This is a genomic window from Pseudomonas sp. FG86 (assembly GCF_057808775.1).
This window is the reverse complement of record NZ_JBMDIS010000018.1, coordinates 1-57,671: the sequence shown is the minus strand read 5'-3', so window position 1 is coordinate 57,671 and position 57,671 is coordinate 1. Positions and strand designations below refer to the sequence as shown.

The following is a 57,671-nucleotide window of genomic DNA, read 5'->3' as shown; positions in this document are numbered from 1 at the left end:
GCCGAGCGTTGCCAGCTGTTTGTGATTGTCGCACTGGGCGAAACGCTGCTGGCCAGCGGCGCGGTGCTCGCCGAAACCGAGCACTGGGATATTCCCGTGTTGGTGGGGTTATTGGTGACCTTACTGGGCACCCTGGCTATGTGGTGGTTGTACTTCGGCACGGCGAGCAAAGACGCCATTCATTGCGTTACCCACTCCAAGGACCCTGGGCGCACCGGCGCTTACTTTCATTACATTCACGCGGTGCTGGTGGCCGGCATCATTGCCACGGCCGTCGGCAATGATCTGGTTATGGCCCACCCCGACAAGCACATGAACACGGCCTACGTCGTGACCCTGCTGCTGGGGCCCATGATCTTTCTATTCGCCAGCCTGTTGTACAAACGCGAGGTGTATCAGGTGGTCGCCAAATCGCACCTGGCCGGCATCGTGCTATTGCTGGCGCTGGCGCCGATAGCGTTTTTGACCGACCTGCTGATGGTGGGCACGTTGACCACCATGGTGTTGTTGATCGTCAGTTTCGTGGAATGGCGGGTGGTCCGCCGGTTTCGAGCGAAACAGGCTAACGCCGTCGTCGAGCACTGATAACCCATGGACCGCATCGAGCAGTACCGCGTTTTCGTTCAGGTGGCTGAGCTCGGCAGTTTCATCCAGGCCGCACGACTGCTGAAACTGCCACGCGCCACAGTATCGGCGGCCATTCAACAATTGGAAGCCAATGCCGGAACGCGCTTGTTGCACCGCACCACGCGTAAGGTGTCGTTGACCACCGACGGCAGCCAGTTACTACAGCGCGCGCGCCAGGTGTTGGTCGAGATCGATGAGATCGACCAACTGTTCCACACCCATCAAGAGCAGGTGATGGGGCGCCTGGAAGTCGATGTGCCCAGCCGTATCGCCCGGCGCCTACTCATTCCTGCGCTGCCCGAATTTTTCCAGCGTTACCCGCGCCTGCAACTGGGCCTGGGTTCCACCGACCGGGCGATAGACCTGGTGCAGGAGGGCGTCGATTGTGTGATTCGTTTCGGCACGCCGCAGAGCAGCAGCCTAGTAGTGAAACCGTTGGGGCAGGTGTTGCTGATCAACTGCGCCAGCCCCGCCTACCTGGCCGAGTTTGGCGTGCCCACCGAGCTTGCCGAGTTGCAGGAGCGGCACGTATGCGTCGGCTATGTTGCGGGATCGGGCGGGCAGGAGGCTCAGTGGGAATATTGTCTCGACGGCGTCCGGCAGTCGTTGCCACTGCCCAGTCGCTTGGTGGTAAATAATGCGGAAAGCTATATCACCGCATGCTGCACAGGGCTCGGTTTGATTCAGGTGCCGTTGTTCGATGTGCAGCATTTACTGGATAGCGGCGAGCTGGTGGAAGTGCTGGCAGCTTACCGGCCGCCGTCGATGACCGTGTCTGTACTGTATCCGGATCGTCGCCAACGCTCTCGGCGCCTCGGTGCGTTTATCGAGTGGTTTGCCGGCTTGATGGCGCCGTATCTGCAGAGTAGGTAACGCCGTTTCGATTGGCGGTAAAGCCTGGACACTGCATCCAGCTCCCCTCGGCTTATCTTTGCGTAAAGAGGATCTAGTCTGGGTAGGTCTTGTAACCGTCGGGAGCACTGCCATGCCGGTTTCAAACCTTACGCTGCTCACCCTGAGTGGCCGTCTGCTGCCTGTCGCCACGGCAGCTTTTGGCGGTTTCCTGCCTATTCTCTACTGAAGGGATGATCGACAACGTTCGAATTCGGGAGGTTTACCATTCGTATGCGGCACTGAATTACTTACAGACCGACAATGTGCTGACATCTAAAAAATCCCGAATTCGATTCCACCGAACGCCATAACTAGCTGATTTATTTATAGTTACTAGTTGGGGTACGTCGAATTTTCCAGCGAACTCCAGACGCCCGAAAAACCTAGTCTCGCCGAAACATACCGTTCGTCTGGTGCCGCACCATACAAAACAAAGCCCTCGCAGAAATGCGAGGGCTTCGTTGTTTCTGGTGTATCTGTATTGGCTGAACACCCTTCACCCGCCCGCCTTTCTCCACACCTCTACACCCCCTCGAAAATCCCCCACCTCTATACCCAAGATTCAATTTCCAAGCTTTATGCTGAATTATGAACTGGCAATAATTATGGCTAACCCATAAAAACACCTAATCCCACCAACCCAGCTATCTTCCCAATCGCGCCCCACTCCCCCGCCCCCCCTAACCTCCCGCCGTCGCTGAAACTCAGCGGCCGAGCCTGAGAACCCGACTTGATGCAGGCGCTAACCACGCCCCCCATTCGCAGTGATTACGAACGTGACAGCTCTCACCCGATAGAGGAGTTTGACCGATCCCCAGCCTGGTCAGGCCGGGGCTTTTTGGTGCCCTGCTGGGCGGTTTTTCTGTATAACGCCGTCAAGACTAAGCGTTGCGAACGGATGCCCATGAACGCCCTGAAACTGATCTGCCTGCTGGTGATTGTCCCGCTGCTGCTCGCCGCTCTGGGCGGCTGGGAGCGTGAGCGGGCGGGTGAGGCTGCCGCTTGGTTGATCAACTACCAGGCCGATGTCAGCGCCACTCGGCAAACCCTGAACACCTTGGCGACGCAAAACCCTACGGCCCATATCGACCTGGGCGAGGAAGAAATCGGCATCCAGCCGGCGCTCGAGCGGCTGGATAAAATCACGGCCGAACTGCCCACCGCCCAACGTATCAATAGCGGCATGCGCACCCTGGCGCCGTGGGTGATGGGGCTGGGCCTGCTGGCGGCGTTGATCGGTGTGGCGGCGCTGGCCGGCACACAGTGGGCGGGGCGGCGTGCGCGGCAGTCGCGGGAAAAACTATTGCAGGTGTTCGCCCTCGGCAGCCGCTTGTTGCCCTATGTGCTGGTGAGCCATGTGGTGGCGATGGCGACGACGGTGGCGCTGGCCTTGAGTTTCGAAGGCTTGGCGATGTGGCACATCGGTCGATTGGGTCGCGGCGAGTTCAAGCTGATGGCCGTGCTGGCGGTGATTGCGGCGTTCTGCCTGTATTCGATCTGGCTGCTGCTCAAACAATCGCGGCACATGCTGGGTATGTTCAAACCCGAGCCGCTGGAGATGTTCGGGGCGGTGGTGACGCACGCACAGGCGCCGGCGCTGTGGCGCGACGTGAATACGTTGGCCGGCAAGCTCGGCGCGCTGTCACCGGACCATATCGTGGTGAGCCTGACCCAAGGTTTTTACGTGACCTCCAGCGAGGCCCACGTGCAACCGGCGCATACCACGCTGCATGGACGCACCTTGCATGTGCCGCTGCTGTACCTCGGCCTGCTGAGCCGCGACGAAATCGGCGCGGTGATCGGCCATGAGCTCGCACACTTTGCAGGGGAAGACACCGAATACAGCCTGCGCTTCTTGCCGATCTACGATGGGGTCAATCGCAGCCTGGCGGTGCTGCTGGACACCCTGCTGGCCAGTGACCTGATCCAGGAGTGGCTGATGCGGCCGTCATTCCTGTTCGGCGTGTTTTTCATGCAGCGCTTTGATCAGGCGGTCAACCATTGGAGCCGCGAGCGCGAGTTACTGGCGGATGCCGCAGGTGCGCGCCTGGTCGGCAATGGCGCGGCGGCTTCAGCGCTGTTGCGCGTGTCGGTGTTGCAGCCGCTTATCGAGGACGCGCTGTTGGCCTTGTGTGACTCAGCCTCGGAAGAGGATCTGCCCACCGCCGCCCTGGCCGCACTGCAAGGCCGTGAACTGCAGGTGCCGCCACAAGCGTTGGAGATTCATCAGCCTCACCCGACCGACTCGCACCCGTCGAATGGCGAACGCCTGCAGGCGCTTGCCGTGTCGCCGGATGACGCCCTGCACAGCGCCACCCGGTTCGTGGATGCCCACGCCGCGGATGGGCAAATCGACGCTTATTTCAGTGCGCCGCGCACGCTGCGTGAGCAGTTATCGCGCGACCTGATCGACGTGGCGGTCACCGAAAACACCGCGCACACGGCGTTGCTGGAAACCCTGGCCACATCGACCGACGGCGAACGTGAACTGCATGAGGGAGGGCGTTGGCGCGGCGTGCTGATGGCGGTGTGCGCCGTGCCTTTTGTGGGGCTCGGCTTGGCCATCATGAGCCAGCCCTGGCTGGCCCCGGAACGTTTGAAAAGCAACACGTTGTCGGCGATCGGCGCCGGGGCGGCAATCGCTGTTATCGCGTTGATCTTTTTGTGGCTGGGTGTGCGCCGTTTCAAGCGCGCACCGCAGGTCGCGTTGCGCCTGACGCCGGAGCATTTTGTGTTCGCCAACCTGGCGCAGCCGTTGCCGATTGAGCACATCGCCGGTGTCACCCTGCAATTTATGCAGGGTATCTGGGTGACCGTGGAGCTGACGCCGGAAGCGCCCTTGCCTGAACGGCGCAAAACCGCATTCGGCGTGCCGGGCGCGCGCATCAACAAGAAGAAACGCCAGGTGTTGTTGCAGATGGCGCAGTTGTGCATCGACAACCAGAAGCTCGAACCCTATGAGGGCTTGTCACTGATGCTCGACTATGTGAATGCCTCCCTCGCCCGCAAGATTTTGCAGCACCGCGAGGACTGATCGGCGCACATAAAAAAACCCCGAACCAGTCGGGGTTTTTTATCGCCTGGAATCAGGCGCGACGCCAGATCAATTAGAAAACGTTGATCGGGTAGTCGGCGAACAGACGGACTTCGTTACCGCCGACGTTGTACTGGTCGGCGTTGTTGGAAACACGCAACCAGGACGCACGAGCACGCAGGCTCAGGTCTTTGGCCGGGCCGCTCTGGACGACGTACTTGAACTGGTTGAAGATTTCGCGCTCGGTGCCATTGCCACGGTTGGAGCCGTCGTCAATGTTGGTACCGCGCACGTAGGCCACGTTGTAGGTCAGGCCAGGCACACCGAAGGTGCTGAAGTCCAGGCCGTAGCCGACTTGCCAGGAGCGCTCGTCCTTGCCGTTGAAGTCGGACCAGTAGGAGTTGGCCAGCAGGATGGTGTTGCCGCCATCGCCGATGCCGCCGGCGTTGCGGTAGCCGCCGTACAGGTAGCCCGTGTCGCCGGTGCTGCGCTGGTGAGCGACGGTGAAGCTGTGCGGGCCAACGGCCCACGTGGCGCCCAGGCTCCAGATTTTGTTGTCGCGGGCGTCGGCGTCACCTTGGTTCTCCAGGGCGAAGCTGCGGTCCAGCTTGGTTTTGTAGCCATTGAAGTCAAAGGTCAGCGACTGTTGCTCTGGCAGGGCCAGCACGTAGTTGACGTTGACGTATTGCTTTTTCAGCACGTCTTGCATGTCGGAAGCGTACAGCGCAGCGGACAGGCTTTCGGTGAATTTGTAGCTACCACCGATGTAGTCGATGCTTTTCAGGCGGCCGCTGTCGCTGCCTTCGGCGCTCTTGCGGGCTTCTTTGGTGAAGTGACCGGCGTCCAGTTGCAGACCGGCGATCTCTTTGGAAACGATCGAGGTGCCTTCGTAGGTTTCCGACAGCAGGCGCGAGTTGTCGTATTCCAGAACCGGCACGGCTGGCATCTGCTGACCGTATTTGATCACGGTGTTGGAGATGCGCGCCTTGACGGCTGCGCCGCCCTTGGCCAGGTCGTTGGCGGCTTCGCCGCTGTCGCCTTGTTTGAAGAAGTCGATACCGCCCGCGCCGCTGCGACCTTTACCACCGTCCAGACGGATAGCGTATTGGCCGATGACGTCCACACCTACACCGACGGTGCCTTGGGTGAAGCCGGACTCGAACTTGCCGATAAAGCCTTGGCCCCATTCGGCTTTGTCTTGCTTGCCATTCTTGTAGTCACGGCTGATATAGGCGTTGCGTGCCGCGATGTTCAGGTGGCTGTCGTCTACGAAACCCTTGGATTGCTCCTGGTCGTTTGCCATGGCCTGAGTGGCGCTCAAAATCCCCAGAGCAATCAGACCCATCCGTTGCTTCAACATTTTTTGTATTCCTTATTACTGGTTGAGTACGCGCTGTGACACCAGGCTCCGTTCTGCTTTTTCTGGCGTCGACTTTTCCCGGAAAAAAGAAGGCCCGCGGACGACTGAACTGCCGCAGGCCTTTTTTTATTGGATGAGTCATGGCGGTTAGCCACAGGCGTTGGGCGCAATCCTAGTCCCGCGTTGAACTATGTGTCAATTTCGCGAATCGTCTGTATTTAGGCGAAATAATTCTAAGCAACGCCCTACATCGGTTCTAAAAACGACCCAATTCCTTCTCTTACGACGTCAGAAACACATTTCGTAATACATTTGGGAAGCGGTACGTGTGCTGATACCTGACGTGATGGCGCCGTGCCAGGGTGGTGGGGATGGATTGCGGTTTTCGGCAGAAGGCCTGGGATAGGTGCGCGGCACTCAGCCATCGTGGTGCTTACAGGCACCCACCCTTTATAGGGCTGAACAGGCTTTAAATGTGGGGTTCCACTAAATCTCTGACTTGGCGCTGTCGCGCAGCAAACTGGAGCCGCTGTGGCGAGCGGGCTTGCCCCGCGTTGGGCTGCGCAGTAGCCATAATAAGAACGCTGCAGTGTGTCAGTCAGTTCCGGGGGGGTGTTTTGGGGCTGCTGCGCAGCCCAACGCGGGGCAAGCCCGCTCGCCACTACAGCCCACGTCCACATGTTGATAGGCGTACACGTTAGTTATTCAGTAACTCACACAACACCTGCATCTCATCGTCACTGAACAACCCCGCCGGGTAGCGTTCACTCATCACACTGTGCAAATCCGGCTGCTGCCTGAGCTGCCGCGAACCGTTAGCCTTCAACCAGAGCGCCAGCGCATGGATGGCGTCACCGTTGACCCGCAAGGGGTGAAACGTGCGCGTATTCATTGGGTTGATGTTGGCATTCATTTCAGCGCTCTCTCCTACTGCGTGAGCGGCTAACTTACTCAAGGTTTATGACAGAACTGCGCAGTCATCAGCCTTGGCTACTGTGACAACACCAATACAAGAGCTATGCCAATGTCCCGGATCTATAGGTATTCAGACACAAAAAAGCCCACGGCCTTGCGGGGCCGTGGGCTTGCTGCGAGCGCTGGAACCGAGTAGTGCCCGGTCGCCGTTGAGGCGCTGTTACAACTGCACTCAGTTTTTGTGCGGGGCCGGCTGTTGTTGGGTCAGGCAATGGATATTACCGCCACCCAGTAACAGTTCGCGGCCCGGCACCATCACCACTTCGTGCTGCGGGAACAGGCTCTGCAGGATGTCCTTGGCCTGGCTGTCCAACGGGTCGTCAAAGCTCGGGGCGATGATGCCGCCGTTGACGATCAGGAAGTTGACATAGGAACCGGCCAACCGCACGCTCGGATTACGCTCCTGGGTGCCATCCACCGGGTCCACGCCGGCACACTCTTCCTCGGTGGCATACAGCGGGCCCGGAATCGGCATTTTGTGCACTGTGAACGAGCGGCCCTGGGCGTCAGTGCTGCTTTGCAGGACGTCCATGGCTGCGTGGCAACGGGCGTAGTTCGGGTCTTGCGGGTCGTCGGTCCAGGCCAGCAACACTTCGCCCGGGCGCACATAGCAACAGAAGTTATCCACATGGCCGTCGGTTTCGTCATTGAACAGGCCATCCGGCAACCAGATGATCTTATCCACCGCCAGGTTGGCACTGAGCACCGCTTCGATAGCCGCACGGTCGAGGTGCGGGTTGCGATTGCGGTTGAGCAGGCATTCTTCGGTGGTGATCAGGGTGCCTTCGCCGTCGACGTGGATCGAACCGCCTTCCAGCACGAACCCTTCGGTGCGGTAACGCGGCGCGCGTTCGATCTCGAGGATCTTGCCGCCCACCTGCGAGTCACGGTTCCACGGCGCATACAGGCCACCATCAAAACCACCCCAGGCGTTGAAATCCCAGTTCACGCCACGCACTTCGCCGGTGTTGTTGATCACAAACGTCGGGCCGGTGTCGCGCACCCAGGCGTCGTCACTGGACATTTCCACCACGCGGATATTCGGCACGTCCAGGCGGGCGCGGGCGTTTTCGTACTGGCCGGCAGACACCGCGACCGTCACCGGTTCAAACCGCGCGATAGCCTTGGCCACCGCCACGTGAGCGGCCTGCGCCGGTTTGCCACCCAGGCGCCAGTTGTCCGGGCGTTCGGGCCAGATCATCCAGGTTTGGGTCTGGGGCGCCCATTCGGCGGGCATATAAAAGCCATCGGCGCGAGGTGTGCTGTGCAGGGTGGTCATGGCAATCAGGGCTCCGAATGGGGGTGAAGGCCGACTTTATAACGGATAAAAATCGGCTTTAACAGCGACCTGCAATCATAGGCGATAAATATGACAGCAAATAACCGATAACAATCGATTATTTACGCTTGTTCATTCAACGCCTTCGACAGCATGTCGACAAAGAAGTCCACGCTGCGTTTGGAGGTGACCATCGGCGGCTTGATCTTGAGGATGTTCAGGTAGTCACCGGTCGGCTGCATGAAAATCCCAAGTTCCCGCAGACGCTCGCACAACAGCGCGGTCTCTTCGGTGGCGGGCTCCAGGGTGTGTCGATCCCGCACCAGCTCCAGCCCCAAGTAGAAACCGGAGCCATGCACGGCGCCGACCAACGGATGACGGTCGATCAGTGCTTGCAGCCGCGCCTTGAAATGCCCGCCCACGACCTGGGCGTTTTCCCACAGCTTTTCTTCTTCCATCACATCCAGCACCGCCATGCCGATCCGGCAACTGACCGGGCTGCCCCCCGAGGACGAAAAGAAATACCCCTCGGCTTCCAGTGCTTCGGCAATCTCGCGCCGAGTGATCACCGCCCCCAAGGGCTGACCGTTCCCCATGCCCTTGGCCATGGTGATGATGTCCGGCACAACACCCTGCTCTTCAAAGCCCCAGAAGAAATGCCCCATGCGCCCATAGCCCACCTGCACTTCATCGGCAATGCATACGCCGCCCTGGGCACGCACCCGCGCATACACCTGCTGCAGATAGCCCGGAGGCAGGGAAATACCGCCGGCATTGCCGTACACCGGCTCACAAATGAAGCCAGCCAGTTGGCGCTGGCTCGCGGCGATTTTCGCCAGGTTGTGCTCCACACTGCGGACATAATCCGGCGCACTGTCTGGCCCGCGGAACTCACCGCGATAGGTATTCGGCGCAGTCACCGGGTGTACCCAATCCGGGCGGCTGCTCAGGGCCTTGGGGTTGTCGGCGATCGAGGTGGACACTGCATCCGCCGCCACCGACCACCCGTGGTAAGCCTCCAGCACGCTGAGCATGTCGCGCCCGCCGCTGTAGGCCCAGGCCAGGCGAATGGCCAGGTCATTGGCCTCGGTGCCGCTGTTGACCAGGAACACCCGGTCCATACCCTCCGGCGCCAGCGCCAGCAGGCGCTCGGAAAACTCGGCAATCGCCGCGTAGTGGAAGCGCGAGTTGGTGTTGAGCAATGACCATTGCCGAGCCGCCACGGCCGCCATACGTGGGTGGCCGTGGCCGAGCACGGCCACGTTGTTGAGCATGTCGAGGTAGGAACGGCCCTGCATGTCGATCAGATGGTTGCGCCAGCCGCGTTCGATGCGCGGCGGGTCGACGTAATAATGCTTCTGCGAACGGGCGAAACTGGCGTCGCGCCGGGCCAGCAGGGCCTCGGGGTCCAGTTCCGGCTCAGCGTCACAGGCCAGGCCAAGCAGCGTCGCCGGTGACGGGCAAAGCGCTTGCCACGCCGGTACCCGGGAGGGCGCGCAGAACAGCGGCGGTTCGATGTCCGCGCGGCATACCTGCACCATCAGCGGGGCATGGACTTCGCCGATTATCTGCCCTTCCACCAGCACCGCGCCGGGGTTCAATGCGGTTTTCACCCCCCACAGACGCAGGCTCAGCGGACCGTCATGCAGGCTCAGCAGACCGTCGGCGCCCTTGCGCAACGTGCCGCCAAAGGGCGCCTCCAACACGGTGCCATGGGGCAAGTGCAGTTCAACATGCAGCGGGAACGTCTCGGGCTCAACGGCGCTGTCGGGACGGGTGCGCGACAGCCGATATTGCCCATAGCGGCTGGCGGCCAACCCGTGCACGGTGGCCGCTTCATCCAGTAATCGGCGATCGATGCCGGGCTGTTCCCAATTGCCCGCTTCGAAATGCGGGCTGAGCACACCCAGGTCAATCAGCGCGAATTCCTGGCCCACCAACCCTGGCAACAAAGGGGCGAAGTTCTGGTCGGCCAACGGCGCCGGCGTCTCCCCGACACTGCTCAGAATCGCCGCTTCCATTAGTTCAAAGGGCACCGACATTGCCACATGGAAGATTTCCCACTCATGCTCGGCGTTTTTCAGCAGGTAGCTGTTATTCGGATCCAGGCGTTGCTGCTGTTCGCTGCTCAGCACCAGCACCGCCGCGCGGGCGACGATCAGTGGCCACAGGGCCTGCAGTTCTTCGCGCTGTAAGGGGTTGACCGCATGGAACGCACGGATGGCCGGGAGGATGGCAAAGGGATCGCTTTCAGCATGGTGCAGCAGCGCGGCACACGTCACCGACAAATCGGCGATGCGCCAGGTGTGCACCAGGTCGCCGAAATCGATCACCCCCTGGATCTGCCAGTGCCGCTGGGCATCCCGTTGCCACATGACGTTGTCATCGGTGATGTCCATGTGCACCGCTTGCCAGGGCAGGTGATCGGCCAGGTCGCGCAGGCGCGCGTCAACCTGTTCGGCCACCTGCTCCAAGAGGGCGCGATGGGGCAGGTTTTGCAGGGTTGCCAACAGGTGGGTGATCAGCTCCTGGGCGTGGCGCGGGTCCCATTGCAAGGTGCGGTCCAGGCCCGGGTGCTGGAAATCGGCCAGGGCCAGGCTCATTCGCCCGCACAACGCGCCGAAGCCTGCAATGACATCGCGGCCCAGATGGGGGAGATGGGTCAGGGGCTGCCCGTCGATGTAGTCCAGCAACCGCAGGTGCAGGTTTTGTCCACCCACCGCAACGGTGAGCAACTCTTCACCGGTGTGCGCCTTGATGACCTGAGGTACCTGCATCTGCACATGGGCCTGCAGGTTGTTGAGGGCCGCGTGCTGGGCCTGCAACTCAACGGCAGCGTAGTCACCCCGGCAGATTTTCAGAACAAAGCGGCCACGGTCGCTGTCGACCTTGTAATTGAGGTCTTGCTGGCTGCCCAGCGCCTGCAGGGTGCCGGTGAGGCCGTAATGCTGCTCAAGCAGGTGTGCCGCCTGATCGGGGTCCACTTGCGGGCAAGGTAGGCTGGCGCGATGGATCAACGTGGCGAGCAACATTGTGACGACCTCGGTTTTTTTAGGCGTCTATATCGCCATTGTTAAGAGGCCAAAGCAACCCCCAACACACAGCACGCTTGTGCCGACCTGCTCCACCACTCAAGCTATGCTCCATTTGCTTAATGTCCGTCTAAGGAAAAGGCCCTCCGACATGCGCATTCTCATCACCGGCGGCGCTGGTTTTATCGGCTCCGCCCTGATCCGCCACCTGATCCAGCACACCGAGCACGAAGTGCTCAACCTGGACAAACTCACCTACGCCGGCAACCTGGAGTCGCTGACCAGCATCGCGTCCAACAGCCGCTATGAGTTCGTACAGGCCGATATCGTCGACCAGGCCACCGTCAGCGCCGTGCTCGCGCGCTTCGAGCCGCAGGCGATCATGCACCTGGCGGCCGAGTCCCATGTCGACCGCTCCATCGATGGCCCGTCGGATTTTATCCAGACCAATATCGTCGGCACCTACAGCCTGCTTGAGGCCGCCCGCGCCTATTGGCAAAAGCTCGACGAACCCGCCAAGCGCGCGTTCCGCTTCCATCACATCTCCACCGACGAAGTGTATGGCGACCTGCATGGCGTGGACGACCTGTTCACCGAAACCACGCCCTACGCGCCCAGCTCGCCCTACTCGGCCAGCAAGGCTGCGTCCGACCACTTGGTACGCGCCTGGCAGCGAACCTATGGGCTGCCGGTGCTGCTGACCAATTGTTCGAACAACTATGGGCCGTTCCACTTCCCGGAAAAGCTGATCCCCCTGGTGATCCTCAATGCCCTGGCGGGCAAGCCGTTGCCGGTCTATGGCGATGGCTTGCAGGTGCGCGACTGGCTGTTCGTAGAAGACCACGCCCGCGCATTGCTCAAGGTGGTGACCGAGGGTGTGGTCGGCGAGACCTACAACATTGGCGGGCATAACGAGCAGAAAAACATCGACGTGGTGCGCGGCATCTGCGCCCTGCTCGAAGAGCTGGCGCCGCAACGCCCGGCCGGCGTCGAGCAATTCACCGACCTGATCACCTTCGTCAAGGATCGCCCCGGCCACGACCAGCGCTATGCCATCGACGCCAGCAAGATCGAACGCGAGCTGGGCTGGGTCCCACAGGAAACCTTTGAAAGCGGGCTGCGCAAGACCGTGCAGTGGTACCTCGACAACCTGGAGTGGTGCCGCAGGGTCCAGGACGGCAGTTATCAGGGCGAACGATTGGGCAACACTGACTTCAAGGATCTGATTGCATGATGAAGGGAATCGTATTGGCCGGGGGCTCCGGCACCCGTTTGCACCCCATTACCCTGGGGGTGTCCAAGCAGCTGTTGCCGGTGTATGACAAACCGATGATCTACTACCCGATCTCGGTGCTGATGCTGGCGGGAATCAAGGACATCCTGGTGATTTCCACACCGGTCGACCTGCCGCAATACCGCAACCTGCTGGGGGATGGCAGCCAGTTTGGCGTACGCTTCAGCTATGCGGAGCAACCCTCGCCAGATGGCCTGGCCCAAGCGTTCATCATCGGTGAAGAGTTCATCGGCGATGATCCGGTCTGCCTGATCCTGGGTGACAACATCTTCCACGGCCAGCATTTTGGCGACCAGCTGCGTACCGCGGCCGAGCGCCCCTCCGGGGCTACCGTATTCGGCTACTGGGTCAAGGACCCGGAGCGTTTCGGGGTGATCGACTTCGACCAAGACGGCCGCGCCCTGTCCATCGAAGAAAAACCGGCCAAGCCCAAGTCGTCGTACGCGGTGACCGGCCTGTATTTCTATGACAACGACGTGATCAGCATCGCCAAGGCGGTCAAGCCTTCACTCCGTGGCGAGCTGGAGATTACCGACGTCAACAACGCTTACCTCAAGCGCGGCGACCTGCATGTCGAGCGCTTCGGCCGTGGCTTTGCCTGGCTCGACACAGGGACCCATGACAGCCTGCTCGAAGCGTCGACCTATGTGCAGACCATCGAGCATCGCCAGGGGCTGAAAGTGGCGTGCCTGGAAGAAATCGCCTACGAAAATGGCTGGATCGACCGCGATTACCTGCTGGAGCGTGCGCAGTACTTCGGCAAGACCGGCTATGGCCAATACCTGTACATGCTGGCTGGGGATGCTCCATGAATGTAACCGCCACTGAGTTGCCCGGTGTATTGATCATCGAGCCGAAGGTTTTTGGCGACGAACGCGGCTTCTTCTACGAAAGTTTCAATGCCCGGGATTTTGCCCAGGCCACGGGCCTGCAGCAGCAACAGTTTGTCCAGGACAATCATTCACGCTCGCAAAAAGGTGTACTAAGGGGCCTGCATTATCAAATTGAGCACGCCCAGGGGAAGTTGGTACGTGTGACAGCTGGCGAAGTCCTGGATGTCGCGGTGGATATCCGTCGTAGCTCACCTCATTTCGGTAAGTGGGCCAGTGTGCATTTATCCGCCGACAATAATCGCCAACTGTGGATTCCACAGGGGTTCGCCCATGGCTTTGTAGTACTGAGCGATTACGCCGAGTTCCTCTACAAAACTACCGACTACTACACACCCTCCGCGGAGCGCTGCATTCGTTGGGATGATCCGAAACTCAATATCGATTGGCAACTGAACGGCACTCCGACCTTGTCCGCCAAGGATCAGCAAGGCAAAAGTCTGGAAGATGCAGACCTGTTCCCATGAGCCGCCCTTTAAAAATCCTCATCACCGGCCAACACGGCCAGGTCTCCCTGGCGCTGCAACAAAGGCTCCAGGGCCTGGGCGAACTCATCGTGCTGGGCCGCGACCAGCTTGACCTGGCCAACGTCGAGCAGATTCGTCAGCAGGTACGTACCCATCGCCCGGGCCTGATCATCAACGCCGCAGCGCACACCGCGGTCGATCAGGCCGAAAGCGAACCGGACGCGGCTTTCGCCGTCAACGCCATCGCTCCCGGCATCCTCGCCGAGGAAGCCAAGGCCCTGGGCATCCCGCTGATCCATTACTCCACCGACTACGTGTTCGACGGCAGTAAACCTGCGCCCTACACCGAAGCCGATGTGCCGAACCCACTGGGTGTGTATGGCCAAAGCAAGCTGGCCGGTGAGCAGGCGATCGCCGCCGTGGGTGGCCAATACCTGATCCTGCGCACCAGTTGGGTGTATTCCCGCCATGGCAAGAACTTCCTGCTGACCATGCAACGCCTGCTGCAAGAAAAACCGCAGATGCGCATCGTCGCCGACCAGATCGGCGCTCCGACCTGGGCCGGTACCATCGCCAATAGCACCCGCACGTTGATCGAGCGCTGGCAGGCCGGCCAGGCGGGCGATTGGGGTATCTATCACCTGACCGCCCAGGGCGAGACGTCATGGTTCGGCTTCGCTCAGGCGATTGGCGAACATCTGCGTGCTGCGGGCAAACCCTGCGCCGAGCTGGAAGCGATCCCTTCCAGCGCCTACCCGACGCCGGCCAAGCGCCCCCTGAACTCGCGCCTCGATTGCAGCCGCCTGCGCCAGCAGTGGCAGGTTGGCCAGCCACAGTGGCAAGACGCATTGCGCGAGTGTCTTGCCGAGCAGCACTAGGCATAATGCGCCTGTACCCACAGGCGCACGACACCCATGACTCCACCTCTCCCGCGAAGACCCCGCTGGCGCAGCCTCGCCCTGCTGGCGCTGTGCCTGGCGCCGCTGCTGTGGCCGCTGGAGCACCTGGCCGAGCGTTATTACCGCAGCGAACTGGCCGGGCAGAACCGCCAGACCCTCGACCTCTACGTCGCCAACCTGCTGGGCACGCTGCACCGCTACGAGGTGCTGCCGCAAATCCTCGGTGACTTGCCGGCCTTGCGCACCGCGCTGGAGGCACCGGACGTCAGCACCAACCTGGTCAACGCCAACCTGCTGCTCAAGGACGTCGCCGCCCAGGCCGGGGTGGAAGTGATGTACCTGATGGACACCACCGGCAAGACCCTTGCCGCGTCCAATTGGGACAAGCAGGACAGCTTCGTCGGGCGCAACTTTTCGTTCCGCCCGTATTTCAGCGAAGCCATGGCCGGGCGGCTGGGGCGGTTCTTCGGCCTGGGTACCACCTCGGCCAAGCGCGGTTACTTCTTCGCCGCCGCCGTGCGCAATGGCGAAAAAATCATCGGCGTGCTGGTGGTCAAGGTCGACCTGGACCACACCGAAAGCCTGTGGGGCAACACCCCCGAACAACTATTGGTAACCGACCATAACGGCGTGGTGATCCTCACGTCGCGTCCGCAATGGCGATTCCGCGCCACCCGGCCGCTGACCGATGAAGAGCGCCAGGCCATCATCGCCATCCAGCCCTACCCGACCCGCGACCCGCAACCGCTGACCCTGAGTTCCACGGCATGGTTGCGCCAATCCACTGCGATCGCCGAGACCGGCTGGAACGTGGAAATCCTCGCGCCACGCTCACTGATCAACCGCCCGGTGCGCACGGTAGTGGCCGTAGGTGGCGCCACGCTGCTGGTATTGATGTTGCTGCTGGGGCTGATGATGCAGCGCCGCCGTCATTACCTGGAGCGCATCGCCTTTGAAGCCAAGGCCCGTCGCGAGCTGGAGATGCGCGTGGTCGAGAGGACCAGCGACCTGGAAGGGCTCAACCGCCGCCTGAAACAGGAGGTACTGGAACGCGAACACGCCCAGCAGGAACTGGTGCGCGCCCAGGATGATTTGGTGCAAGCGGGCAAACTGTCGGCACTGGGCACCATGTCGGCGAGTATCAGCCACGAACTCAACCAACCCCTGGCGGCGATTCGCAGCTATGCCGAAAACGCCGAAATCCTCCTCGACCATGAACGCACCAACGATGCGCGCGGCAATCTCAAGCTGATCAGCGAACTGACCGGGCGCATGGCCTCGATCATCGCCCACCTGCGTGCGTTCGCCCGCCGCGATCGGCACGCGCCGGAAAGCGTCGCCCTGCAACCGGCGCTGGACGATGCCCTGGCGTTGCTGGCCAAGCGACGGCGCTCGATGGAAGTGGAACTGATCCGCGATTTGCCCGAGGCAACCTTGTGGGTAGAAGCCGGCGAAACGCGCCTGCGCCAGGTGCTGGGCAACCTGCTGGCCAACGCCCTCGACGCCCTGACCGAAAAAGGCCCGCCGCGCAAACTCTGGCTGAGTGCCCAAACCACCGAACAGGGCGTCAACCTGTACATTCGCGATAATGGCCCAGGCTTTTGCATGGAAGCACTGGGCCGCGCCAGCGAGCCGTTCTACACCACCAAGACCCGCACCCAGGGCCTGGGGTTGGGCCTGGCCATCTGTGACACGCTGATGCGCGCCTTTGGCGGCGAACTGCTGTTTGCCAACCACAAGGAAGGCGGCGCGCTGTTAACCTTGAAATTGCGTGCCGGCTCGCCGGGCGTCAGTCTGCAACCGTCCGAGGACCGCAGTGTATGAGTATCGATAACCAGATTCAGGTGGTGTTGATCGACGACGATCCACACTTGCGTCAGGCCCTGTGCCAGACCCTGGACCTGGCCGGGCTGAAGGTCCTGCCCCTGGGCGAAGCCACCGGCCTCACCGCGCGCTTGTCGAGGGATTGGCCGGGGGTAGTGGTCAGCGATATCCGCATGCCCGGCATGGACGGCCTGGAGCTGCTCGCCGAACTGCACGGCCAGGACCCGGAGCTGCCGGTGCTGCTGATCACCGGCCACGGCGACGTGCCGTTGGCGGTGCAAGCCATGCGCGCGGGTGCCTACGACTTCCTCGAAAAACCCTTCGCCAGCGACGCCCTGCTCGACAGCGTGCGCCGCGCCCTGGCCCTGCGTCGCCTGGTCCTGGACAACCGCAGCCTGCGCCTGGCCCTCAGCGATCGCCAGCAACTGAGCACACGCCTGGTCGGGCACTCGCCCCAAATGCTGCGCCTGCGCGAACAGATCGGCGCACTGGCAGCGACCCGCGCCGATGTACTGATCCTGGGTGAAACCGGGGCCGGCAAGGAAGTGGTGGCCCGTGCGCTGCACGACCTGTCGAACCGGCGCAGCGGGCCATTCGTGGCGATCAACGCCGGGGCGCTGGCGGAGTCGGTGGTGGAAAGCGAACTGTTTGGCCATGAACCCGGCGCGTTTACCGGGGCGCAGAAGCGCCGGATCGGCAAGTTCGAATTCGCCAATGGCGGCACGCTGTTCCTTGATGAAATCGAAAGCATGAGCCTGGATGTGCAGGTCAAACTGCTGCGCCTGTTACAGGAACGCGTGGTCGAACGCCTTGGCGGCAATCAGTTGATCCCGCTGGATATCCGCATCATCGCGGCCACCAAGGAAGACTTGCGCCAGGCCGCCGACCAGGGCCGCTTCCGTGCCGACTTGTACTACCGCCTCAACGTCGCACCGTTGCGCATTCCGCCGCTGCGCGAACGGGGCGAAGACGCACTGATGCTGTTCCAGCACTTTGCCGACGAAGCCAGCAGCCGCCACGGCCTGCCACTGCACGAGCTGCAACCAGGCCAACGTGCGTTGCTGTTGCGCCACAACTGGCCGGGCAATGTGCGCGAACTGCAGAACGCCGCAGAACGCTTTGCCCTCGGCCTGGAGTTGGCGCTGGATAACACCCCGGACAATCCGGTAACCGGTGTGCTGACCTCGACCCCGGGCGGCTTGAGCGAACAGGTCGAGCAGTTCGAAAAAAGCCTGATCGCCGCCGAACTGACCCGCCCCCACAGTTCCCTGCGCAGCCTCGCCGAAGCCCTGGGCGTACCGCGCAAGACCTTGCACGACAAACTTCGCAAGCACGGCCTGAACTTCGCCGACAGCAGCAACCAAGGCGCTGACGACGAATGACCCTGCCCACTCACCAAGAGGCCGCCATGAGCCGCGACAGCCGTTACCTGGAATCCATCCTCCACCACGACATCCCCCTGACCCGTGAAATGGGCCTCAAGGTGCTCGACTGGCAACACGGCCAACTGCGATTGCACCTGCCCTTGCAAGCCAATATCAACCACAAGAGCACCATGTTCGGTGGCAGCCTCTATTGCGGCGCGGTGCTGGCGGGTTGGGGCTGGCTGCACCTGCAACTGCGCGAGGAAGGGATTGAAGACGGGCATATCGTGATTCAGGAAGGGCAGATCAGCTATCCGCTGCCCGTGACGCAGGACGCGACCGCCATTTGCGCGGCGCCGGAGGAGAAGGTGTGGAAGCGCTTTTTAGCCACCTACAAGCGCTATGGCCGGGCGCGGTTGACGTTGGACACGTGGATCGTAAATGAGGGCAGTGAAGAGCTGGCAGTGACTTTCACCGGCCAGTACGTCCTGCACCGCTGAAAGCCATCACACAAAACCAATGTGGGAGGGGGTGCAAGTCGAATCGTCGCACCGCCTCTCCCACATTTTGATCTGCGCTGGTTTTAAGATCTTGCCAAAGTCAGCAAGCGTTCACGCCACGCCGCCTTCGCCGGTAACGCCAGGAAGAACGGGTTCAACAACGATGCCCGCGCCGGGTAGCTGAACGGCTCACCACTCAACTCCAGTACCTCGCCGCCCGCCCCTTCCAATACACCCTGCGCCGCAGCGGTATCCCACTGCGAGGTCGGCGCCAGGCGCGGATAGCAATCGGCGCTGCCTTCGGCCAATAGGCAGAATTTCAACGAACTGCCGATATTCGCCAGCTTCAACTCCCCCACCCCTTCGCTCAAGCCATTGAGCAAACGCTCCTGCTCTGGGCTGGTATGCCGACGGCTGGCAACCACGGTGAAGGCTTCACCCGCCGCCGGAGTCTCGCGTACCTGGATCTGCCTGGGCGCTTCATTCACGTCCGAACGCCACGCGCCAAGCCCCGCGCCGCCGAAGTAGCACCGGCCGTTGGTAGGCATGGATACCACGCCAAATATCACACGGCCCTGTTCGATCAACGCAATGTTGACGGTAAATTCTTCACTGCCGGCGATAAATTCCTTGGTGCCATCCAGCGGGTCCACCAGCCACCACCGCTGCCAGCCGGCGCGTACGCTCTGGTCGATATCGGCGTCTTCTTCGGACAACACCGGGATACTCGGGTCCAGGGCTGTCAAACCGGCGAGAATCAGGTGATGGGCGGCCAGGTCCGCGGCCGTCACCGGCGAATCGTCAGCCTTGGACGTCACCGCCACTTCGGCGCGCCAGTACGGCAGGATGACTTCACCCGCCTGGCGAGCCAGTTCGATCACAGGGGCGATAAACGGGTGGCCTAAAAACAGTTCGCTCATGCGCTAAACGCTCCTCGCTGGGTCAACAGGTCTCGTACCAGATACAACGCAGCCAGCGCGCGGCCTTCGCTGAACTGCTCATTTTGCGCCAGTTGCGACAACTCGCGCAGGTTGACCCTGTCCACGCGCATCGGTTCAGGTTCATCACCTTCCAGGCGTTCTTCATAGAGGTCGGTGGCCAGCACCACCTGGATTTTCTGGCTCATATAGCCGGGGGACAGTGACAGCTCAGTGAGGTGCTCCAACTGGCGGGCGCCATAACCGGCTTCCTCCTTGAGCTCGCGGTCCGCCGCCGCCAGCACGTCCTCGCCGGGCTCGATCAGCCCCTTGGGCAAGGACAGCTCGTATTCGTCGGTGCCACCGCAGTACTCTTCCACCAGCAGCGCATGGTCGGCGTCGATCATTGCCACGATCATCACCGCGCCGTACCCGGCACCACGTCCCACCAGGCGCTCGTAGGTGCGTTCAACGCCATTGGAAAAGCGCAATTGCACTTCCTCCACGCGGAACAAACGGCTACTGGCGACTATTTCGCGGGCGAGGACGGTGGGTTTCTGGCGCATAAGCGGCTCCTTGGCGTGATCGGGTTACTATACCGTGGCTTTTCCGATTGTCTGTGTCGGATATCTTTACTTACATGAGACCGCCCCATGCCCTCTTTGCCCTGGCACGCCATCGACACTGTCCTGCTGGACATGGACGGCACCCTGCTCGACCTGCATTACGACAACCATTTCTGGATGGAACACCTGCCTCAGCGCTACGCCCAGTTGCATGGTGTGAGTCGGGCCATGGCCGAGATGGAGTTGCAGCCGCTGTTCGAGCGTAACGCCGGACAGTTGCAATGGTATTGCCTGGATTTCTGGAGCACCGAACTGAACATTCCGGTGCGCGAGCTCAAGCTGGAAACCGCCCACCTGATCGCCCTGCGCCCAGGTGCCGATACCTTTCTGGCGGCGATCAAACAGGCCGGAAAACGGGTGATCCTGATCACCAACGCTCATCGTGACTCGCTGTCATTGAAGTTGGAACGCATTGAGTTGGCGCCGTATTTCGAGCGATTGATCAGCTCCCACGACTACGGTTTCGCCAAGGAAAACCCGCAGTTCTGGGATGCCTTGCAAGCCGATATCCGGTTCGACCCGGCGCGCAGCCTGTTTATCGACGACACGTTGCCGATCCTGCGCAGCGCCCAGAAATTTGGCGTGGGGCATTTGCTGGCGGTGAAAGAGCCGGACAGCCAAAAAGGGCCCAAGGACACCGGGGAATTTGCCGCAGTCGAGGATTACCGGGACCTTATTGTCGGACTTTGACCCCTTGTGGGAGGGAGCAAGCCCCCTCCCACATTATTACTTTGTGAATTACTCAGGAATACGCAGCGTCTGCCCTGGGTAAATCTTGTCTGGATGAGACAACAGCGGCTTGTTGGCCTCGAAGATATCGTTGTACCGGCTGGCCTTGCCGTAAACCGCCAGGGAAATCGCGCTGAGGGTGTCGCCCTTTTTCACCACGACGAAACGGGCGGCGGCAACTACCGGGCCGGTTACGGTGATCTGGTCATCCACACTGGCCACACCGGCAATGTTGCCGGCCGCCAGAATGATTTTTTCTTTCTCTTCCTGACTGGCCACGGTCCCTGTAAGCGTGACCTTGTCACCCTCGACAGTGGCGTGAACATCCGGATTACCCAGCCCGACTTCTTCAATGTGCTTTTTCAGATCATCACTGGCATTGGCGTTGCCCGGCGTCAACAGCTTGACCAACTTCTCGCCGGCTTCCTTAACAAAGCTAAAAAGACTCATAGTGCGCTCTCCTTGATAGTTGATTTCCAGATGCCCAAGACTAGACCAGCCCCGAAGACTTGGGTTCCAGCCCGACCAAAGACCCAAACGCGCTAGAATCCCCCCGCCATTGGAATAAGCCCTGGAGCGAAGATGGACATCAAGCAGCTGAAATTCCTCATCGCCCTCGACGAGACCCGTCACTTCGGCCAGGCAGCAGCGCGTTGCCATATCACCCAGCCGACCCTGTCGATGCGCCTGCGCAGCCTGGAAGAAGAACTCGACCTGCCGCTGGTCAATCGTGGCCAGCGCTTCGAGGGCTTTACCGCCCCCGGCGAGCGAGTACTGGCCTGGGCGCGCACGGTGCTGGCAGCCTATGACGGCCTGCAGGCCGAAGCGGCGGCCTGTCGTGGCAACCTCGTCGGTACGTTGCGCCTGGGGGTGGTGCCGCTGTCGAGCTTCGATCCGTTGGCGTTGATGCAGCAACTGCACAAGGAACACCCGAGCCTGCGCTTTGAGCTTTCGGCCCTCAGCTCCGAACAGATTCTGGAACAACTGGCGAGCAATCGCCTGGACCTCGGCGTGTCGTACCTGGAGCGCCTGGACAATGAACGCTTCGACTCCCTGGCGCTCGGCGAAACCCGCATGGGCCTGCTCTACGACCAGCGCTATTTCAGCTTCGGCGACACACCGCTGAGCTGGGAAGCGTTGATCGAACTGCCCCTGGGCATGCTCACCAGCGGCATGCACTTTCGCCAGTCCATCGACCACAACTTCCACAGCCGGGGCCTGCACCCGCAGCCGCTGTTGCAAACCGATGCCGTCCATCAGTTGTTACAAGCGGTACACGGCGGGCTGTGCTGCGCGGTAATGCCCTTGGACGGTGGCCTGGATGCGCTCACCGAGCACTTGCGCCTGCAACCGATCGAAGACGCCCACACCCTCGCGCGCCTGGGGCTGATCATGCGTCGCAGCGCGCCCCGTTCGGCGCTGGCGGAAGCCTGTTTTGCGCTGTACCAGAAATTGCTGACAGAGCATTGATCGACGTCATCTATCGGCAGATCAGTACTGGCAATTAGACGCGACGCTTTGTCGCGCCTAGTCTAGACACTGATCAATCCGCCGGTGGTACTGCCCCATGAACGCCAAGCGCCCAGTCTGCGCGGCGCCCGCCCCTGAAACGTCCGCGCCCGCCGCCAGCCAGAGCTACCAGTTCTGCAACCTCGAACACACAGAGGCCGCCAGCACGGCATTGGCGGAAGAAGTGGCGTTGGCAATTGCCTATAACGACATCAGCCAGGCAGTCATGCTGGTGACGCCCACTGACCTGGAAGACTTTATTGTCGGGTTCAGCATGGGTAGCGGCATTATTACCGACGTTGGCGACATTTATGACCTGAAACTCAGCGGCTCGGGCGCCACTCAATACGCTCAAGTCCAAATCTCCAGCCGCGCGTTTTGGAACCTCAAGCAGCAGCGTCGCCAATTGGCGGGCACCAGCGGCTGCGGTTTGTGTGGCGTGGAAGCCGTGGAACAGGCACTGCCAGACCTCCAAGTGCTGCCCGGCGCCCCCTTGCCGCCCGCCGCATGGCTCGACGGCCTGCGCCAACGCATCAGCGCCTTCCAGCCTTTGGGCCAATACAGTGGCGCCGTGCACGCGGCGGTGTTTATGAACAATCAGGGCGAACTGTTGCTGGGCCGCGAAGACATTGGCCGGCATAACGCCCTGGATAAGTTGATCGGCGCCCTGATCCGCCAAAAGATCCCGACAGCGGGTGGCCTGGCAATTGTCACCAGCCGTTGCAGCCTCGAATTGATCCAGAAAGTCCTGCGCGCGGGCATCCAGACCCTGGTCAGCCTGTCGTCGCCCACCGGCCTGGCCCTGCAATGGGCGCGCCGGCACAACCTCAACCTCATCCACCTGCCGCAGAAAAGTGCGCCGCGGGTCTACAGCCCTGCGATGGAGTACCAGCCATGAGCAATCACCACCAAGCCGACCAAACCCCAACCCCGCGCTACAAGCCCTACAAAGGCCCGGCGGGTGGCTGGGGCGCGTTGATCAGCGTGGCGCAGGCGTGGCTGACCAGCGACAACGCGCTGAAAAACATCCGCATGATGCTCAAGACCAACCAGAACGGCGGCTTCGACTGCCCGGGCTGCGCCTGGGGCGACTCGCCGGAAAGCGGCATGGTCAAGTTCTGCGAAAACGGCGCCAAGGCCGTCAACTGGGAAGCCACCAAGCGCCGTGTCGACGCTGCATTCTTCGCCAAGCACAGCGTCACCGCGCTGCTGGAACAAAGCGACTATTGGCTGGAATACCAGGGCCGCCTGACCGAACCGGTGCGCTATGACGCCGAGACCGACCGCTACAAACCCATCAGTTGGGACGCAGCGTTCGACCTGATCGGCAAGCACCTCAACGCACTGCCCAGCCCTGATATGGCCGAGTTTTATACTTCCGGCCGTGCCAGCAACGAAGCGGCGTACCTGTATCAATTGTTTGTACGCGCCTACGGCACCAACAACTTCCCGGATTGCTCGAACATGTGCCACGAAGCCAGCGGCGTGGCCTTGGCGCAAAGTGTAGGCGTCGGCAAAGGCACCGTGACCTTTGACGACTTTGAACATGCCGACGCGATTTTCGTCTGGGGCCAGAACCCCGGCACCAACCACCCACGCATGCTCGAACCGCTGCGTGAGGCCGTGAAACGCGGCGCCCAGGTGGTGTGCATCAACCCGCTGAAAGAGCGCGGCCTGGAACGCTTCCAGCATCCGCAGCACCCGCTGGAAATGCTCACCAACGGTGACAAGCCAACCAATACCGCCTACTTCCGCCCGGCGCTGGGGGGCGACATGGCCATCCTGCGTGGCATGGCCAAATTCCTGCTGCTGTGGGAGCGCCAGGCCCAGGCTGAAGGCAAGGAAGCGGTGTTCGACCACGACTTCCTCAACGAGCACACGACCAACGTGCTCGATTACCTGGGCCAGATCGACGACACCTCCTGGGATGAAATCGTCGCGCAGTCCGGCTTGCCCCTGGTCGAGATCGAGCAAGCGGCGCGCATGTACGCCAAAGGCAAGAACGTGATCATGTGCTGGGCGATGGGCATTACCCAGCACCGCCATTCGGTGCCGACCATCCAGGAGATCGCCAACCTGATGCTGTTGCGCGGCAACATTGGCCGCCCAGGCGCCGGCCTGTGCCCGGTGCGCGGTCACAGCAACGTGCAGGGCGACCGCACCATGGGCATCAACGAACGCCCACCGGTGGCGTTCCTCGACGCCCTGGAACGCCGCTTCCAGTTTCAGGTGCCACGTACCAACGGCCACAACGTGGTGGAAGCGATTCACGCCATGCTCGAAGGTCGCTCCAAGGTGTTCATCGGCCTGGGCGGCAACTTCGCCCAAGCCACGCCGGACAGCCCGCGCACCTTCGAAGCACTGCGCAATTGCGACCTGACCGTACAGATCAGCACCAAGCTCAACCGCAGCCACCTGACCCACGGCAAAGACGCACTGATCCTGCCGTGCCTGGGCCGTACCGACATCGATATCCAGACCGAAGGCCCGCAGGCCGTGACCGTGGAAGACTCGTTCAGCATGGTCCACGACTCCAACGGCCAATTGCAGCCGCTGTCGAAACTGATGAAATCCGAGCCGGCCATCCTCGCCGGCATCGCCGCCGCCACCCTGGGCAGCAAGCCGGTGGACTGGAACTGGCTGGTGGGCGACTACAGCCGCATTCGCGACCTGATCGCCGACACTATCCCAGGCTTCAAGGACTTCAACGAACGCCTCAAGCACCCGGGTGGCTTCTACCTCGGTAATTCCGCCGGTGCGCGTCGCTGGAACACACCGTCGGGTCGCGCCAACTTCCGCCCGAATATCCTGCCCGCAGACCTGATCCACGAACGCACCCACGCCACCGGTCGCGTGCCAGACCTGATCATGCAATCCATGCGTTCCCACGATCAGTACAACACCACCATATATGGCCTGGATGACCGCTATCGCGGGGTGAAAGGCCAGCGTGACGTGCTGTTCGTCAACGAAGCCGACATCATCCGCCTGGGTTTCAAGCCGGGGCAGAAGGCTGACATCGTGTCGTTGTGGGAGGACGGTCGGGAGCGCAGGGTGAAAGGCTTTACCTTGCTGGCGTTTGATATTCCGGCGGGGCAGGCAGCTGCCTACTACCCGGAAGTGAACCCGCTGGTGCCGCTGGAAAGCACGGGGGATGGCAGCCATACGCCAACGTCGAAGTTCGTGGCGATTCGTTTGGAAGCGGCAAGTGACAGTGGGCTGATCATGGCCCGCTCGGCCTGACTAGAATCCGAACACAAAAAAGGCCGCTTTTGCATAAAAGCGGCCGTTCCGAAGTAGCTAAAGACCCACAAAAATTACTTAAGTTCCCCTGCTAAAACAGCAACTTATAGAATTGTGTACAACTCGTGTTACTGGTCGGATTTCTATTGTCACAATGTCGATACAGCCTCAGGATCGCGCCGTCATCCTCTTGAGGTCTCTCTATGAAGTTCTCCTCGATTCTCTTGTTGTCCCTTGGCCTGGTCAGTGGCGCAGCCATGGCCGGTGGCACCACCGAAGCCGGTGTGGGCGGCGCATTGGGCGGGGTACTCGGTTCGGTTGTGGGCCAGCAGGTCGGCGGTAACACCGGTTCGGCCATTGGCGCCGCCCTGGGCGGTGCGGGCGGCAGCGCGGTGGGCGCCGACAAACGCAGCCGCGGCGAAGCCGCTATTGGCGGCGCTCTGGGCGCAGCCGGCGGCAACGTGGTAGGCCGCAGCATGGGCGGCACCACCGGCAGCCTGATCGGCGCAGCTGCCGGCGGCGGCGCGGGTGGCGCACTGGGCAACTACATGGGCAACAAGAGCGATGACGACGACCGCCGTTATCGTGGCCGTGACGACCGTCGCTACTACCGGGATGACCATCGCGGCCGTGGCCATGCCTATGGGCATCGCAAGAACAAGCATCACTACCGTGATTGATCAGATCTAGAGAACATTGAAAAAACACTGTGGGAGGGGGCTTGCCCCCGATGGCGAGGATTCAGTCGATTAATTTCTGACTGATACACCGCCATCGGGAGCAAGCCCCCTTCCACTCTATGCAAAGTCAGGCCACCAACCCCTGCAACGCTTCGCGTAATCGCCCCGGAATCGTCACCGGCTGGTTCGACCCACGATCCACGAACACATGCACGAAGCGTCCCGCCGCACAGGCCTCCTCTTCGCCCGCCTTGAACACCGCCAACTCATACTGCACTGAACTGTTGCCCAACTTGCCTACCCGCAGGCCGATTTCTATACGGTCGGGAAAAGCGATCGACGCAAAGTAGTCACACGCCGAACTCACCACGAACCCCACCACTTCGCCATCGTGAATATCCAACCCGCCCTGCTCGATCAGGTAGGTATTCACCGCCGTGTCAAAGAAGCTGTAGTAGGTCACGTTGTTCACATGGCCATACACGTCGTTGTCGTGCCAGCGCGTGATGATCGGCTGGAAGTGACGGTAATCGGCGCGTTGGGGCGTTGAGTCGGGCATGGGCACACCTCATGAAAGTGGGTTTACAGGTCATTCAAATGGGCTGCTGCCCATTCGCGCACTTCGGCGTAGGGGTAGTCTTCCAGCGCTGCAAACCCCGGAATGCCCCGTGCCTTCAACTTGGTGAACAACGGCACGCTGATACCGCCCAGGAAGCGCGTCAGCCGCTCCGCACCAGGCAAGTGACCGGTGTGCTCATGATGCCTGTGGATAAAATCACCGCACAGTCCCATGAAGTTTTTATCCACAAGCGGCGGCAGGCTCGGCGGCGCCGGCAAATGCGCGACATGACCGTGGCACACCGAACAATGCCCGCAACGCTGCGGCGCATTCTCATCACCAAAATACTGGGCGAGGCGTTGCCCCAGGCAATGATCGGTGGCAAACAGGTCGAGCATGGCGTGAATCCGTGCAACTTCTCCCACCTCGTGCTGCTTGAAGCCTGTGTATAACTCAGCACTCAGTGCCTGTGGATCAAAGTCGGTATTGAGCAGGCTATAGACCTCAGTCATCTGCTTGCTTTCCAGCTCGATCAGGCCCTGTTCCTGGAAGTAATCCAGCGCCTTCACCACCCGATTGCGCTCGGCATTGTGCTGTTGATACAGCGCGTCGAAATCCACCGTCGCCCAGGTTTTCGCACGTTTGCACACCTGGACGATCGCCGCGACAAACTGCTGGCGCTCGCCGGAAAAACGCGCCAGCAAGGCGTCGGGCTCTATCAGGTACTTGAAGCGGTACTCGGCATAAAACGCATAGCGCGGGGCGATCACGCCCTTGAGCTCCAGCTGGACCAGCAACGTCTTGAGCGGCAGCTCGCGGATGTTGCTGTGGTCCGACAGCGAACGCAGCAGGAACTCCCACTGCCCATCGCTGCGCACCGCCTGCAACTCTTCCAGTACACGGCGAATCCCTTCCTGCTCGGGCGTGTCGCCATACACAAAGTTCTCCAGCACATTGAGGCTGTCGCGGTTGGCCAGTACCAGGCAATCGGACGGCTGCCCATCGCGCCCCGCGCGGCCGATTTCCTGGCTGTAGTTTTCGATGGACTTGGGCAGGTCGAAGTGCACCACATTGCGAATGTCGCTCTTGTCGATCCCCATGCCAAACGCGATGGTGGCGACGATGCAATTGGAGCGCCCCCCCATGAAGCGCTGTTGGATGCCCTCGCGTTTATCGTGGGGCAAACCCGCGTGATACGCCTCGGCCTGGATGCCGTTGCGGTTCAGGTGCTCGGCAATCTGCTCGGCGGTTTTCTGCAAGGTGACGTAGACGATGCTCGGCTGGTTGGCGCGTTCGCCCATCCACTGCACCAACCGCCGACGCTTGTCTGCGCCCGCTACCGGCTCCACCAGCAGGTTGAGGTTGGGCCGGTAGAAGCCTGTGGTGACCACGTCGCCTGGGGCAATGGCGAACTTGGCCTGCATGTCGGCAATCACCTTGGGCGTGGCCGTGGCAGTCAACAGCAGCGTTTGTGGGATATTGAACTGGCGCTGGTAGTCCGGCAGCTTCAGATAGTCCGGACGAAAGTTGTGACCCCATTCGGAAATACAGTGCGCTTCGTCCACCACCAGCAACGAGATCGGCACGCTTTGCAGAAAGTTGCGAAAGCGCTCGTTCTTCAAACGCTCCACGGAAATCATCAGGATTTTCAACTCGCCCGAACGCGCACGCGCCATCACATCGTTGGCGTCATCGCGGCTCTGGGCCGAATCGATACTGCCGGCCGAAATGCCATGGCGTTGCAGGAACCCCAATTGGTCCTGCATCAGCGCCAGCAACGGCGACACTACCAACGTCAGGTGCGGGAGCAATACCGCCGACAGCTGGTAACACAGGGACTTTCCCGACCCGGTAGGGAAAATCGCCGCGGCCGAACGCCCGGCCAGTACGGCGCTGACGGTTTCTTCCTGGCCCGAACGAAACTGTGGATAACCAAAGACCTGCTGGAGGGTGTCGTGCATAGCTGTCACTCCATTGACCGCTGAAGGTGGCTCAAAAACATAGCCTGGGATATTCAGCGAATCGAGAAAGGTCGTGAGGAAAAAAGAGACAGGATGATACACAGGGTGCAGCCATGGCCTTGGGCCAAATGTGACAAGTTCGACTGTGTCTGTAGGAACGCTACAAACTAAATGTGGGAGGGGGCTTGCTCCCGATGGCAGTAGATCAGTCAGTTATGAGTAACCGATCCACCGCTATCGGGGGCAAGCCCCCTCCCACATTTTTAGAACTGCGCTACGGCTGGATCAGCGGTTTTGCACCCGCTCGATGGCCGTGTCATACACTGGATTGGCCTTCTGCTCCTTGGCCAACTGGTAATGACGCAACGCATCCGCGAACTGCCCCGCCGCTTCGTAGATCCGCGCGATGTTGTAGTAGGCACCGGCCCGCACGGTCGCGGCATTGGCGCCGCTCGCCAGGGCGATGGCCTTGCGGTTGGCCCAGATCGACTCGGCGGTGTTGCCGGCTTTCTGATACGCCAGGCCCAGGTTGCCGTAGGCTTTGCCGAAGCCGTTGTCCAGCTCGATGGCCTGACGGAACAGGTCGATGGCTTCATCCAGCTTGCCCGCCTGGTAGGCCGCCTCACCTTGCAGGTTCAGACGCTTCGCATCCGTTTGTGCGGAAGAGCTGACAGCCACGGCCGCGACCGCGACGCTGTCATCCAGCAACGGCTTGACTTCGTTGAGCACATCCTTGGCGTCCACATTCACACCGCTGAAGGTGTTGATGTCCTGGAAGTCACCGCTGCCCGTCATGCGGAACACGGTCCACAGGTTGCCACTGCGGTTTTTCGGCACGTAGTAGGTGCGCACCAGGGACTGGCCCATATACACGAACACCTTGGCTTCGCTGTTGGAGAGTTGGCGCGAACCCGGGTTGGCGATGTTGGTGAAGTCATGCACGGCATATACGTAGCTTTCGCCGTAGTGTTTTTTCTGCAGGGTGATGGTTTCCGGGCCGTAGCTGTCGACGTCATCCACGTCCAGCTCGGCATCGGTACCGTTCTGATTCTCGAAATAGATATTGTTGCCAGGGAAGATCATATGGGAGTCGAGGTCTTCCGGGGTCTTGCCCCAGGTCAGCACCACACGCAGGCCGTCGAGGTTTTCCATCACTGGGCTGATGGCGTAGGTCATGCCTTTGCACGGGCACTTCACCACCAGGTTGGAGTAGCCGGGCTTCTTGATGATCAACAGGTTGCTGGCATCATCAGCGGCTTCGCTGGTGAGGGTCACCTGGCCCTGGGCGTTGGTACGGCCTACCACGTTCTGCGCGCCGTTGCGTTGCAGCAACACTTCGGCGTCGGCGATTTTCTGATCCTTGACCACTGCGCTGAGCACCTCGATCGGCAACTGCTCGGCCTGGATCGAAAACGCCACTGCGCACAAAGACATCGCCGAAGCGACACGAAGCAAACCCATGCTTAACTCCCTTTAAGTAGTGGACGGAATCGTCCTACAAGATTTTGCGGTGAAACATACGCTGAATTCAGCACGCCGGCGGACTTTTTATACAAAATGTGACGTGGTTTTTATCCCGCCTGCCCGCTGACGCATTGCGCTACAATCAAACCTTGCTACCCAGGAGTACGCTGCGATGAGCGAACTGACGTTTGAGCAAAAACAGGATCACTATCACAAGATCCGCCGTTCCAATTACCTGGCCAGCCTGCGCCTGGAAGGGTTCGACACCCAACCCGCCGATGTCGACAAACCCCTGCCGACCCGTGAAGCTGTCCTCGCCAAGTACCGCAACACCCCACGCTGATGCTCGACAAATACGGGGTGGGCCAGGATCCGTACTGCTACCCCGGTAGCAGCGTCCTGCGCAACCGCCTCGATTTGCACGATGAAGCGCGCCTGCACCAGGCCGAGCGGGAATTATCCGAAATCGCCGTAGGCGGCCTCCCACTCTTCCCGCCGCCCTATGATCTTGAACGGCTGCAACACATCCATCGCACCCTGTTCGGTGACATCTACGACTGGGCCGGTGAACTGCGCAGCGTCAACATCCAGAAAGGCGACACCCTATTCTGCACCCCGGAACGCATCCCACCAGAAGCCGCGAAGATCATCCGGCAGATGGCCGAGGCAAACTGGTTTATCGGCGAGAGCCAAACCGAGTTGGTGAGCAAGGTCGCCGAGGCCTATGGCGACCTCAACGTCATCCACCCCTTCCGCGAGGGCAACGGCCGGGCGCAGCGGATTTTGTTTGAACAGATCATCGTGAACGCGGGATATTCGGTGAACTGGTGGCTGGTCAAGCACGCGGCATGGATACCGGCGAATATTGACGCGGTGGCGTGTGATTATCGGGGCTTGGAGGCGATTTTCGAGCGGTGTATCAGCAGGCCTACAGGGCAATGATCGTTCCACACACTCAGCATGGGAGCGCCGCCTGTGACGCTCTGCGTCCCGCCATCCGCGCACGGCTTGAACCCTCGGCAGGGGTGGATGCATTCCCACGCGGGAGCGCGGGAACGGTCTGATCAACGATGACGCGGTAAACCAGAAGAAACGCGGCAGCGTTGAGTTCTTCGCGAGCCGCTCGCACCTACAATTGAGCAGCTTGGCCTGTTGAAGCATTGCTAAGTCACCAGTGCCAGAAACGGTTGTAGGAAACCTCCAAACACCGCGACATCCTCTTCCCAAACTGCTTCAAATACCCGTTCAACCCTCTACAGAAGTTACCCGTAGCTGAATGAAAATAACGCCCTCTCAACTGTTTCGGCAGAAACCCGTGAACATCGAAAGGACTCAACACATCGGCCACTACGGGGTCATCTTCACCGTGATGCGCTTTGCAGAGGTGCCTGGCAATAGCCATGTCCTGGCCAGCCCTGAGCGATCACTCTCAACCTTCGTCCGACAATACCAAGGTGGGTGAAACGATGACCGAATACTCTTTTTGGATCATCCTCATCACCCTCGTCTTACTCGCCGTATTGCTCGACAGAAAGATGAAGCGCCCTGCCCTCAGAACGTGGCTTGGGTTCGCCCTGATAGTGACAAGCCCAACACTTCTGTTTGGCGCCACGCGCTGGGTAACCGAGCTACAATTCGACAGCATTCCGGTGCTCGCTTTTAGCTACGGCATTCGCTTGCTGGTCACTCGAAACAGTTACCGCCTCCAACGCAACCCTCCCCCTCACCCACTCCTGCGTGCCCCCACCATGAACCTCGCCCCCAACTTCCCCGAAGACCCCGTGATGCAACAACTCCTGCAACTGCTGCACGAAGAAATCGGCCTGCCGAAACACAAGACCATCCGCCTGCAAACCTCACTCAATTTCGACCTGGGCTGTGACGGCAGTGAAGCCAAGCAACTCATGGAAGCACTGGAGCAGGAATTTGCCCTCGACCTGGGCGACTACGACACTTATCGTTACTTCAACCCACCGGTCTTTGACGTGTTCCTCAAGCGTCGAGCCAAGGGGCGTGGCGAAAAGGTCCCGCTGACCATCGGCATGCTCTACCTGGCGATCAAAACCCACAGCTGGGATACGCAGACGCTGGAAAACCTGAGCTGAGCGACCGTCGACTCCAGGCACACCATTGGATCTGCGCTAACCTGGCGAGCCGCGCTCAAAACAACAAGGACCTTACATGGATGTAACAATGGGCCTGCTGGCCGCCCTGCTCTGGGGTGGCACAGACTTTCTCGTGGGCCTTAACGCCCGGGCCGTGGGCGTTAAACGCGCGGTGTACTTCGGCCAAGCCCTCGGCTTCCTGATCATGACCCTGCTGCTGGTGATCTTCCCGGCCTTGCTTCTCAAGGCCCTGAACGCCTCCCTGAGCACCTGGCTGCTGGGCATTGCTGCCGCGCTGTTCACCGTCTCCGGCGCCCTCGCCCTGTCCAAGGCTTTCGCCTTGGGCAAAGCCGCCATCGTCGCGCCGCTGGTGACGTCCTACGGCGTCGTCACTACCATGCTGTCCTGGGCGAGCGGCGAACACATCAGCCTGATCCAGCTCAGCTGCATTGTCCTGTGCGTCATCGGTGTAATCCTCTCCAGCATTCACAAGGACAACGGCGTCCCCCACAGCACGTCAAACCGCTCCATCGCCTACGCCATGCTCGCGGCGATGCTGTACGGCACCAGTTTCTGGTTGCAAGGCCGCTACACGCTACCGACGCTGGGAGCGATCACCATGCTCTGGCTCGGCTACCTGGTGGGCCTATGCGTGCTGGTGGTGATGGTGCTGAAGATCAAGGATGGCCTAAAGATCCCGCCGTTGAAAAACTGCGCGGCGCTGACCGGCGCGAGTGTGATGAACCTGGGTGGTTTCTCGGCGTTTTCGTGGGGGGCGATGGCAGGGTCGGTGTCAGTAGTGACGGTCATCAGTACGTTATCAGGCGGGATTGCGGCGATCCTGGGGTTTGTGTTTTTCAAGGAACGCTTGTCGGCGGTGCAGGTGCTGGGGGTTGTGCTGGTACTGGTCGGGGCCGTAGTCCTGCACCTTGCGCAATGATCAGCGCCCACAAAAAAGCCGCCCACTGGGGGCGGCTTTTTAACAGCGGCTGACTCTTACAACTTCGGACCCGCAGCCTTGATCGCATCACTCACTTCAAACTTCTTGAAGTTCTCGATGAACAGGCCGGCCAGCGCCTTCGCTGCCTCGTCGTAAGCCGCCTTGTCAGCCCAGGTGTTACGTGGGTTCAACAGGCCAGTCTCAACACCCGGTACAGCCAACGGCACGTCCAGGTTGATGGTGTCGAGGTGCTCGGTTTCAACGCCGATCAGCGCGCCGCTCTGGATCGCTGCGATCACGCCGCGAGTGGTCGGGATGTTGAAGCGCTTGCCGACGCCGTAGCCGCCGCCGGTCCAGCCGGTGTTGACCAGGTAGACCTTGGAACCGAAGCCGCGGATGCGTTTGATCAGCAGCTCAGCGTACTCACCGGCAGGGCGTGGGAAGAACGGCGCGCCAAAGCAGGTGGAGAAGGTCGACTTGATGCCGCTGCCGGAACCCATTTCGGTCGAGCCCACCAGTGCGGTGTAGCCGGACAGGAAGTGGTAGGCCGCTTGTTCTTCGCTGAGGATGGACACTGGCGGCAGTACGCCGGTCAGGTCGCAGGTCAGGAAGATCACCGCGTTAGGCTCGCCACCAAGGTTCTTCTCGGAACGCTTGGCCACGTGCTCAAGCGGGTAGGCCGCGCGGCTGTTCTGGGTCAGGCTGACATCGGAGTAGTCGGCGTGCCCGGCCTCGTCGATGACGACGTTTTCCAGCACGGCGCCATGCTTGATGGCTTTCCAGATAACCGGCTCGTTCTTCTCGGACAGGTCGATGCACTTGGCATAGCAACCGCCTTCGATGTTGAACACCACGCCTTCGCCCCAGCCGTGCTCGTCGTCACCGATCAGGTAACGGCTTTCGTCGGCGGACAGGGTGGTCTTGCCGGTGCCGGACAGGCCGAAGAACAGGGTCACGTCGCCTGCTTCGCCAATGTTGGCGGCGCAGTGCATCGGCAAAACGTCGGCAGCCGGCAGCAGGAAGTTCTGTACCGAGAACATGGCTTTTTTCATCTCACCGGCGTAGCGCATGCCGGCGATCAGCACTTTTTTCTGGGCGAAATTGAGGATCACGCAACCGTCGGAGTTGGTGCCGTCACGCTCTGGCACGCATTCGAAGTTGGCCACGTTGAGCACTTGCCACTCGTCACGGCCGGCCGGGTTGTACTTGGCCGGGTTGATGAACAGGCAACGACCGAACAGGTTCTGCCAGGCAGTCTGGGTGGTCATCTTCACGGCCAGGTAGTGGTCTTCGGAAGCCCCTACATGCACGTGGGAAACGAAATGCTCTTGCGCGTTGTTGAACGCCTCGACACGCGCCCACAGGGCGTCGAACTTGTCGGCCGGGAACTTGCGGTTGATCGGGCCCCAGGCAATGGCGTCCTGGGTGGAAGGCTCTTCAACGATGAAACGGTCGACTGGCGAACGGCCGGTACGGTGACCGGTTTCTACGACCAGCGCGCCAGTATCGGCAAGCACGCCTTCACCGCGCTGCAGGGCTTCTTTGACCAGATCGTCAACACTCAGATCGGTGTATATGGCGTTATTGGCTTGCGTCATGAGGTTCCCCGTCGGCCTATGGCCGAGTGCTCCAAACGTTTTGTAGTAGAAAGTTGCGCACTACTACCGCGAAAAAAGTGGGCCGGATTATGCCAGAAAAGCCCAAAAAAAGTAGGGCCCTCCCGTCAGAACAGCGCTAATCCGGCATTTGTCAGGTGATTTACCTGTACTTAAACGTTTTAGTGGCGGGTATCGGAAGGGGTATCAATGCCCGCCCCGGCGAACAATTGAGCCACATCGGCAGCATCGAACAGGTAGCGCTCGTTGCAGAACTGGCAATCGATCTCGATATTTCCACCGTGCTCCACCACCAATGCCTGCGCGTCTTCCAGGCCCAGGCTGACCAGCGCATTGGCCGAACGCTCGCGCGAGCAGCTGCAATTGAAGCGCAGGGACTGCGCATCGAACAGGCGTACAGCCTCTTCGTGGTAGAGGCGATGCAGGATGGTTTCGTTATCCAGGGCCAGCAGCTCTTCCGCGGTGAGGGTGCCCGCCAGGGCGGTCAGCTTGCGCCAGCTGTCCGTGCGCTCATCGTCGTCCTTGATGCGGTCGGCCGGCAATTGTTGCAACAACAGGCCACGGGCACACATGCCGTCGGCGTTGAGCCAGAACTTGGTGCCGACTTGCTGGGACATCACGAAATAGTTGGTGAAGCAATCCGACAGGGTTTCGCCGTCGAGGTCGACGATGCCCTGGTAGCGCTGGCCTTCGGTGGGGTCAACGGTGATTGCCAGCACGCCGTTGGCCATCAGGTCGGACAGGGTCGCGTCCGGGGCGATCAAGTCGGCGTCGTAACGGGCCAGGCCACGGATTTCCCGCTCGCTGGAACATTCGATCATCAGCATCGGAACAGGGCCTTCGGACCGCGCCTGAAGAATCAGCAAACCATCGAATTTCATGGTGCCTACCAGCAGCGATGCCGCCGCCATCAACTCACCGAGCAGTTGCGCGACCGGCTCCGGATAGGGGTGCTTGGCAAGGACTTCGGCATAGCTGCGCTCCAGCGAGACCAGTTCGCCGCGGGCGTCGATCTCGTCGAAGATGAAGCGTTGGGTGAAGTCGGTATCCGGTAAATCAGTCATAGGTCTGGGTATCTGAATTGATGACAAATTGATGACAAGGTTTATAAAATTAAACGCTTTAGCACCAAATTGGTGCGGTTTTCTCCTGGCAACAGAGAGCTTATATAGAGCGAAGAGGGACAGTTTATGAACAATCCGGGTTTGTTCCAAGCCAAGTGGAACCTCCGGCGATGGGCTCTTTGCAATCTACTCGCTATCGGACTGCTGGTTTTTTGGCTGTGGCCCACGGGCCAGATGCTGTGTGTGATTTTCGACGAGTGGCTGTTTCACCTGCTCAATGACCCGCTGGCGACCAGCCCGACCTGGCTGCACACGTGGGCCGTAGCCAGTCTGCGGCCGTTTGATGCGGTGGTCGGGGTTATCTTGCTGACGTTGCTGATTCGCGGTGACTGGGTATTCAAGGCCGCGCAGGTGCGCCAGGCGACGTTAGGATTTGTCGGCATTCTGCTGCTGTTGCTGTTCATCCGCATGCTGTTTTCCAAACTCGCGGCACAGATGGGCTGGCAACACAGCAGCCCGTCGATGGTCATCAGCGGCGCCATTCAAATGAGCGACTTGTTCCCTGGCCTGGAGAAGACCTGGGAGCTGAAAGACCGTTCGAGCCAGAGCTTCCCGGGGGACCATGCTTCGGTGTTGCTGATCTGGGGGATGTTCATGACCGTGTTCGCCAGGCGGGTTGGCCAGGTACTGGTGATCTGGGGCCTGGCGCTGTTGTTCATGATGCCGCGCCTGGTGGCGGGGGCGCACTGGGGCCAGGACGATTACATCGGCGGCGTGCTGCTGGCGTTGCTGGCGCTGGGGTGGGGGTATTACACGCCGTTTGCGGCGAAGGTGTCGGGCGCTTTGCTACACGTGACGGCGCCGCTGTTCGGCCTGTTTCAGCGAGTGCCGCTGATCGGTCGACTCAGTGTCGTAAGGGCAACGCATTAGCCTGCGGCGAGCGGGCTTGCCGCAACAAGCCCGCCACCGTTCGACAAGGTTAATCATCATTGCCACTGCCGCGAAACTTGAACAGGTCGCGGCGCTGCTTCTTGCTCGGCTTGCCATCGGTGGTCATGCCGGTGGCACCCGCCTTGCGCATGGCCGCCGCATTTTCGCGCTTGGCGATGCTGGCTTCCGTTTCGACATACAGCGCTTGCGCTTCGGGTGCACCACGGCGAACGGTGGAAAGGGCCTGGACCACGACGGTCTTTTCTTCAAAACCTATACGAACCTGCAACTCATCGCCGATCCGCGGCTCCTTGCCCGGTTTGCAGCGCTCGCCGCGATGATGCACCTTGCCGCTCTCAATAGCGGCCTTGGCCAGGGCACGCGTTTTAAAGAAACGCGCCGCCCACAACCACTTGTCCAGACGGACTTTTTCTTCCTCTTCCTGCTTTTGAGCCACTTGAATTCCTCGCTCTGAAAAATGTCGCAACTTTACCGTTGAAACCCTTCGACGCATAAACCCCCAGGCTCACCTAAGATACGCCAGGTAGTAACTTGTTTACGCGAGGATATCCTGTGACCGAATTCCCGACTTCACTCACCTCGCCTGATCAACGCTGCGTGGGGTGCCAGCAAAGCGAACCCCTGGGCTTTGATTTCGCTTTCGCCTACCAGCCTATCGTAGACCTGCGTGACCATTCGATCTTTGCCCACGAGGCCCTGGTGCGCGGCACCCATGGCGAAGGGGCGCTGTCAGTGCTGGAGCAGATCAACGATAGCAACCGTTACCGTTTCGACCAGCGCTGCCGCACCCTGGCGATTGCCGGTGCCGCGGCACTGGGCATGCAAACCCGACTGTCCATCAACTTCATGCCCAATGCCGTCTATCGGCCCGAGCTGTGCATTCGCAGCACCCTGGAGGCAGCCCGGGCACATAACTTTCCACTGAACCAGCTGATTTTCGAGACACTGGAAAGCGAGCATGTAGATAACTATCGCCATTTGACCAATATTCTGCGTGAATACCGCGAATTCGGCTTCATGACCGCCATCGACGATTTCGGCGCGGGCTATTCGGGGCTGAATCTGCTGGCTGATTTCCAACCTGACCTGATCAAACTCGACATGGCGCTGATTCGCGATGTCGACCAGGATCGTGTCCGGCAGGTCATCGTCCAGGGGATTGTCACAATCTGTGAGCAGTTGGGGGTTACTGTCATCGCCGAAGGCATCGAAAGTGCCGGGGAGCGTGACTTCCTGTCCGACTGCGGAATATTTCTGATGCAGGGATACTGGTTCGCCAAACCCGCATTCAAAGCCCTGGCCGAGGTTACACCGAAGGCTTGGGCGAATTGACCGGTTACCCATATTGAAGACATTTGACCATTTGACCGTTGTGGGTCTGCGTGAGTGGGTAGCACTTCCCGACCTGGGAGTGGCTGGCCTGCGCGCCAAGATCGACACCGGTGCCAGCACCTCAAGCCTGCACGCCACCGACATCGAGCCTTTTGAGCGTGACGGTGAGAAGTGGGTGCGCTTTACCGCGCACCTGGGCAGCGTTGTACAACTGCGCCACCGCCGCTGCGAAGCGCCCCTGGTGACGATGAAAACCATCAAGAGCTCTAACGGCCATGCGCAAGTGCGCTACGTGATCAGCACCACCTTGGCATTGGGTGATCGGGTGTGGCGAGTTGAGTTCACCCTGGCCTGCCGCAAGGCCATGCGTTACCGCCTGCTGCTGGGCTCCAAGGCGCTGATTGACGGCCACCTGGTGGTCAATCCCGGCGTCAAGTACGTTCAAGACAAGCCGGTGTTCCCGGTCTCTACAATTTCTACCCCAGGTGCTGCATGAAGATTGCTGTGCTGTCGCGAAACCCGCGTCTGTATTCCACCCGCCGCCTGGTCGAGGCCGGCACCGAGCGTGGCCATGAAATGGTGGTAATCGACACGTTGCGTGCCTACATGAACATTGCCAGCCACAAGCCGCAGATTCACTACCGCGGCAAGCCGCTGGAGGGATTCGATGCGGTGATCCCACGTATTGGAGCCTCGGTAACGTTCTATGGCTGCGCCGTGTTGCGCCAGTTTGAAATGATGGGGGTGTACCCGCTCAATGAATCGGTCGCCATCGCGCGCTCGCGGGACAAGCTGCGTTCCCTGCAACTGCTTTCGCGTCGCGGGATCGGCCTGCCGGTCACCGGGTTTGCCCACTCCCCCGACGATATCCCCGACCTGATCGAAATGGTCAACGGTGCACCGCTGGTGATCAAGGTGCTCGAAGGTACCCAGGGTATCGGTGTGGTGCTGTGCGAAACCGCGACGGCGGCCGAGTCGGTGATCGAGGCCTTCATGGGCCTCAAGCAGAACATCATGGTGCAGGAGTACATCAAGGAAGCCGGCGGTGCGGATATCCGCTGCTTCGTGGTGGGCGACAAGGTGATTGCAGCAATGAAGCGCCAGGCCAAGCCGGGTGAGTTCCGCTCCAACCTGCACCGGGGCGGCAGCGCCAGCCTGATCAAGATCACCCCGGAAGAGCGCATGACCGCGCTACGGGCGGCCAAGGTCATGGGGTTGAGCGTGGCGGGCGTGGATATCTTGCGCTCCAATCACGGGCCGCTGGTGATGGAGGTGAACTCATCGCCGGGCCTGGAAGGGATCGAGACCACCACCGGCAAGGATGTGGCGGGGATCATCATTCAGCACTTGGAGAAGAGTGGCGGGCCGAATATGACCAGGACCAAAGGCAAGGGCTAGCACCACCGCCCCGGACACAACCTATAACCCAATGCGGGAGGGGCGGTGCGACAGCGCACCGCCCCTCCCCTATTTTGCTCTGGGTTGTTTGCTAGACAGCGTCCCTGGGCAACATCAGCCCCAGCGGCAAGCGCACCCGCGCCTCCAGACCGCCGCCCTCACGGTTACGCAGTTCGACGTTACCGCCATGCATCGACGCAATCCGCCGCACAATCGCCAAGCCTAAACCGGTGCCCTTGCCACCCCGGGCACGGTCGCCACGGGTGAAGGGGTTGAAGATGCCTTCCAGCTCCGCAGGGTCGATACCCGCCCCTCGGTCCATCACGCTCAGCACCACATAAGGCGCTGCGCTGTCGCCGGACACATAGGCCGCTACTTCCACATCGGAACCGGCGTGGTGCAAGGCGTTTCCGATCAGGTTGTTCAACAGGCGCTTCATGGAAACCCGACGCAACGCAAACGGCTGGATCGGCTCCAGACGCATACGCACCTGTTCGCCATTCTGGTTGTAGGGCGCCACCACCTCGCGCACCAGGTCGGTGAGGTCGACTTCTTCCACGACTTCATCACGGCCATCGCGGATAAACGCCAGGAACTGGTCGAGAATCGCGTCCATATCCTCGATATCGCGCACCATGTCATCGGTCAGGTCGGTATGGTTGCCCATCAGCTCCAGGGACAAGCGCAATCGCGTCAACGGCGTACGCAAGTCATGGGACACCCCCGCCAGCATGAGCTCGCGTTCGCGCCCGGCTTGTTCGACGTCCTCCGCCATCTGGTTGAACGCGCCATACACCTCGGTCATCTCGCTGGGGGTATCGCTGACCGGCAGGCGCACGCTGCGCCCCTGTCCCAACTGGCGGGCGGCAAATACCAGGCGTTTAAGAGGCTGGTTGAGCTGGCGCACAAAGATCCACGCGGACGCCGTCGAGAGCAGGCCGATGGCCAGGAACCAGCCCAACACGTTCCAGATCTTCTGTCCCCGCAGCGGGTGCGGGTACAGCGGTACTTTCAACCAGTCTTCACCCAGGCTCGGCGCGCGCACCCACAACGCTGGAGAAACGTGCATACGCAACCGAACCTCGGTGTCTTCACCCAGCTCCGCCCGCATCTGGCGCTGGTAGATTTCACTGTAGGGCCAATGCTGTTCTCCCTCCGGCACACCCGCGCCGACAACGCGTACCAGCGTGGCCGCCTTGGCGATCTTCTCGCGGTTCTCGGGATCGGCGGCCCAATAGGCACGCAATGTCAGTGCAACGCCGTGGCTGTATTGTCGATCCACCAGCACGTCCTCGTTCATCAATAGATAAACCAGCGTCAGTGCCTTGGAGAACAGAACGACGATCAGCACCAGCCAAAGGGTGCGGGAGAAAAAACTTTGGGGGAACCACAGCGGGGTTTTCATAGAAGACAGCTAGACACCTTGCAGGAACGAGCAGCGCTCGCAGAATTGCAGACGCCGGGTATCCCGTCGACCCTCATCGGGCCAATCGCCAGGATACCCGCCCCTGCAAATCATTGGTCACTTGGTTGCGGTGCCATCCGGCACGAACACGTAACCCACACCCCATACCGTCTGGATATACCGCGGCTTGGATGGGTCCGGCTCGATCATCCGGCGCAGACGGGAAATCTGCACGTCGATGGAGCGTTCCAGGGCATCCCACTCGCGGCCACGGGCCAGGTTCATCAGCTTGTCGCGGGTCAGCGGCTGGCGCGCGTTCATCACCAGGGCCTTGAGCACGGCGAATTCACCGGTAGTCAGCATGTGAACTTCGTCACCACGCTTGAGTTCACGAGTGGCCAGGGACAGCTCGTAGTCGCCAAAGGTGACGCTTTCGTCTTCACTGCCCGGAGCACCCGGTACCGAAGGTGCCTGGCGACGCAATACGGCCTTGACCCGCAGCATCAACTCGTCAGGGTTGAACGGTTTGGCCAGATAGTCATCGGCGCCCAGTTCCAGGCCCTTGATGCGGCTCAGCTCATCACCCTTGGCAGTCAGCATGATGATGGGAATCTGGTTGTTTGCGCTGCGCAGGCGTTTGCAGGCGGTGAGGCCGTCTTCGCCAGGCAACATCAGGTCGAGTACGACCAGGTTGAACACTTCACGCCCCAGCAGGCGGTCCATCTGCTCGGTATTCGGTACCGCCCGGGCACGATAGCCCTTGGAGTTGAAAAAGCGCTCCAGCAGGCTGCTCAGCCCCGGATCGTCGTCAACGATGAGAATTTTTTCGCCTTCAGCAGTTTGTGCAGTGCTGCTCATTGGATGCTCCTCTTATCTCGGCGCGCATTATGGCGTAGCTGCCGTTATACGCACCGTGTGCATTGTTAGCAGATTTTTCCTCTACCGCCAGCGAACCCGTGCCCTGCCTCACATTTGGCGCAGTACCCCCCAAGGGCAGAACGCTGGTTATAATGCGGCGCCTTCGTGCAGGGCAACGTCAGATCGTTACCGCTTACTGCCGGGCTTTTTTCACCCGCTTGTCGTGATTTTTTCGATTTTGAGGGTCAATAGGCAGCCTCTTGACCCAGGTAGCGGCGCCAGTCGGGCCGCTCAACCAGCCTCGCAAGGCCTTGTTTTCCGGGCCTGCGAGCTGCTTCTAAGAATTTCAGGTGGTTTTATGGACAGCATCAACAGCCGCATCGCCGAAGAACTCGGCGTACGCCCACAACAGGTCGAAGCGGCCGTCGCTCTACTGGATGAAGGCTCCACGGTGCCCTTCATCGCCCGTTACCGAAAAGAAGTGACCGGCAGCCTCGACGACATCCAGTTGCGACACTTGGAAGAACGCCTGCGCTACCTGCGAGAACTCGACGAACGGCGCATCAGTATCCTCGCCAGCATCGAGGAACAGGGCAAGTTGACCCCGCAATTGGAACGCGACATCAAGCTCGCCGACACCAAGACCCGCCTCGAAGACCTTTACCTGCCCTACAAACAGAAGCGCCGCACCAAGGGCCAGATCGCCCTGGAGGCCGGCCTGGGCGAGCTGGCCGACGGCCTGTTCAACGACCCGTCGCTGACCCCGGAGACCGAAGCCGCGCGCTTCATCAACGCCGAAAAAGGCGTCGCCGATGTGAAGGCCGCCCTCGAAGGCGCCAAGTACATCCTGATGGAGCGTTTCGCCGAAGATGCCAACCTGCTGGAAAAACTGCGCAATTACCTGAAACAGGAAGCCACCCTCAGCGCCCGCGTCATCGCCGGCAAAGAGGAAGAAGGCGCCAAGTTCCGTGACTATTTCGAACACGACGAACCGCTGAAAAGCATGCCGTCCCACCGCGCCCTGGCGATTTTCCGCGGCCGCAACGAAGGCATTCTCAGCTCCGCGCTGAAAGTCGGCGACGAACTGCCCGGTACCATGCACCCGTGCGAAGGCATGATCGGCCAGCAATTCGGCATCCAGAACCAGAACCGTCCTGCCGACAAGTGGCTCGGTGAAGTGGTGCGCTGGACCTGGAAGGTCAAGCTCTACACCCACCTGGAAACCGACCTGCTCGGCGAGCTGCGCGACGGTGCCGAAACCGAGGCGATCAACGTATTCGCCCACAACCTGCATGACCTGCTGCTGGCCGCCCCGGCCGGCCCGCGCGCCACACTGGGCCTCGACCCGGGCCTGCGCACCGGCTGCAAGGTCGCCGTGGTCGACGCCACCGGCAAGTTGCTGGACCACGCCACCGTGTACCCCCACGTACCGCACAACAAGTGGGACCAGACCCTCGCGATCCTGGCCGCCCTGTGCGCCAAGCACGCCGTGGACCTGATCGCCATCGGCAACGGCACCGCCAGCCGTGAAACCGACAAGCTGGCCGCCGAACTGATCAAAAAATACCCAGCAATGAAGATGACCAAGGTGATGGTCTCCGAGGCTGGCGCATCGGTGTATTCGGCGTCGGAGCTGGCGTCCAAGGAATTCCCGGACCTCGATGTGTCGATCCGTGGCGCCGTGTCCATCGCCCGTCGCCTGCAGGATCCGTTGGCCGAGCTGGTGAAGATCGACCCTAAATCCATCGGCGTCGGCCAGTACCAGCACGACGTGTCGCAGCTGAAACTGGCGCGCGGCCTGGATGCGGTCGTGGAAGACTGCGTGAACGCCGTGGGCGTGGACGTGAACACCGCCTCCGTCGCACTGCTGGCGCGTATCTCCGGGCTCAACGCCACCCTGGCACAGAACATCGTGACCCATCGCGACGAAAACGGTGCGTTCAAGACCCGCGCCGCGCTGAAAAAAGTCGCCCGCCTGGGTGAAAAAACCTTCGAACAGGCCGCCGGCTTCCTGCGCGTCATGAACGGCGACAACCCACTGGACGCCTCGGCGGTCCACCCGGAAGCCTACCCGCTGGTCCAACGCATTGCCGCCGAGACCGACCGCGATATCCGTTCGCTGATCGGCGATGCCGCATTCCTCAAGCGCCTGGACCCGAAGAAGTACACCGATGAAACCTTCGGCGTACCGACCATCACCGACATCCTGCAAGAGTTGGAGAAACCTGGCCGCGACCCGCGTCCCGAGTTCAAGACCGCCGAGTTCCAGGATGGCGTCGAAGACCTCAAGGACCTGCAACTGGGCATGATCCTCGAAGGCGTGGTGACCAACGTGACCAACTTCGGCGCCTTCGTGGACATCGGCGTGCATCAGGACGGCTTGGTGCATATCTCTGCGCTTTCGGAGAAGTTCATCAAGGACCCGCGCGAAGCGGTGAAAGCCGGTGATGTGGTCAAGGTCAAGGTCATGGAAGTCGACATCCCGCGCAAACGCGTCGGCCTGTCGATGCGCATGAGCGACACCCCCGGCGAGAAAATCGACGGCGCACGTGGCGCACGCCCAGGCTCGGCCCCCCGGCAGTCGCAGAACAACGCGCCGCGCAAGGAAACCGCGACCGCCGCCCCGGCCAACAACGCCATGGCTTCGCTGTTCGCCAATGCCAAGCAGTTGAAGAAGCGCTGATGGAGATCCCAGCCGGCTTGACCCAGAGCGCGTTCAGCGAGCTGATCGGCTGCCGCCTGCAACGCCTGGAGCCAGGCGTTGCCGAGGTGGCCCTGACCCTGGAGCCGCACTTGCGCAACCGCGCAGGCAAGCTCCATGGCGGGGCGATTTTCAGCCTGGTGGACATCACCATGGGGCTGGCGTGCTCCAGCTCCCATGGGTTCGACCAGCAGAGCGCGACCATCGAGTGCAAGATCAACTACATCCGCGCCGTGGAAGACGGTGATGTGCTGTGCACCTCCCGAGTGATCCACGCAGGCCGTCGCACGCTGGTGGTCGAGGCTGACGTGTATCAGGACGAAAGACTTGTCGCAAAAGCGCAAGGCACCTTCGCTGTCCTATAGCTCCCCACCCTCGATTTGAGTTAATTTCGGCGCTGCGATAACGGCGTCGGAATTTTCTTGCTGCGCTATAGCCCAATTCATGGAGTGAAGTAGGCTTTTTCAAAGCGAGTCAAATCGACTCAAAACCAGGCGATAACGCCAGTTTTAACTTCACCCTTGTAGACCGTCCTGCCCACCCCCATATTGGGGCGACTGACGCGTGAAGGAATCCAACTTGAGCGAACTTCTCAACCGCCGCCTGGCCCTGCTCGGCAAGCGCGAACACCTCTCCCTGCTAGAGCATTGCCTGCATGGCATCGAGCGCGAATGCCTGCGCGTCACCAGTGAGGGACGCCTGGCGCAAACCCCGCACCCCGAAGCCCTGGGCGCCGCGTTGACCCATGAGCAGATCACCACCGACTACTCGGAATCGCTGCTGGAGTTCATTACACCAGCCCTGCCCAACCCGGCCGATACCCTGAGCAGCCTGGAAAAGATCCATCGCTTCGCTTATTCCAAGCTCGGCAGCGAATACCTGTGGAGCCCCTCGATGCCGTGCCCGTTGCCGGCCGAGGAAGATATTCCGATTGCCTACTACGGCACCTCCAATATCGGCCAGCTCAAGTATGTGTACCGCAAGGGCCTGGCCTTGCGTTACGGCAAGACCATGCAATGCATCGCCGGGATTCACTACAACTTCTCGTTGCCGGAACAGTTGTGGCCACTGCTCAAGGAAACCGAAGGTTTTGTTGGCACCGACCGCGACTACCAGTCCGACGCCTATATCGCGCTGATCCGTAACTTCCGCCGCTACAGCTGGCTGCTGATGTACCTGTTCGGCGCCTCGCCGGCCCTGGACGCCGGCTTCCTGCGCGGGCGCTCGCACCAGTTGGAAGTGCTTGATGCCGATACCCTGTACCTGCCGTACGCCACCAGCCTGCGCATGAGCGACCTGGGTTACCAGAGCAACGCCCAGGCCGGCCTGACGCCGTGCTACAACGACCTCGCCAGCTACACCGACAGCCTGCGCAAGGCAGTCGCAACGCCCTACGCGCCCTACGTCGAAATCGGCACCCACAAGGACGGTGAATGGGTTCAGCTCAACACCAACATCCTGCAGATCGAAAACGAGTACTACTCCAACATCCGCCCCAAGCGCGTGACCTACACCGGCGAGCGGCCGATCCAGGCCCTGATGGCGCGCGGCATCCAGTACATCGAAGTGCGTTGCCTGGACATCAACCCGTTCCTGCCGATGGGCATCGACCTGCCGGAGTCGCGCTTCCTCGACGCCTTCCTGTTGTATTGCGCGCTGAACGACAGCCCGTTGTTCGCCAACAACGAGTGCGGCAACGCCACCTCCAACTTCCTCAGCGTGGTCAAGGAAGGCCGCCGTCCCGGCCTGCAATTGCAGCGCAAGGGCCAGGCCGTGGACATGAAGGAATGGGCCACCGAGTTGCTGGAGCAGATAGCGCCCCTGGCAGCCCTGCTTGATGAAAGCCACGGCATCACCGAGCACAGCCAGGCGCTGGACGCTCAGTTGGCCAAGGTCAACGACCCGTCGCTGACCCCCTCGGCCCAAGTGCTGGCGGCGATGGCCGAACGCAAGGAAAGCTTCGCGCAGTTCTCCCTGCACCAAAGCGAGGTGCATGCCGAGCATTTCCGCCAGGAGCCACTGCCAGCTGCTGAGCAGGCGCGCTTTGAAGAGCTGGCGCGCACGTCGCTGGCACAACAGGCGGAACTGGAGCAGAACGAAGTGGGCGACTTCGATGTGTTTGTCGGGTCGTACCAGGCGAGCATCCTCGCCATCAGCAACTAACTGAAGTCGAACCCGGCTCAACATGTGAGAGGGGGCTTGCCCCCGATAGCAAGGGATCAGTCAACCCGTCAGTGACTGATCTACCGCCATCGGGGGCAAGCCCCCTCCCACATTTGCCTTCTTCAATCTCCAGATCAGCTTCCACTTTTCTCCACATAAGCTAATTCGAAAATGTTATTTATTTTCGGATTCTTAGATCATTTAGTCTCCTCACATGCCGACCCTCGGCCGCTTGATTGAGGAGCTTCCCCTTGAAACTGCTTACCCCTCTGCGCCTCTTGGCGGCGTTGTCCCTGGCCGGTGCCAGCCTGTTTGCCCAGGCGGCGGATGTGACCATCGCCTACCAGACCACCGTAGACCCGGCCAAAGTCGCCCAAGCCGACGGTGCTTATGAAAAAGCCACCCACGCCAAGATCGACTGGCGCAAATTCGACAACGGCGCCGATATCATCGCCGCCATCGCCTCCGGCGATGTGCAAATCGGCTACCTCGGTTCCAGCCCGCTGACCGCTGCGATCACGCGCAAAGTGCCAGTGGAAACCTTCCTCGTCGCCACCCAGATCGGCGGTGCCGAAGCCCTGGTGGCGCGCAACGGTTCCGGGATCAACGGCCCCCAGGACCTGATCGGCAAGAAAGTCGCGGTACCGTTCGTATCCACCGGCCACTACAGCCTATTGGCCGCGCTGAAGCATTGGAATATCGACCCGTCGAAAGTCACCATCCTCAACCTCGCACCACCGGCAATCATCGCCGCCTGGAAGCGCGGTGATATCGACGCCACCTACGTGTGGGACCCAGCCCTGGGCGTAGCCAAGGAAAACGGCAAGGTGCTGATCACCTCCGGCGAACTGGCCAAGTTCGGTGCGCCCACCTTCGATGCGTGGATCGTGCGTAAGGACTTTGCCGAGAAACACCCGGAAATCGTCAGCGCGTTCGCCAAAGTCACGCTCGACGCCTACGCCGAGTACCGCAAAGACCCACAAGCCTGGCTGGCCGACAAAGGCAACGTCGACAAGCTGGTGAAACTCTCCGGCGCCAAGGCCAGCGACATCCCGTTGCTGCTGCAAGGCAACGTCTACCCGCTGGCCGCTGACCAGGTGACCTTGCTGGGCGCACCGACCACCAAAGCGGTGACCGACACCGCCGCGTTCCTCAAGGAACAAGGCAAGGTCGAGGCCGTGCTGCCGGACTACGCCCCTTACGTCAGCGCCAAGTTCATCACCCACTGATTCAAGGAGTTCATCGCGATGGCCTTGCTACAACTGGAGCGCATCAGCGCACAGTACCCAGGCGCCACAGAACCGGTACTGGCTGACATTTCACTGAACCTTGGGCCTCAGCAATTGCTGGTGGCCCTCGGCCCGTCCGGCAGTGGCAAGACTTCGCTGTTGAACCTGATCGCCGGCTTTGTCGAACCTTCTGCCGGGCGCATCACCCTCGATGGCATACCGGTCAAAGGCCCCAGCGCCGAACGCGGCGTGGTGTTCCAGGACGACGCCCTGCTGCCCTGGCAGGACGTGCTGGCCAACGTCGGTTTCGGCCTTGAGCTGGCCGGCGTGCCCAAGGCGCAACGCGAAGCCCGTGCGCGGGAAATGCTCGCGCTGGTGGACCTGGCCGGTTTTGACAGCCGCCGCATCTGGCAACTGTCAGGCGGGCAGAAACAGCGCGTGGGCCTGGCTCGCGCCCTGGCGGCAGATCCTCGCGTATTGCTGATGGACGAACCCTTCGGCGCCCTCGATGCCTTCACCCGCGAGCAGATGCAGGAGCTGTTGCTGCAAGTCTGGAAGCGCACGGCCAAGCCGACCTTCCTGATTACCCATGACATCGAAGAGGCCGTGTTCCTTGCCACCGACCTGATCCTGCTGGCGCCCAACCCAGGTCAGATCGTCGAGCGCCTGCACCTGGACTTCGGCCAGCGCTACGCGGCCGGTGAAGCGGCGCGTGCGATCAAGTCCGACCCACGCTTTATCGAAACCCGCGAACACGTGCTGGGCAAAGTGTTCTCGCAACGGCAGGTGTCCGCATGAGCAGCTACGAACTCCCCGCCACCGCTGCAAAGCCGGTAGCGCACGTGGTTATCCCCGCGCGTCGCAGCTTGAGCACACGCTGGATCAGCCTGCTGACCCTGGTCGCCTTGCTGGCGATCTGGTGGGCGGTGACCGCCACGGGCTTGATCGAACCGCTGTTCCTGCCGCCGCCATCCGCCGTGCTGCAAAAGGCCTGGTTGCTGGCGACCTCCGGCTACATGGATTCCACTCTGTGGCAGCACCTGGGCGCGAGCCTCAGCCGTATCGGCCTGGGCTTGGGCTTTGCGGTGTTGACCGCCGTCCCCGTGGGTATTGCCATCGGTTCCAACCGCATTGCCCGCGGCATTCTCGACCCGCTGATCGAGTTCTACCGGCCGATTCCGCCCCTGGCCTACCTGCCGTTGATCGTGATCTGGTGCGGTATCGGCGAGCTGTCCAAGGTGTTGCTGATTTACCTGGCGATCTTTGCGCCGATCGCCATCGCCACCGCGACCGGTGTGCGCACCGTCGACCCGGCCAAGCTGCGCGCCGCGCAATCATTGGGCGCCACCCGAGCGCAGTTGATCCGCCATGTGATCCTGCCCAGCGCGCTGCCGGACATTCTCACCGGCGTGCGCATTGGTTTAGGGGTGGGCTGGTCGACCCTGGTCGCCGCCGAGTTGATCGCCGCCACCAGCGGCCTGGGTTTCATGGTGCAGTCAGCGGCGCAATTCCTGGTCACCGATGTGGTGGTGCTTGGCATTCTGGTGATCGCACTGATCGCCTTCGCCATGGAAATGGGCCTGCGCGCCCTGCAGCGTAAATTAGTGCCATGGCACGGCCAGGCACATTAAGTGAGAACAGCATGAGCAGCCTGACCGTTACCCCATTGAGCACCGCCCTGGGCGCCCAGATCAGTGGCGTGGATATCACCCAACCGCTGAACATCGAACAACGCGACGCCATCGAACAGGCGTTGCTCACCCACTCCGTGCTGTTCTTCCGCGACCAGCCGATCACGCCGCAGCAACAGGCGCGGTTTGCGGCGAATTTCGGCGACCTGCACATCCACCCGATCTACCCCAACGTGCCGGAACAGCCCGAAGTGCTGATCCTCGACACCGCCGTCACCGACGTACGCGACAATGCCGTATGGCATACCGACGTGACCTTCCTGCCCACCCCTGCCCTTGGCGCGGTGTTGAGTGCCAAGCAGCTGCCCTCGTTTGGTGGCGACACGTTGTGGGCCAGTGGCATTGCCGCGTACGAGGCGTTGTCGGAGCCGTTGAAAGCGCTGCTCAACGGGCTGACGGCAACCCATGACTTCATCAAGTCCTTCCCGCTGGAGCGCTTCGGCAACACCGCCGAAGACCTGACGCGCTGGGAAGAAACCCGCAAGAAGAACCCACCGCTGTCACACCCTGTGGTGCGCACGCATCCGGTGAGTGGGCGCAAGTCGCTGTTCGTCAGTGAGGGCTTCACCACCAGGATCAATGAGCTTGAGCCTGCTGAAAGCGAGGCGATCCTCAAGCTGTTGTTCGCCCATGCGACCCGCCCGGAGTTCACCATTCGCTGGCGCTGGCAGGAAAATGACGTGGCGTTCTGGGATAACCGCGTAACCCAGCATTACGCGGTGGATGACTACCGGCCGCAACGGCGGGTGATGCATCGGGCGACGATTCTTGGGGATGTGCCGTTCTAGTCGCCACACTGAAAATCAAATGAGGGAGGGGGCTTGCCCCCTCCCTCATTGACCCAGTGCGGCCGGGTTATTCAGCGCTGGACGGCTTTTCCCACAAGTTGATCCCGCCTTCCTGCGCAAACCGATCGATCTCCGCCAGTTCCTCGGCGGTGAAGCTCAAGTTCTTCAACGCCCCGACGTTCTCGATGATCTGCTCCGGCCGGCTTGCACCGATCAGCGCGCTGGTCACCCGAGGGTCACGCAAGGTCCAGGCCAGCGCCAGTTGCGCCAGGCTTTGGCCACGGCGCTGGGCGATTTCGTTCAGTGCACGTACGTGGGCGATGTTGGTTTCAGACAGGTGCTTGGCCTGCAACGAACCGCCACCCGGACGGTTGACCCGGGCGTCGGCCGGCACGCCGTTGAGGTACTTGTCGGTGAGCAGGCCCTGGGCCAGCGGCGTGAATGCGATCACCCCGGCGCCGAGTTCTTCGGTGGTGTCCAGCAGGTCTTTTTCCACCCAGCGGTTAAGCAGGTTATAGGCCGGTTGGTGGATCAGCAGCGGCACTTTCCACTCTTTGAGCAGGGCGGCGATTTCGCGGGTTTTCACACCGGAGTAAGAAGAGATACCGATGTACAGCGCCTTGCCCTGCTGCACGGCGGTGGCGAGGGCGCTGGCGGTTTCTTCCAGGGGGGTGTCGGCGTCGAAGCGGTGGGAGTAGAAAATATCCACGTAGTCGACGCCCAGGCGTTGCAGGCTCTGGTCCAGGCTTGCCAGCACATATTTGCGCGAGCCGCCGCCCTGGCCGTAAGGGCCCGGCCACATGTCCCAACCGGCTTTGCTGGAGATGATCAATTCGTCGCGGTAGTGCTTGAAGTCTTCGCGCAGCAAACGGCCGAAGTTGATCTCGGCGCTGCCGTAGGGCGGGCCGTAGTTGTTGGCCAAGTCGAAGTGGTTGATCCCAAGGTCGAACGCGGTGCGCAACAGGGCGCGTTGTGTGTCGATCGGGGTGCTGTCGCCAAAGTTGTGCCACAGGCCCAGGGACAGTGCCGGCAGCACCAGTCCACTGCGGCCTACGCGGCGGTACGGGATAGATTCATAGCGGTTTTCGGCAGCAATGTAAGTCATCGAATCCTCTCTTGGACGTAGGCAAATAAGGCCTGGGAATAACGATATTCCCAGGCCTTTTAACCAGCTGAATCGCTTAAGTCTGCCTTTCCGTTTTACAGCAATTGCCTACCAGAGGGGAACGACATAGCTGACATAGAAGCGGTTTTCGTCCTGCACCGTGGCGCCGGTAATGTCCGGGCTGGCGTGCGCGTTTTTCCACGTGACACCAAGGCCCTTGAGGGTCCCGGTCGGCACTTGATAGGCCACGGCCACGTTACGTTCCCATTCGCTGGTGGTGCCTTGGGCAGTGCGGATGTCATCGCCGTGGGCATAGGCAGCGGAGAACGTCAGGCCGTTGAGGCCAAGCTTGCCGAAGTCATATTTGTATTGCGCCAGCCAGGTGCGCTCACCCGCGTGCTGGAATTTGTTCAACTGCATGTTGGTCAACGCCGGAGTGTCGGCACCCGAGCCAGGCCCTTGCCGGTTATCGCCGCTGTTCAGGCCGGAATCCAGGTATGGGAAGTCGCTGTCGCCACTGTTTTTCTGGATGCCCAGGCCGACGGTATGGCCCTCCAGGCTGTAGCTTTCCAGCAGGCTGACGGTGGACTGGTTGATGCGCCCCTTGGTGCTGCCATCGCCATATAAACCGGCGCCGGCAAAGTCTTTGTCGCCATCGGCGTTACCGCCTACCCCCAGGCTGCGGAACACGCGTACATCGGTGTCGATCGCACCGACTGACAAGGCGTCATGGCGCTTGGCGCCGAGGAAGAACTGCTGGTAGTAATCCTCAAGGTTGGAGTACCACAAGCTGACAGTGGTGTTCTGTAGGCCGGTGTAGTCCGCACCGCCGAACAGGAAGCGGTCACTTTCTTTGGTCCCGCCAGCGGTGATCATGCCCTGGTCGCCGGTTTCGTTGCGGATCTTGGTCTTGAAAATATCGCCGCCGGTGAAGGTAAAGTCACTGAGGTCCTTGGACACCAGTTGCACACCGGTGTTGGTCTGCTGGTACAGGCGCCCGTCGGTGTTGGCCAGCACCGGGTTGTTGCCGTACAGCGTGCCAACGCGCAACTCATCCTTGGCAAAGCGCATCTTGAAGGTCGGGCTGAGCACACCGAATTGGTCGGCGGACTTGCCGTTGTCCAGCGGGAACATGCTGCCAGGGTAGCGGCCCTGGTGGTCCTTGTCGTTGAGGTCGCCGCCGGAATCCAGCTTCAAGCCGTAGAACGCTTGCAGGTCCAAGCCAAAGCCAACCGGCCCCTCGGTATAGCCCGATTTGAAGTTGAACTCGAACCCCTGGCCCCAATCCCGAATGCTGTGGGCCTTGGCATTGCTGCCAACCACGTCACGCCCCTGCTGGTTGAGGTAGCGGTTGAGCAGGGTCACGTCGGCGTGGCTGTCATCGATAAAATCGGCATGGGCAGACAGCATAAAGCTCGCCATGGCGGCTCCCACCACAGGGCTTAAAAACGTCTTCATGGGTACCGGTCTCCGTCACTGTTCTGAAATGAAAGCGTCAAACGCTTCACACAATTACGCAGTGGCCAGATGACAGTTACGCGTCAAAACGGCGCGCAGGCGGATGAAATTAAATTTAAGAAAGCCCGTGAATTCAGGGCCTTGCGCGGTTTTTTGTGGGTGGGGGCCAGCCCCCTCCCACAAACGGCTAGCGAACCAAGTGTAAAAACTGCAGGTGCCGCTCGTACTGGTCGAGGATGTCGTTGATGATCTGCTCCTTGGTGTAGCCCACCAGGTCGTAGTCCTGGCTGCCCTCGCTCAAGTGCACTTCCGCGCGGTAGTAGCGACGGTTGTTGATCTCTTTGGAACCCATGCCGCCACGGGCAAACGACGGCGTGAAGTAGCCGCGCATCTGCACCTGGTAGATGAACGGGTGCTCCTCGCCGTGGCCGATTTCCAGGCTGACGCTGTCGTTGGAAGGATCGGGCTGAGTCACGACCGAGAGCCCCTTCTCGACAAACACCGCTGTCACTTCTTCGATCGCCGGGCGCACCGTCGATTCGAGGAAGCGGTACACCTCGTCCCGCGATGGGAAGTGCACCGCCTGGCTCAGGCGCTGGCGCCAACCGCCCTTGCCTTTGCGCGAGGCCGACACCGGGGCCAGCGAATGCAACTGAGCGATGCGCTTTTGCGATTCGAGGTAGAAGGCCTTGTGCAGCCCCCACATCATCAGCAAGAGGATCAGCGAGAACGGCAATGAGGTCAGCACCACGGCCGACTTCAGCGAGTCGATGCTGCCGGCAAACAACAGCGCACTGGTGACCAGCGCGGTCATGGCGCCCCAGAACACCCGCAGCCATTTCGGCCCGTCTTCATCGGCGTTGCCGCCCTTGGACGACAGGGTTGAGAGCACCACCGTGCCGGAGTCGGCCGACGTGACGAAGAACACGAAGCTGATAAACACCGTGACCGCGATGACGGTTTTGCTCCACGGGTAGGTTTCCAGCAGCAGGTAGAGGCTCATCGAGGGGTCATCGATGGCCGACTGACCGAGCGCGGTCATCCCGTGGTTGAGCACCTGGTCGATAGCGCTGTTGCCGAAAATCGACATCCACGCCAGGGTGAAACCCAGCGGGATCAGCAGCACGCCGAACACGAATTCGCGGATGGTCCGGCCACGGGAAATCCGTGCGATAAACAGGCCCACGAACGGCGACCATGCGATCCACCAGGCCCAGTAGAACACCGTCCAGCCGCCCAGCCAGTCGCTCGGTTTGTCGTAGGCGTACACATCGAAACTCTTGGTCGGCAGCGCACCCAGGTAATCACCGATGTTCTGGATCAGGGTGTTGAGCAAGTGCTGGGTGGGGCCGGCAAACAACACGAACAGCAGCAGCGCGCAGGCCAGCAGCATGTTGATGTCGGACATCACCCGCACACCCTTATCGACGCCGGCCACGGCGACGAGGATCGCCGCGCCCATCATCAAGGTGATCAAGCCGACCTGGATCCACTGCGTGTGGGCAACGCCGAACAGGTAGTCGAGGCCGGAGTTGAGGTGCAGCACGCCAAAGCCCATATCGGCACCCAGGCCAAACACCGTGGCGATGATGCCGAAGCCGTCCACCGCATAGCCGATAGGGCCATTGATGCGTTTGCCGATCAGCGGGTACAGCGCCGAGCGCAGGGCCAGCGGCAGGTTATGCCGGTAGGCGAAGTACGCCAGGGCCATGCCGACAAAGGCAAACACCCCCCAACCATGCAGGCCCCAGTGCAGGAAGAGAATCTGCATGGCCTGGCGCGCGGCATCGGCATTCATCGCCTCGCCCTGGGGCGGTTGCACCAGGTGGGTCAGCGGCTCGGAAACGCAGAAGAAAAACAGCGTGATGCTGATGCCGGCGGCGAACAGCATGCCGGCCCAGGACAGGTAACTGAATTCGGGCTCGTCGTGGTCGGCACCGAGTTTTATCTTGCCGTAGCCCGATAACGCGGTGACCACCACGAAGACCAGATACAGGGTCATCGCCAGCATGTAGTACCAGCCGACCGTATTGGCCGCCCAATTTTGCGCCGCCAGCAGCCAGGCACCAGCCTGTTGCGGGATAGCGATGACAGTGATGCCGAACAGCAGGATGAAGGTCGCGGCAAAGTAGAAGACGGGCGCATTCATGCGCACCAGGCCGCTGGCTGGGGTGGACGATGCACTCATGAACGATGCACCCCGAGGGTGAAGGATGTGGCTGTGAATAACGGACTCAGCAAAGGTAAGCCTCCTGTTGTGAGCGGGCAGCGAACCACCGGTTTAACTTGAACGAGCATTCAAGTTAAACATGGATAGGCAGTCTGGGACTAATCGCAGGGCCGAGTGGTAGGGGATTCCTACATCAGCTCAAGGATTGATATGACGGGTGGGAGAGGCAAATCGTTCAGCGATTACTGACTGAAATACGGCCTCCGTGTGGAATGCCGTCAAAATGTGGGAGGGGGCTTGCCCCCGATAGCGGTGTGTCAGTCACAGATGCATTGACTGAACCACTGCCATCGGGGGCAAGCCCCCTCCCACAGGGTTGTGTGTGATTTTCAAGACCGGCGCTATTTCTGCGCCCCATCATCATGCTGCAAATTCGCCTGCGTAATATTCGCCCCCGCCGGCACACTGCGGGTCAGCCACACGTTACCGCCAATGGTCGAACCCTTGCCGATGGTGATCCGCCCGAGGATCGTCGCCCCGGCATAGATCACCACGTCATCCTCGACAATCGGATGGCGCGGATGGCCCTTCTGCAACTGCCCATCTTCATCTGCCGGGAAACGCTTGGCGCCAAGGGTCACGGCCTGGTAGATGCGCACCCGCTCACCGATGATCGCGGTTTCGCCGATCACCACGCCGGTCCCATGGTCGATAAAGAAGCTTGGGCCAATCTGCGCGCCGGGGTGAATGTCGATGCCCGTGGCCGAGTGGGCGATTTCCGCGCTGATCCGCGCCAAAAGCGGCAGGCCGGCCCGGTACAGATGGTGCGCCAGGCGATGGTGAATCACCGCGAGGATCCCCGGATAGCACAGCAGCACTTCGTCCACGCTGCGCGCGGCAGGGTCGCCGTGGTAAGCGGCCAGCACGTCGGTGTCGAGCAGGCTGCGCAGGGACGGCAAGGCCAGGGCGAAGTCCTGGATCAGGCGGATGGCAAGGGCGTCGACGTCGCTGTCGTCCTGGCCGCTTTGCCGGGCGGCATAGCGCAGTTCCAGGCGCGCCTGAGCGAGCAAGGCGTTGAGGGCAACATCGAGGGTATGCCCGACGTAGAAATCTTCACTCTCTTCACGCAGGTCCACCGGCCCCAGGCGCATCGGGAACAGCGCACCACACAGCGCTTCGAGAATCTGCGCCACGGCTTCGCGCGAGGGCAGCTCACGCCCGCCGTGCTCGCCGCTCAAACGGCCATTGCGCGCACGCCACTGGTCACGGGCGCCGCGCAGTTGGCTGACGATGGTCTGTAATTGCCAATGACTGGAACGCTCACTCACGGTATTCACTCCTGACGAAATGGCCATCACTTTACGGTATGCACCCCGGCCGCCCTTAAGAACCAATGGTGTGATGCTAAGAACCTTCCGGCATATGCGATTGACGGTTGCCCGATGAAAAGTGCCTGCCTATAGTCCCTCCATCACTTAGCAACCGTGCGTAGCCATGATCAAACAACAGCTCGACCGCTTTAACCGTCTGGAACTGCTGGGCGGTGCCACCGCCCTGGAAAAACTCGAGCGGCTGTCGACCTGGCTGGGACGCGATATCTACGTCAAACGCGATGACACCACGCCGCTGGCCATGGGCGGCAACAAGCTGCGCAAACTCGAATACCTGGCCGCCGATGCCCTCGCCCAGGGGGCCGACACCCTGGTGACCGCTGGCGCCATCCAGTCCAACCACGTACGCCAGACCGCCGCGCTCGCCGCCAAGCTCGGCCTGGGCTGCGTCGCCCTGCTGGAAAACCCCACCGGCACCGAAGACCCCAACTACCTGGGCAACGGCAACCGCCTGCTGCTGGAGCTGTTCGACGCCAAGGTCGAGTTGGTGGAGAACCTCGACAACGTCGACGAGCAACTCAACGCCCTCGCCGACCGCCTGCGCAGCAACGGCAAGAAGCCTTACCTCGTCCCCATCGGCGGCTCCAATGCACTCGGCGCCCTGGGCTACGTGCGTGCCGGCCTGGAACTGGCCGGGCAGATCGAGGCCAGCGGGATCGAGTTTGCCGCCGTGGTGCTGGCCTCCGGCAGCGCCGGTACCCACAGCGGCCTGGCACTGGCCTTAAGCGAAGTGCTGCCGAAGTTGCCGGTAATCGGCGTTACGGTGTCGCGCACCGAGGAAGCGCAGTTGCCGAAAGTGCAGGGCCTGGCCGAACGCACGGCCGAGTTGCTCGGCGTGGACATCCCCGACGCGTTCAAGGTGATTCTGTGGGACGAATATTTCGGCCCTCGTTATGGCGAACCGAACGCCGGCACCCTTTCGGCGGTCAAGCTATTGGCGAGCCAGGAAGGCCTGCTGCTGGACCCGGTCTACACTGGCAAGGCCATGGCCGGCTTGCTGGACGGTATCGGGCGCCAGCGCTTTGAAGATGGCCCGATTATTTTCCTGCATACCGGTGGGGCACCAGCGTTGTTTGCCTATGACTCGGTTTTCAGCTGAATAAACGCGGGCTGAATATGGGAGAGGGCTTGCCCTAATGCCGTTCAGTTAAGGCTTTTTTGTAGGAGCGAGCTTGCTCG

50 protein-coding genes (1 of these 50 running past the window's edge) are annotated in these 57,671 nt (G+C 61.0%); 31 read left to right on the top strand and 19 right to left on the bottom strand.

Annotation, left to right across the window (positions count from 1 at the left end):
- The 3 genes from ACODSV_RS14235 to ACODSV_RS14225 all read left to right on the top strand — a co-directional run.
- Positions 1-585 carry the final stretch of a low temperature requirement protein A gene (locus ACODSV_RS14235; RefSeq protein WP_150054066.1) on the top strand. The gene continues 618 nt to the left of window position 1, outside the view, so 585 of the gene's 1,203 nt are visible here — the last part of the coding sequence; the start codon falls outside the window, past its left edge; its stop codon occupies positions 583-585.
- A gap of 6 nt (positions 586-591) precedes the next feature.
- Positions 592-1,500, top strand: coding sequence for a LysR family transcriptional regulator (locus ACODSV_RS14230; RefSeq protein ID WP_090401064.1), 909 nt, complete (start codon positions 592-594; stop codon positions 1,498-1,500).
- Between the two features lie 925 nt (positions 1,501-2,425).
- Positions 2,426-4,555 carry a M48 family metalloprotease gene (locus tag ACODSV_RS14225; RefSeq protein WP_150054067.1) on the top strand — a complete coding sequence of 710 codons (2,130 nt, stop codon included), beginning with the start codon at positions 2,426-2,428 and terminating at the stop codon, positions 4,553-4,555.
- A gap of 73 nt (positions 4,556-4,628) precedes the next feature.
- Here the strand turns inward: ACODSV_RS14225 and ACODSV_RS14220 are convergent, their stop codons facing one another.
- The 4 genes from ACODSV_RS14220 to ACODSV_RS14205 form a co-directional block, all read right to left on the bottom strand.
- On the bottom strand, positions 4,629-5,915 hold the full coding sequence (locus ACODSV_RS14220; RefSeq protein ID WP_024072832.1) for an OprD family porin: 1,287 nt from the start codon (positions 5,913-5,915) through the stop codon (positions 4,629-4,631).
- A gap of 697 nt (positions 5,916-6,612) precedes the next feature.
- A complete protein-coding gene (locus ACODSV_RS14215; RefSeq protein WP_024072831.1) occupies positions 6,613-6,828 on the bottom strand; it encodes a hypothetical protein in 216 nt (71 codons plus the stop codon).
- Between the two features lie 234 nt (positions 6,829-7,062).
- On the bottom strand, positions 7,063-8,169 hold the full coding sequence (aguA, locus tag ACODSV_RS14210) for an agmatine deiminase (RefSeq protein ID WP_150053693.1): 1,107 nt from the start codon (positions 8,167-8,169) through the stop codon (positions 7,063-7,065).
- 122 nt (positions 8,170-8,291) lie between these two features.
- Positions 8,292-11,201, bottom strand: a complete 2,910-nt coding sequence (locus ACODSV_RS14205; protein ID WP_150053692.1) for an aminotransferase — start codon at positions 11,199-11,201, stop codon at positions 8,292-8,294.
- 151 nt (positions 11,202-11,352) lie between these two features.
- Here ACODSV_RS14205 and rfbB point away from each other — a divergent pair, with 151 nt between their 5' ends.
- The 7 genes from rfbB to ACODSV_RS14170 are packed head-to-tail and all read left to right on the top strand — an operon-like array spanning position 11,353 to position 18,439.
- Positions 11,353-12,435 carry a dTDP-glucose 4,6-dehydratase gene (rfbB, locus tag ACODSV_RS14200; protein WP_102625259.1) on the top strand — a complete coding sequence of 361 codons (1,083 nt, stop codon included), beginning with the start codon at positions 11,353-11,355 and terminating at the stop codon, positions 12,433-12,435.
- Positions 12,432-13,307, top strand: coding sequence for a glucose-1-phosphate thymidylyltransferase RfbA (rfbA, locus tag ACODSV_RS14195; protein ID WP_150053691.1), 876 nt, complete (start codon positions 12,432-12,434; stop codon positions 13,305-13,307). Before rfbB ends, rfbA begins: the two co-directional genes overlap by 4 nt.
- Positions 13,304-13,852, top strand: a complete 549-nt coding sequence (gene rfbC / locus ACODSV_RS14190; protein WP_024072826.1) for a dTDP-4-dehydrorhamnose 3,5-epimerase — start codon at positions 13,304-13,306, stop codon at positions 13,850-13,852. The genes rfbA and rfbC overlap by 4 nt, the downstream gene beginning before the upstream one ends.
- Positions 13,849-14,730 carry a dTDP-4-dehydrorhamnose reductase gene (rfbD, locus tag ACODSV_RS14185; RefSeq protein ID WP_150053690.1) on the top strand — a complete coding sequence of 294 codons (882 nt, stop codon included), beginning with the start codon at positions 13,849-13,851 and terminating at the stop codon, positions 14,728-14,730. Before rfbC ends, rfbD begins: the two co-directional genes overlap by 4 nt.
- Positions 14,731-14,766: 36 nt before the next feature.
- Positions 14,767-16,575 (top strand): sensor histidine kinase, encoded by a 1,809-nt coding sequence (locus ACODSV_RS14180; protein ID WP_069075029.1) that lies wholly within the window; start codon positions 14,767-14,769, stop codon positions 16,573-16,575.
- Positions 16,572-17,957, top strand: coding sequence for a sigma-54-dependent transcriptional regulator (locus ACODSV_RS14175; RefSeq protein WP_024072823.1), 1,386 nt, complete (start codon positions 16,572-16,574; stop codon positions 17,955-17,957). The genes ACODSV_RS14180 and ACODSV_RS14175 overlap by 4 nt, the downstream gene beginning before the upstream one ends.
- Before the next feature lie 26 nt (positions 17,958-17,983).
- Positions 17,984-18,439 (top strand): YiiD C-terminal domain-containing protein, encoded by a 456-nt coding sequence (locus ACODSV_RS14170; protein WP_041161075.1) that lies wholly within the window; start codon positions 17,984-17,986, stop codon positions 18,437-18,439.
- A gap of 83 nt (positions 18,440-18,522) precedes the next feature.
- Here the strand turns inward: ACODSV_RS14170 and cysQ are convergent, their stop codons facing one another.
- Both cysQ and nudE read right to left on the bottom strand, forming a co-directional pair.
- Positions 18,523-19,359 (bottom strand): 3'(2'),5'-bisphosphate nucleotidase CysQ, encoded by an 837-nt coding sequence (gene cysQ / locus ACODSV_RS14165; protein WP_024072821.1) that lies wholly within the window; start codon positions 19,357-19,359, stop codon positions 18,523-18,525.
- Positions 19,356-19,922 (bottom strand): ADP compounds hydrolase NudE, encoded by a 567-nt coding sequence (gene nudE, locus ACODSV_RS14160; RefSeq protein ID WP_024072820.1) that lies wholly within the window; start codon positions 19,920-19,922, stop codon positions 19,356-19,358. The genes cysQ and nudE overlap by 4 nt, the downstream gene beginning before the upstream one ends.
- A gap of 87 nt (positions 19,923-20,009) precedes the next feature.
- Here nudE and yrfG point away from each other — a divergent pair, with 87 nt between their 5' ends.
- Positions 20,010-20,672 (top strand): GMP/IMP nucleotidase, encoded by a 663-nt coding sequence (gene yrfG / locus ACODSV_RS14155; RefSeq protein WP_069075030.1) that lies wholly within the window; start codon positions 20,010-20,012, stop codon positions 20,670-20,672.
- A gap of 48 nt (positions 20,673-20,720) precedes the next feature.
- On the opposite strand, the gene lysM is transcribed toward yrfG, so the two are convergent.
- Positions 20,721-21,161, bottom strand: coding sequence for a peptidoglycan-binding protein LysM (gene lysM / locus ACODSV_RS14150; protein WP_024072818.1), 441 nt, complete (start codon positions 21,159-21,161; stop codon positions 20,721-20,723).
- Between the two features lie 132 nt (positions 21,162-21,293).
- On the opposite strand from lysM, the gene ACODSV_RS14145 reads away from it, so the two are divergent.
- The 4 genes from ACODSV_RS14145 (at position 21,294) to ACODSV_RS14130 (ending at position 26,143) form a co-directional block, all read left to right on the top strand.
- Positions 21,294-22,181 (top strand): LysR family transcriptional regulator, encoded by an 888-nt coding sequence (locus ACODSV_RS14145; protein WP_150095291.1) that lies wholly within the window; start codon positions 21,294-21,296, stop codon positions 22,179-22,181.
- Positions 22,182-22,278: 97 nt separating this feature from the next.
- Positions 22,279-23,118: a formate dehydrogenase accessory sulfurtransferase FdhD gene (fdhD, locus tag ACODSV_RS14140; RefSeq protein WP_024072816.1), complete on the top strand. Its 840-nt coding sequence runs from the start codon at positions 22,279-22,281 to the stop codon at positions 23,116-23,118.
- On the top strand, positions 23,115-25,463 hold the full coding sequence (locus tag ACODSV_RS14135; RefSeq protein WP_150095292.1) for an FdhF/YdeP family oxidoreductase: 2,349 nt from the start codon (positions 23,115-23,117) through the stop codon (positions 25,461-25,463). Before fdhD ends, ACODSV_RS14135 begins: the two co-directional genes overlap by 4 nt.
- A 203-nt stretch (positions 25,464-25,666) precedes the next feature.
- Complete coding sequence (locus ACODSV_RS14130) at positions 25,667-26,143, top strand: glycine zipper domain-containing protein (RefSeq protein WP_150056102.1); 477 nt, start codon at positions 25,667-25,669, stop codon at positions 26,141-26,143.
- Between the two features lie 127 nt (positions 26,144-26,270).
- Here ACODSV_RS14130 and ACODSV_RS14125 read toward each other — a convergent pair whose 3' ends face one another.
- The 3 genes from ACODSV_RS14125 to ACODSV_RS14115 all read right to left on the bottom strand — a co-directional run bounded on the left by ACODSV_RS14125 (position 26,271) and on the right by ACODSV_RS14115 (position 30,124).
- Positions 26,271-26,702 carry an acyl-CoA thioesterase gene (locus ACODSV_RS14125; RefSeq protein ID WP_024072814.1) on the bottom strand — a complete coding sequence of 144 codons (432 nt, stop codon included), beginning with the start codon at positions 26,700-26,702 and terminating at the stop codon, positions 26,271-26,273.
- 23 nt (positions 26,703-26,725) lie between these two features.
- Positions 26,726-28,663 (bottom strand): RecQ family ATP-dependent DNA helicase, encoded by a 1,938-nt coding sequence (locus ACODSV_RS14120; protein WP_150095368.1) that lies wholly within the window; start codon positions 28,661-28,663, stop codon positions 26,726-26,728.
- Positions 28,664-28,948: 285 nt separating this feature from the next.
- Positions 28,949-30,124 carry a tetratricopeptide repeat protein gene (locus ACODSV_RS14115; RefSeq protein WP_150055339.1) on the bottom strand — a complete coding sequence of 392 codons (1,176 nt, stop codon included), beginning with the start codon at positions 30,122-30,124 and terminating at the stop codon, positions 28,949-28,951.
- A gap of 175 nt (positions 30,125-30,299) precedes the next feature.
- Here ACODSV_RS14115 and ACODSV_RS14110 point away from each other — a divergent pair, with 175 nt between their 5' ends.
- The 4 genes from ACODSV_RS14110 (at position 30,300) to ACODSV_RS14095 (ending at position 33,172) form a co-directional block, all read left to right on the top strand.
- The gene (locus ACODSV_RS14110) at positions 30,300-30,470 is read left to right on the top strand and encodes a YhfG family protein (protein WP_003236014.1); all 171 of its coding nucleotides are present in this window, start codon (positions 30,300-30,302) and stop codon (positions 30,468-30,470) included.
- On the top strand, positions 30,470-31,069 hold the full coding sequence (locus tag ACODSV_RS14105; RefSeq protein WP_102625256.1) for a putative adenosine monophosphate-protein transferase Fic: 600 nt from the start codon (positions 30,470-30,472) through the stop codon (positions 31,067-31,069). The genes ACODSV_RS14110 and ACODSV_RS14105 overlap by 1 nt, the downstream gene beginning before the upstream one ends.
- Before the next feature lie 806 nt (positions 31,070-31,875).
- Positions 31,876-32,232 (top strand): DUF1493 family protein, encoded by a 357-nt coding sequence (locus ACODSV_RS14100; RefSeq protein ID WP_017848567.1) that lies wholly within the window; start codon positions 31,876-31,878, stop codon positions 32,230-32,232.
- A gap of 88 nt (positions 32,233-32,320) precedes the next feature.
- Positions 32,321-33,172: an EamA family transporter gene (locus ACODSV_RS14095; RefSeq protein WP_150055344.1), complete on the top strand. Its 852-nt coding sequence runs from the start codon at positions 32,321-32,323 to the stop codon at positions 33,170-33,172.
- Between the two features lie 56 nt (positions 33,173-33,228).
- On the opposite strand, the gene ACODSV_RS14090 is transcribed toward ACODSV_RS14095, so the two are convergent.
- Complete coding sequence (locus ACODSV_RS14090) at positions 33,229-34,770, bottom strand: phosphoenolpyruvate carboxykinase (protein WP_150095437.1); 1,542 nt, start codon at positions 34,768-34,770, stop codon at positions 33,229-33,231.
- 179 nt (positions 34,771-34,949) lie between these two features.
- Positions 34,950-35,852, bottom strand: coding sequence for an Hsp33 family molecular chaperone HslO (hslO, locus tag ACODSV_RS14085; RefSeq protein WP_024072807.1), 903 nt, complete (start codon positions 35,850-35,852; stop codon positions 34,950-34,952).
- A 126-nt stretch (positions 35,853-35,978) separates the two neighbouring features.
- Here hslO and ACODSV_RS14080 point away from each other — a divergent pair, with 126 nt between their 5' ends.
- Complete coding sequence (locus ACODSV_RS14080; protein WP_150055341.1) at positions 35,979-36,782, top strand: phosphatase PAP2 family protein; 804 nt, start codon at positions 35,979-35,981, stop codon at positions 36,780-36,782.
- 49 nt (positions 36,783-36,831) lie between these two features.
- Here ACODSV_RS14080 and ACODSV_RS14075 read toward each other — a convergent pair whose 3' ends face one another.
- The gene (locus ACODSV_RS14075; protein WP_024072805.1) at positions 36,832-37,239 is read right to left on the bottom strand and encodes an RNA-binding S4 domain-containing protein; all 408 of its coding nucleotides are present in this window, start codon (positions 37,237-37,239) and stop codon (positions 36,832-36,834) included.
- A gap of 116 nt (positions 37,240-37,355) precedes the next feature.
- Here ACODSV_RS14075 and rimA point away from each other — a divergent pair, with 116 nt between their 5' ends.
- From rimA to rimK, 3 genes are read left to right on the top strand one after another with little or no spacing between them, the layout of a single operon-like run.
- Positions 37,356-38,135: a S6 modification regulatory phosphodiesterase RimA gene (rimA, locus tag ACODSV_RS14070; protein WP_024072804.1), complete on the top strand. Its 780-nt coding sequence runs from the start codon at positions 37,356-37,358 to the stop codon at positions 38,133-38,135.
- A gap of 13 nt (positions 38,136-38,148) precedes the next feature.
- Positions 38,149-38,631: a retropepsin-like aspartic endopeptidase RimB gene (gene rimB / locus ACODSV_RS14065; RefSeq protein ID WP_024072803.1), complete on the top strand. Its 483-nt coding sequence runs from the start codon at positions 38,149-38,151 to the stop codon at positions 38,629-38,631.
- Positions 38,628-39,533 carry a 30S ribosomal protein S6--L-glutamate ligase gene (gene rimK / locus ACODSV_RS14060; RefSeq protein WP_024072802.1) on the top strand — a complete coding sequence of 302 codons (906 nt, stop codon included), beginning with the start codon at positions 38,628-38,630 and terminating at the stop codon, positions 39,531-39,533. Before rimB ends, rimK begins: the two co-directional genes overlap by 4 nt.
- A gap of 91 nt (positions 39,534-39,624) precedes the next feature.
- Here rimK and ACODSV_RS14055 read toward each other — a convergent pair whose 3' ends face one another.
- A complete protein-coding gene (locus ACODSV_RS14055) occupies positions 39,625-40,938 on the bottom strand; it encodes an ATP-binding protein (RefSeq protein WP_150055342.1) in 1,314 nt (437 codons plus the stop codon).
- A gap of 117 nt (positions 40,939-41,055) precedes the next feature.
- A complete protein-coding gene (ompR, locus tag ACODSV_RS14050; protein ID WP_024072800.1) occupies positions 41,056-41,796 on the bottom strand; it encodes an osmolarity response regulator transcription factor OmpR in 741 nt (246 codons plus the stop codon).
- A 358-nt stretch (positions 41,797-42,154) separates the two neighbouring features.
- Between ompR and ACODSV_RS14045 the strand changes: the two genes are divergently transcribed.
- The 7 genes from ACODSV_RS14045 (at position 42,155) to tauD (ending at position 50,368) form a co-directional block, all read left to right on the top strand.
- Positions 42,155-44,479, top strand: a complete 2,325-nt coding sequence (locus ACODSV_RS14045; protein WP_102625249.1) for a Tex family protein — start codon at positions 42,155-42,157, stop codon at positions 44,477-44,479.
- A complete protein-coding gene (locus ACODSV_RS14040) occupies positions 44,479-44,862 on the top strand; it encodes a PaaI family thioesterase (RefSeq protein WP_024072798.1) in 384 nt (127 codons plus the stop codon). The genes ACODSV_RS14045 and ACODSV_RS14040 overlap by 1 nt, the downstream gene beginning before the upstream one ends.
- Before the next feature lie 214 nt (positions 44,863-45,076).
- Positions 45,077-46,660 carry a glutamate--cysteine ligase gene (gene gshA, locus ACODSV_RS14035; protein WP_150055343.1) on the top strand — a complete coding sequence of 528 codons (1,584 nt, stop codon included), beginning with the start codon at positions 45,077-45,079 and terminating at the stop codon, positions 46,658-46,660.
- 251 nt (positions 46,661-46,911) lie between these two features.
- Entirely contained in the window at positions 46,912-47,889 is a 978-nt protein-coding gene (gene tauA, locus ACODSV_RS14030) for a taurine ABC transporter substrate-binding protein (RefSeq protein ID WP_024072796.1), read from the top strand.
- Positions 47,890-47,907: 18 nt separating this feature from the next.
- Positions 47,908-48,687: a taurine ABC transporter ATP-binding subunit gene (tauB, locus tag ACODSV_RS14025; RefSeq protein WP_024072795.1), complete on the top strand. Its 780-nt coding sequence runs from the start codon at positions 47,908-47,910 to the stop codon at positions 48,685-48,687.
- The gene (tauC, locus tag ACODSV_RS14020; RefSeq protein ID WP_024072794.1) at positions 48,684-49,520 is read left to right on the top strand and encodes a taurine ABC transporter permease TauC; all 837 of its coding nucleotides are present in this window, start codon (positions 48,684-48,686) and stop codon (positions 49,518-49,520) included. Before tauB ends, tauC begins: the two co-directional genes overlap by 4 nt.
- An 11-nt stretch (positions 49,521-49,531) precedes the next feature.
- Positions 49,532-50,368 carry a taurine dioxygenase gene (gene tauD, locus ACODSV_RS14015; protein ID WP_150055580.1) on the top strand — a complete coding sequence of 279 codons (837 nt, stop codon included), beginning with the start codon at positions 49,532-49,534 and terminating at the stop codon, positions 50,366-50,368.
- 67 nt (positions 50,369-50,435) lie between these two features.
- Here tauD and mgrA read toward each other — a convergent pair whose 3' ends face one another.
- From mgrA to epsC, 4 genes are all read right to left on the bottom strand, one after another.
- Positions 50,436-51,473 (bottom strand): L-glyceraldehyde 3-phosphate reductase, encoded by a 1,038-nt coding sequence (gene mgrA, locus ACODSV_RS14010; protein WP_024072792.1) that lies wholly within the window; start codon positions 51,471-51,473, stop codon positions 50,436-50,438.
- A 108-nt stretch (positions 51,474-51,581) separates the two neighbouring features.
- Positions 51,582-52,931 (bottom strand): OprD family outer membrane porin, encoded by a 1,350-nt coding sequence (locus tag ACODSV_RS14005; protein WP_024072791.1) that lies wholly within the window; start codon positions 52,929-52,931, stop codon positions 51,582-51,584.
- A 187-nt stretch (positions 52,932-53,118) separates the two neighbouring features.
- Positions 53,119-55,080, bottom strand: a complete 1,962-nt coding sequence (gene betT / locus ACODSV_RS14000; protein ID WP_172831369.1) for a choline transporter BetT — start codon at positions 55,078-55,080, stop codon at positions 53,119-53,121.
- Positions 55,081-55,502: 422 nt separating this feature from the next.
- Positions 55,503-56,429 (bottom strand): serine O-acetyltransferase EpsC, encoded by a 927-nt coding sequence (gene epsC, locus ACODSV_RS13995; RefSeq protein ID WP_041160815.1) that lies wholly within the window; start codon positions 56,427-56,429, stop codon positions 55,503-55,505.
- A 166-nt stretch (positions 56,430-56,595) separates the two neighbouring features.
- On the opposite strand from epsC, the gene ACODSV_RS13990 reads away from it, so the two are divergent.
- Positions 56,596-57,591 carry a D-cysteine desulfhydrase gene (locus ACODSV_RS13990; protein ID WP_024072788.1) on the top strand — a complete coding sequence of 332 codons (996 nt, stop codon included), beginning with the start codon at positions 56,596-56,598 and terminating at the stop codon, positions 57,589-57,591.
- Positions 57,592-57,671: the final 80 nt, after the last annotated feature.

Bases quoted from the DNA above. Each gene is read 5' to 3' on its own strand.
- ACODSV_RS14230 (WP_090401064.1), top strand. From the start codon at position 592: ATGGACCGCATCGAGCAGTACCGCGTTTTCGTTCAGGTGGCTGAGCTC.
- ACODSV_RS14225 (WP_150054067.1), top strand. From the start codon at position 2,426: ATGAACGCCCTGAAACTGATCTGCCTGCTGGTGATTGTCCCGCTGCTG.
- ACODSV_RS14220 (WP_024072832.1), bottom strand. From the start codon at position 5,915: ATGTTGAAGCAACGGATGGGTCTGATTGCTCTGGGGATTTTGAGCGCC.
- ACODSV_RS14215 (WP_024072831.1), bottom strand. From the start codon at position 6,828: ATGAATGCCAACATCAACCCAATGAATACGCGCACGTTTCACCCCTTG.
- aguA (WP_150053693.1), bottom strand. From the start codon at position 8,169: ATGACCACCCTGCACAGCACACCTCGCGCCGATGGCTTTTATATGCCC.
- ACODSV_RS14205 (WP_150053692.1), bottom strand. From the start codon at position 11,201: ATGTTGCTCGCCACGTTGATCCATCGCGCCAGCCTACCTTGCCCGCAA.
- rfbB (WP_102625259.1), top strand. From the start codon at position 11,353: ATGCGCATTCTCATCACCGGCGGCGCTGGTTTTATCGGCTCCGCCCTG.
- rfbA (WP_150053691.1), top strand. From the start codon at position 12,432: ATGATGAAGGGAATCGTATTGGCCGGGGGCTCCGGCACCCGTTTGCAC.
- rfbC (WP_024072826.1), top strand. From the start codon at position 13,304: ATGAATGTAACCGCCACTGAGTTGCCCGGTGTATTGATCATCGAGCCG.
- rfbD (WP_150053690.1), top strand. From the start codon at position 13,849: ATGAGCCGCCCTTTAAAAATCCTCATCACCGGCCAACACGGCCAGGTC.
- ACODSV_RS14180 (WP_069075029.1), top strand. From the start codon at position 14,767: ATGACTCCACCTCTCCCGCGAAGACCCCGCTGGCGCAGCCTCGCCCTG.
- ACODSV_RS14175 (WP_024072823.1), top strand. From the start codon at position 16,572: ATGAGTATCGATAACCAGATTCAGGTGGTGTTGATCGACGACGATCCA.
- ACODSV_RS14170 (WP_041161075.1), top strand. From the start codon at position 17,984: ATGAGCCGCGACAGCCGTTACCTGGAATCCATCCTCCACCACGACATC.
- cysQ (WP_024072821.1), bottom strand. From the start codon at position 19,359: ATGAGCGAACTGTTTTTAGGCCACCCGTTTATCGCCCCTGTGATCGAA.
- nudE (WP_024072820.1), bottom strand. From the start codon at position 19,922: ATGCGCCAGAAACCCACCGTCCTCGCCCGCGAAATAGTCGCCAGTAGC.
- yrfG (WP_069075030.1), top strand. From the start codon at position 20,010: ATGCCCTCTTTGCCCTGGCACGCCATCGACACTGTCCTGCTGGACATG.
- lysM (WP_024072818.1), bottom strand. From the start codon at position 21,161: ATGAGTCTTTTTAGCTTTGTTAAGGAAGCCGGCGAGAAGTTGGTCAAG.
- ACODSV_RS14145 (WP_150095291.1), top strand. From the start codon at position 21,294: ATGGACATCAAGCAGCTGAAATTCCTCATCGCCCTCGACGAGACCCGT.
- fdhD (WP_024072816.1), top strand. From the start codon at position 22,279: ATGAACGCCAAGCGCCCAGTCTGCGCGGCGCCCGCCCCTGAAACGTCC.
- ACODSV_RS14135 (WP_150095292.1), top strand. From the start codon at position 23,115: ATGAGCAATCACCACCAAGCCGACCAAACCCCAACCCCGCGCTACAAG.
- ACODSV_RS14130 (WP_150056102.1), top strand. From the start codon at position 25,667: ATGAAGTTCTCCTCGATTCTCTTGTTGTCCCTTGGCCTGGTCAGTGGC.
- ACODSV_RS14125 (WP_024072814.1), bottom strand. From the start codon at position 26,702: ATGCCCGACTCAACGCCCCAACGCGCCGATTACCGTCACTTCCAGCCG.
- ACODSV_RS14120 (WP_150095368.1), bottom strand. From the start codon at position 28,663: ATGCACGACACCCTCCAGCAGGTCTTTGGTTATCCACAGTTTCGTTCG.
- ACODSV_RS14115 (WP_150055339.1), bottom strand. From the start codon at position 30,124: ATGGGTTTGCTTCGTGTCGCTTCGGCGATGTCTTTGTGCGCAGTGGCG.
- ACODSV_RS14110 (WP_003236014.1), top strand. From the start codon at position 30,300: ATGAGCGAACTGACGTTTGAGCAAAAACAGGATCACTATCACAAGATC.
- ACODSV_RS14105 (WP_102625256.1), top strand. From the start codon at position 30,470: ATGCTCGACAAATACGGGGTGGGCCAGGATCCGTACTGCTACCCCGGT.
- ACODSV_RS14100 (WP_017848567.1), top strand. From the start codon at position 31,876: ATGAACCTCGCCCCCAACTTCCCCGAAGACCCCGTGATGCAACAACTC.
- ACODSV_RS14095 (WP_150055344.1), top strand. From the start codon at position 32,321: ATGGGCCTGCTGGCCGCCCTGCTCTGGGGTGGCACAGACTTTCTCGTG.
- ACODSV_RS14090 (WP_150095437.1), bottom strand. From the start codon at position 34,770: ATGACGCAAGCCAATAACGCCATATACACCGATCTGAGTGTTGACGAT.
- hslO (WP_024072807.1), bottom strand. From the start codon at position 35,852: ATGACTGATTTACCGGATACCGACTTCACCCAACGCTTCATCTTCGAC.
- ACODSV_RS14080 (WP_150055341.1), top strand. From the start codon at position 35,979: ATGAACAATCCGGGTTTGTTCCAAGCCAAGTGGAACCTCCGGCGATGG.
- rimK (WP_024072802.1), top strand. From the start codon at position 38,628: ATGAAGATTGCTGTGCTGTCGCGAAACCCGCGTCTGTATTCCACCCGC.
- ACODSV_RS14055 (WP_150055342.1), bottom strand. From the start codon at position 40,938: ATGAAAACCCCGCTGTGGTTCCCCCAAAGTTTTTTCTCCCGCACCCTT.
- ompR (WP_024072800.1), bottom strand. From the start codon at position 41,796: ATGAGCAGCACTGCACAAACTGCTGAAGGCGAAAAAATTCTCATCGTT.
- ACODSV_RS14045 (WP_102625249.1), top strand. From the start codon at position 42,155: ATGGACAGCATCAACAGCCGCATCGCCGAAGAACTCGGCGTACGCCCA.
- ACODSV_RS14040 (WP_024072798.1), top strand. From the start codon at position 44,479: ATGGAGATCCCAGCCGGCTTGACCCAGAGCGCGTTCAGCGAGCTGATC.
- tauB (WP_024072795.1), top strand. From the start codon at position 47,908: ATGGCCTTGCTACAACTGGAGCGCATCAGCGCACAGTACCCAGGCGCC.
- tauC (WP_024072794.1), top strand. From the start codon at position 48,684: ATGAGCAGCTACGAACTCCCCGCCACCGCTGCAAAGCCGGTAGCGCAC.
- tauD (WP_150055580.1), top strand. From the start codon at position 49,532: ATGAGCAGCCTGACCGTTACCCCATTGAGCACCGCCCTGGGCGCCCAG.
- mgrA (WP_024072792.1), bottom strand. From the start codon at position 51,473: ATGACTTACATTGCTGCCGAAAACCGCTATGAATCTATCCCGTACCGC.
- ACODSV_RS14005 (WP_024072791.1), bottom strand. From the start codon at position 52,931: ATGAAGACGTTTTTAAGCCCTGTGGTGGGAGCCGCCATGGCGAGCTTT.
- betT (WP_172831369.1), bottom strand. From the start codon at position 55,080: ATGAATGCGCCCGTCTTCTACTTTGCCGCGACCTTCATCCTGCTGTTC.
- ACODSV_RS13990 (WP_024072788.1), top strand. From the start codon at position 56,596: ATGATCAAACAACAGCTCGACCGCTTTAACCGTCTGGAACTGCTGGGC.